The organism is Cohnella zeiphila (genome assembly GCF_014212055.1).
GTDB classification, from domain to species: Bacteria; Bacillota; Bacilli; order Paenibacillales; family Paenibacillaceae; genus Cohnella; species Cohnella zeiphila.
This window is the reverse complement of record NZ_JACJVO010000015.1, coordinates 55,981-97,648: the sequence shown is the minus strand read 5'-3', so window position 1 is coordinate 97,648 and position 41,668 is coordinate 55,981. Positions and strand designations below refer to the sequence as shown.

Annotated in this window: 41 protein-coding genes (1 of these 41 cut by a window edge); 26 read left to right on the top strand and 15 right to left on the bottom strand. The window is 60.6% G+C overall.

From position 1 onward, the window contains the following. The first annotated feature begins 218 nt into the window (after positions 1-218). The 3 genes from H7C18_RS13035 (at position 219) to H7C18_RS13025 (ending at position 2,186) form a co-directional block, all read left to right on the top strand. Positions 219-668 carry a hypothetical protein gene (locus H7C18_RS13035; RefSeq protein ID WP_185129506.1) on the top strand — a complete coding sequence of 150 codons (450 nt, stop codon included), beginning with the start codon at positions 219-221 and terminating at the stop codon, positions 666-668. A gap of 152 nt (positions 669-820) precedes the next feature. Next, a complete protein-coding gene (locus H7C18_RS13030) occupies positions 821-1,414 on the top strand; it encodes an RNA polymerase sigma factor (RefSeq protein ID WP_185129505.1) in 594 nt (197 codons plus the stop codon). Next, on the top strand, positions 1,395-2,186 hold the full coding sequence (locus H7C18_RS13025) for a DUF4367 domain-containing protein (RefSeq protein WP_185129504.1): 792 nt from the start codon (positions 1,395-1,397) through the stop codon (positions 2,184-2,186). The genes H7C18_RS13030 and H7C18_RS13025 overlap by 20 nt, the downstream gene beginning before the upstream one ends. 75 nt (positions 2,187-2,261) lie before the next feature. Here the strand turns inward: H7C18_RS13025 and H7C18_RS13020 are convergent, their stop codons facing one another. Beyond that, positions 2,262-2,735: a hypothetical protein gene (locus tag H7C18_RS13020; protein ID WP_185129503.1), complete on the bottom strand. Its 474-nt coding sequence runs from the start codon at positions 2,733-2,735 to the stop codon at positions 2,262-2,264. 119 nt (positions 2,736-2,854) lie between these two features. Between H7C18_RS13020 and H7C18_RS13015 the strand changes: the two genes are divergently transcribed. Further along, positions 2,855-3,997, top strand: coding sequence for a glycerate kinase (locus H7C18_RS13015; RefSeq protein ID WP_185129502.1), 1,143 nt, complete (start codon positions 2,855-2,857; stop codon positions 3,995-3,997). A gap of 283 nt (positions 3,998-4,280) precedes the next feature. Here the strand turns inward: H7C18_RS13015 and H7C18_RS13010 are convergent, their stop codons facing one another. Both H7C18_RS13010 and H7C18_RS13005 read right to left on the bottom strand, forming a co-directional pair. Next, positions 4,281-4,568, bottom strand: coding sequence for a transporter (locus H7C18_RS13010; RefSeq protein WP_185129501.1), 288 nt, complete (start codon positions 4,566-4,568; stop codon positions 4,281-4,283). Between the two features lie 45 nt (positions 4,569-4,613). Then, a complete protein-coding gene (locus H7C18_RS13005; protein WP_185129500.1) occupies positions 4,614-4,925 on the bottom strand; it encodes a hypothetical protein in 312 nt (103 codons plus the stop codon). 182 nt (positions 4,926-5,107) lie between these two features. Between H7C18_RS13005 and H7C18_RS13000 the strand changes: the two genes are divergently transcribed. Continuing rightward, a complete protein-coding gene (locus H7C18_RS13000; protein WP_185129499.1) occupies positions 5,108-6,487 on the top strand; it encodes a dipeptidase in 1,380 nt (459 codons plus the stop codon). A 65-nt stretch (positions 6,488-6,552) separates the two neighbouring features. On the opposite strand, the gene H7C18_RS12995 is transcribed toward H7C18_RS13000, so the two are convergent. The 3 genes from H7C18_RS12995 to H7C18_RS12985 all read right to left on the bottom strand — a co-directional run bounded on the left by H7C18_RS12995 (position 6,553) and on the right by H7C18_RS12985 (position 8,016). After that, positions 6,553-7,014, bottom strand: coding sequence for a hypothetical protein (locus tag H7C18_RS12995; protein WP_185129498.1), 462 nt, complete (start codon positions 7,012-7,014; stop codon positions 6,553-6,555). Beyond that, a complete protein-coding gene (locus H7C18_RS12990; protein ID WP_185129497.1) occupies positions 6,989-7,507 on the bottom strand; it encodes a DUF6036 family nucleotidyltransferase in 519 nt (172 codons plus the stop codon). Before H7C18_RS12990 ends, H7C18_RS12995 begins: the two co-directional genes overlap by 26 nt. Before the next feature lie 104 nt (positions 7,508-7,611). After that, a complete protein-coding gene (locus H7C18_RS12985; RefSeq protein WP_185129496.1) occupies positions 7,612-8,016 on the bottom strand; it encodes an OsmC family protein in 405 nt (134 codons plus the stop codon). A gap of 192 nt (positions 8,017-8,208) precedes the next feature. On the opposite strand from H7C18_RS12985, the gene H7C18_RS12980 reads away from it, so the two are divergent. The 5 genes from H7C18_RS12980 (at position 8,209) to H7C18_RS12960 (ending at position 15,053) form a co-directional block, all read left to right on the top strand. After that, complete coding sequence (locus tag H7C18_RS12980; RefSeq protein WP_185129495.1) at positions 8,209-8,634, top strand: MarR family winged helix-turn-helix transcriptional regulator; 426 nt, start codon at positions 8,209-8,211, stop codon at positions 8,632-8,634. A gap of 213 nt (positions 8,635-8,847) precedes the next feature. Next, on the top strand, positions 8,848-10,119 hold the full coding sequence (locus H7C18_RS12975) for an MFS transporter (RefSeq protein ID WP_185129494.1): 1,272 nt from the start codon (positions 8,848-8,850) through the stop codon (positions 10,117-10,119). 100 nt (positions 10,120-10,219) lie between these two features. Next, positions 10,220-11,200 carry an aldo/keto reductase gene (locus H7C18_RS12970; RefSeq protein ID WP_185129493.1) on the top strand — a complete coding sequence of 327 codons (981 nt, stop codon included), beginning with the start codon at positions 10,220-10,222 and terminating at the stop codon, positions 11,198-11,200. Positions 11,201-11,539: 339 nt separating this feature from the next. Then, positions 11,540-13,303 carry an ABC transporter ATP-binding protein gene (locus H7C18_RS12965; protein ID WP_185129492.1) on the top strand — a complete coding sequence of 588 codons (1,764 nt, stop codon included), beginning with the start codon at positions 11,540-11,542 and terminating at the stop codon, positions 13,301-13,303. Beyond that, a complete protein-coding gene (locus tag H7C18_RS12960) occupies positions 13,281-15,053 on the top strand; it encodes an ABC transporter ATP-binding protein (protein ID WP_238357669.1) in 1,773 nt (590 codons plus the stop codon). The genes H7C18_RS12965 and H7C18_RS12960 overlap by 23 nt, the downstream gene beginning before the upstream one ends. 678 nt (positions 15,054-15,731) lie before the next feature. Here the strand turns inward: H7C18_RS12960 and H7C18_RS12955 are convergent. The 8 genes from H7C18_RS12955 to H7C18_RS12920 form a co-directional block, all read right to left on the bottom strand. Then, positions 15,732-16,814, bottom strand: a complete 1,083-nt coding sequence (locus tag H7C18_RS12955) for a Gfo/Idh/MocA family protein (protein WP_185129490.1) — start codon at positions 16,812-16,814, stop codon at positions 15,732-15,734. A 518-nt stretch (positions 16,815-17,332) separates the two neighbouring features. Further along, entirely contained in the window at positions 17,333-20,383 is a 3,051-nt protein-coding gene (locus H7C18_RS12950; RefSeq protein WP_185129489.1) for a DEAD/DEAH box helicase, read from the bottom strand. Beyond that, entirely contained in the window at positions 20,380-21,984 is a 1,605-nt protein-coding gene (locus H7C18_RS12945) for an SWIM zinc finger family protein (RefSeq protein ID WP_185129488.1), read from the bottom strand. Before H7C18_RS12945 ends, H7C18_RS12950 begins: the two co-directional genes overlap by 4 nt. Positions 21,985-22,057: 73 nt before the next feature. Beyond that, positions 22,058-22,216 (bottom strand): hypothetical protein, encoded by a 159-nt coding sequence (locus tag H7C18_RS12940; RefSeq protein ID WP_185129487.1) that lies wholly within the window; start codon positions 22,214-22,216, stop codon positions 22,058-22,060. Further along, the gene (locus H7C18_RS12935; RefSeq protein ID WP_185129486.1) at positions 22,204-22,920 is read right to left on the bottom strand and encodes a hypothetical protein; all 717 of its coding nucleotides are present in this window, start codon (positions 22,918-22,920) and stop codon (positions 22,204-22,206) included. The genes H7C18_RS12940 and H7C18_RS12935 overlap by 13 nt, the downstream gene beginning before the upstream one ends. Further along, positions 22,921-24,156 (bottom strand): glutathionylspermidine synthase family protein, encoded by a 1,236-nt coding sequence (locus H7C18_RS12930; RefSeq protein ID WP_185129485.1) that lies wholly within the window; start codon positions 24,154-24,156, stop codon positions 22,921-22,923. Next, positions 24,153-24,884: a hypothetical protein gene (locus H7C18_RS12925; RefSeq protein ID WP_185129484.1), complete on the bottom strand. Its 732-nt coding sequence runs from the start codon at positions 24,882-24,884 to the stop codon at positions 24,153-24,155. Before H7C18_RS12925 ends, H7C18_RS12930 begins: the two co-directional genes overlap by 4 nt. Positions 24,885-24,907: 23 nt before the next feature. Next, on the bottom strand, positions 24,908-25,132 hold the full coding sequence (locus tag H7C18_RS12920; protein ID WP_185129483.1) for a hypothetical protein: 225 nt from the start codon (positions 25,130-25,132) through the stop codon (positions 24,908-24,910). 143 nt (positions 25,133-25,275) lie between these two features. Between H7C18_RS12920 and H7C18_RS12915 the strand changes: the two genes are divergently transcribed. From H7C18_RS12915 to H7C18_RS12905, 3 genes are all read left to right on the top strand, one after another. Next, on the top strand, positions 25,276-25,656 hold the full coding sequence (locus H7C18_RS12915) for a MerR family transcriptional regulator (protein WP_185129482.1): 381 nt from the start codon (positions 25,276-25,278) through the stop codon (positions 25,654-25,656). Further along, positions 25,637-25,966: a thioredoxin family protein gene (locus H7C18_RS12910; RefSeq protein WP_185129481.1), complete on the top strand. Its 330-nt coding sequence runs from the start codon at positions 25,637-25,639 to the stop codon at positions 25,964-25,966. Before H7C18_RS12915 ends, H7C18_RS12910 begins: the two co-directional genes overlap by 20 nt. Before the next feature lie 102 nt (positions 25,967-26,068). Beyond that, positions 26,069-26,473 (top strand): hypothetical protein, encoded by a 405-nt coding sequence (locus H7C18_RS12905; protein ID WP_185129480.1) that lies wholly within the window; start codon positions 26,069-26,071, stop codon positions 26,471-26,473. Between the two features lie 68 nt (positions 26,474-26,541). On the opposite strand, the gene H7C18_RS12900 is transcribed toward H7C18_RS12905, so the two are convergent. After that, complete coding sequence (locus tag H7C18_RS12900; protein WP_185129479.1) at positions 26,542-27,690, bottom strand: ParB/RepB/Spo0J family partition protein; 1,149 nt, start codon at positions 27,688-27,690, stop codon at positions 26,542-26,544. Between the two features lie 142 nt (positions 27,691-27,832). On the opposite strand from H7C18_RS12900, the gene H7C18_RS12895 reads away from it, so the two are divergent. The 13 genes from H7C18_RS12895 to rocF form a co-directional block, all read left to right on the top strand. After that, positions 27,833-31,420 carry an RCC1 domain-containing protein gene (locus tag H7C18_RS12895; protein WP_185129478.1) on the top strand — a complete coding sequence of 1,196 codons (3,588 nt, stop codon included), beginning with the start codon at positions 27,833-27,835 and terminating at the stop codon, positions 31,418-31,420. A gap of 280 nt (positions 31,421-31,700) precedes the next feature. Continuing rightward, positions 31,701-32,252, top strand: coding sequence for a MarR family winged helix-turn-helix transcriptional regulator (locus H7C18_RS12890; RefSeq protein ID WP_185129477.1), 552 nt, complete (start codon positions 31,701-31,703; stop codon positions 32,250-32,252). Positions 32,253-32,265: 13 nt separating this feature from the next. Next, complete coding sequence (locus tag H7C18_RS12885) at positions 32,266-33,705, top strand: aryl-sulfate sulfotransferase (protein ID WP_185129476.1); 1,440 nt, start codon at positions 32,266-32,268, stop codon at positions 33,703-33,705. Positions 33,706-33,735: 30 nt separating this feature from the next. Then, a complete protein-coding gene (locus H7C18_RS12880) occupies positions 33,736-34,809 on the top strand; it encodes an ABC transporter substrate-binding protein (RefSeq protein ID WP_185129475.1) in 1,074 nt (357 codons plus the stop codon). 13 nt (positions 34,810-34,822) lie between these two features. Next, positions 34,823-35,629, top strand: coding sequence for an ABC transporter ATP-binding protein (locus H7C18_RS12875; protein WP_185129474.1), 807 nt, complete (start codon positions 34,823-34,825; stop codon positions 35,627-35,629). Continuing rightward, on the top strand, positions 35,626-36,405 hold the full coding sequence (locus tag H7C18_RS12870) for an ABC transporter permease (RefSeq protein ID WP_185129473.1): 780 nt from the start codon (positions 35,626-35,628) through the stop codon (positions 36,403-36,405). Before H7C18_RS12875 ends, H7C18_RS12870 begins: the two co-directional genes overlap by 4 nt. Positions 36,406-36,530: 125 nt before the next feature. After that, complete coding sequence (locus tag H7C18_RS12865; RefSeq protein WP_185129472.1) at positions 36,531-37,010, top strand: hypothetical protein; 480 nt, start codon at positions 36,531-36,533, stop codon at positions 37,008-37,010. A 172-nt stretch (positions 37,011-37,182) separates the two neighbouring features. After that, positions 37,183-37,743, top strand: coding sequence for an adenylyltransferase/cytidyltransferase family protein (locus tag H7C18_RS12860; protein ID WP_185129471.1), 561 nt, complete (start codon positions 37,183-37,185; stop codon positions 37,741-37,743). A gap of 437 nt (positions 37,744-38,180) precedes the next feature. Then, positions 38,181-38,525, top strand: coding sequence for a YrdB family protein (locus H7C18_RS12855; RefSeq protein ID WP_185129470.1), 345 nt, complete (start codon positions 38,181-38,183; stop codon positions 38,523-38,525). 278 nt (positions 38,526-38,803) lie between these two features. Beyond that, positions 38,804-39,004 (top strand): cold-shock protein, encoded by a 201-nt coding sequence (locus H7C18_RS12850; RefSeq protein ID WP_025692494.1) that lies wholly within the window; start codon positions 38,804-38,806, stop codon positions 39,002-39,004. 82 nt (positions 39,005-39,086) lie between these two features. After that, entirely contained in the window at positions 39,087-39,293 is a 207-nt protein-coding gene (locus H7C18_RS12845; protein WP_185129469.1) for a cold-shock protein, read from the top strand. 309 nt (positions 39,294-39,602) lie between these two features. Further along, positions 39,603-40,805 carry an ornithine--oxo-acid transaminase gene (gene rocD, locus H7C18_RS12840; RefSeq protein ID WP_185129468.1) on the top strand — a complete coding sequence of 401 codons (1,203 nt, stop codon included), beginning with the start codon at positions 39,603-39,605 and terminating at the stop codon, positions 40,803-40,805. Between the two features lie 66 nt (positions 40,806-40,871). Further along, positions 40,872-41,668, top strand: partial view of an arginase gene (gene rocF, locus H7C18_RS12835; RefSeq protein WP_185129467.1) — the 5' portion only. The gene runs 106 nt beyond the window's last position; 797 of the gene's 903 nt are visible here — the first part of the coding sequence; its start codon is at positions 40,872-40,874; the stop codon falls past the right edge of the window.

The following is a 41,668-nucleotide window of genomic DNA, read 5'->3' as shown; positions in this document are numbered from 1 at the left end:
TTTCAGCCCTTCACTCTAGCGTCGTCATCATGATCCCTGCCACCTCCCTTTGAGACCGGCGTCTGCCTTCATCGTGACAACCTGCTTCGCCGGACCTAATGATAAGTTCATTTTAGCGGAATCGGCATCGGGTTGAATACGCCTTCAAAAAAATTGCAACCTAAGCCGTCCCGAAAGTGTTACTTAAGATAGAAGATTTCAAGAGAAGGAGCCGGGTTATGCATACTCAGGAGAACGCGAATTCATCGGGGCCGGTCGCGGACCGGCAACCAATCGCCGAACGATTGGACGAACACTTGGCGAAGGCGTTGGCGATTCCGGGCTTTCGGTTGGCGGAGAAGACTTCCTTGGCCGGCTATTCCTCGGTTCGGGAGCCGATCCCTCTTGGGGTGCTCATCTACGAGAACGAGGAACGCAGCGTTCGGCTGCACGTCCGGTTCTCCTACGCGGAATCGGAGATGTGCGACGATTGGATGACGTGGGACTTCGCTTCCGAAGCGGAAGAGGAGCCGTCCCCGCATACGGAGCTCGTCATCCTCACTTACCGGAATTTTATCGTGAACATCATGCAGAGAGCGGACGGAGCCGCGGACCGTCGGACGACCCAGGCGGCGGCCGCCTCCATCAACATGGCTTTGCGGTTGTTTTACGAGGAATCGACAAACTGAAGGGGGCGGCGGCGTTGCGCCGATAAACGACATTTTTCGTTCAAACCCCCCAACGGCCGTGACGTTATTGTATAATTCAGGAAGCGTCACGGTACAAGTCCGCATCTATTTTCCCAAGCGGGGCTTTGTTGGGGGAGGGGAAAGGTCCGTTTATGCCAAGCCAATTGCCGCTCTTGTCCTCCGGCAATTTCGAGGAGCTTCATTCCTCGGTGCAGAGAGAGATCTATAAGGAATACTACGAGCTCGTCTATGGAGTTATCTACTTTATGGTTCGGGATCACGCCTCCACGGAAGACCTCATCCAAGACTCGTTTCTGAAGGTCGTCTCGCATGTGCCGGACATCGCGGACGACGTCAAGCTGAGAAGCTGGATTCGCACGGTCGTGAAGAATACGGTTTACAGCTTCATGCGCAAGCAAAAGAACAGGCGCAACGAAACGGATGTCGACAACGTTCTCATGATGAGCGACCAGGAGATCATACGTTCCTCGGAGTCGGTCGAGACGGAGATCGAACTGAAGATCATGTCGGAGACGGTCGGGGAGTGCCTGCGCGAGCTCAAGCCGGAATACCAGGCGCTTATCGAGCTCCGCTGGAAGCGGGAACTGAGCTATAAGGAGATGGCCGAGATGCTGAACACGAGCGAAGAGACCATCAAGCATAAGCTGCATCGGGCGCGCGAAGCCGTTCGCAAAAGATTTCTGAAACGTTGGGGGGAGCCGTCGGATGCCAGAAGATTTCGATAAAGCGTTCGAAGAGGCCGCCCGGAATATCGACTTCACGCCGGATTTCGAGGCGTCGTGGCAGCGAGTCGAGAAAAAGCTGAAGCGCAGAAGGCGGCGTCCCTGGAACCGGCTGCGAATGCTGCCCTACATCGCGTTGTCTTTTGTTCTCGGCGCTCTCCTGTTCGGGACCCCTACGTTCTCGCGGGCGTTCGCTCCGTTTTTCGAGAGCCTTCAGAACGTTCAAGACGGCCTGGTCCATGTCGTGATCGGTTCCCAGACGGTGGTGACGACCAAGCCGAAGACCGCCCCCCCGCCGGGTTATCAACCGCCTTCCCGGGAGGAGCATGAAGCGGGCGAGACGATCGGAGTTTCGACGGAAGTCAACTACGACAGCTGGGAGGAAGCGAAGAAGAACCTCTCCTTCAAGCCTCCGGCCATCGGGTACGTCCCTCCCGGCTATACGCTGGATCACGTCATGGTGTCGATTCCGTTCCAGAAGGACAAAGCGAACCTCGCCGGCCTGATCTACTCGCACTTGGAGGATAAGGTCAACGGAGGCTATTCGATTCTGATCAAGCAGATCGCGACCGGCGAGAAGATCTCGTCGGATTACGACGAGAACGCCGGCAAGCTCGAAATCCTCGACATCGATGGAAAGCAGGGGTATCTCTTCTTGACGAATGACGGATATTCCGGCTTGGATTTTCGTTACGGACAGCTGTACGTTTCCATAGCCGGCGATCTGGACCGGGAGCAAATTCTGCAGGTCGGCAAACAAATCCAATTGCCTTAGGCCGAGCGCTGCCGGGAAAAGAAGGGAGCCGTCTCCCGGGTCCGCGAAGACCCGGGTGACGGCTCCCTTTCGCTTTTATTGAATCTGTATGGAATCGGAATACTCGGTCACCTGTTCCGTAACCCCGCTCTTCTTGGCATAATGGATCACTTTCGCGCGGTAGTAATATCCGGATGGAGCCGATTTGGCGGAGGTGCCGGATAAGAAGTTCGTGTTCGCGGCGCTTAAGGTCGACGCCGTTCCGTTATCGACCCAAGCCGAGCCGGTCCATTGCTGCAGTTGGACGATCGCGCCGACCTCGTCGACGATAGATTTGGTTCGGGTAGACACTGCAATGGAGGCCGTCTGGTTCAGATTGTCCGTGATCGAACGCGAAGACGACAGCAAATAAGTATAACCGGTATAATCGGTCAAAGGACGAAACTCGATCGGAGGCGGCGCGGTTTTGGCAACCGTCTCCGCGGACGAGGAGTACGGCGCGGCTGCGAATGTAAACAGAACTGCGAGTGATGCGGCTGCAACGGCCAAGCGCTTGGTTTTCGATTTCAAATCGTTCGCCTCCTTGAAGGATCATTTGCATTCCACTAGAATCTACTACAGACAGGGCAAATAGGTTGCGTGATTTTAGGAAAAAAGTTCGATTTTTGTCGAGGGGAGAAGATCTTTGCATGAAAATCGTATTGGCCCCTGATTCCTATAAAGGGAGCTTGTCCGCGATCGAGGCTTGCCGGGCGATGGAGGAAGGGATCCGCCGCGCGCTTCCGGACGCGGACATCGTCGCGGTTCCGATGGCGGACGGCGGCGAAGGAACCGCTCAGAGCCTGGTCGATGCCATGGGCGGACGGTTTCGCGAGGCGACCGTCGCGAATCCGCTCGGCGAGCCGGTGCTTGCCAAGTACGGCATCCTGGAAGACGGGAGCACCGCCGTTATCGAGATGGCCGAGGCGTCCGGCCTGACGCTGATCCCGGAAGCCGGCCGGAATCCGCTGCTGACGACGACGTTCGGCACCGGCCAGCTCATCGCCGACGCGCTGGCGCAGGGCTGCCGCCGCTTCGTCATCTGTCTGGGCGGAAGCGCGACGAACGACGGCGGAGCGGGCATGGTGCAGGCGCTGGGCGGCAGGCTGCTGGACGAGCGCGGCGAGGAGCTGCCTTACGGGGGCGGGTATCTGGACCGGCTTCGCGAGCTGGACGTGAGCGGGATGGATCCGCGGCTGAAGGAGTGCGAGTTCAGCGTCGCCTGCGACGTGGACAATCCGCTGTGCGGTCCCCGCGGGGCAAGCGTCGTGTACGGCCCGCAGAAGGGGGCGACGCCGGAGATGGTCGACGCGCTCGACCGCAATCTGGAGATTTGGGGCCGCATGATCGAGAGCAAGCTCGGCGTCCCGGTTCTGGACGCTCCCGGGGCCGGCGCGGCGGGTGGGCTAGGCGCGGCCGTGCTGGCCTTCCTGAACGGCGAGCTGCGCCGCGGGATCGAGCTGGTCGTCGATGCCGGTCGCCTGGCCGAGAAAGTGCAAGGCGCCTCGCTCGTCCTGACCGGGGAAGGGCGGAGCGACTTCCAGACGGCCATGGGCAAAACGCCTTACGGCGTGGCTTTGACCGCGCGGGCGCAAGGGGTGCCGGTCGTTCTGATCTCCGGCTCGATCGGTCCGGGAATCGAAGCGCTGTACGAGCATGGAGTCACGAGCGTCTTCTCCGCGGCGAACGGCCCGATGCGCCTCGAGGAAGCGATGGCGAACGCATACGGCCTGCTTGCCGACAGCGCGGAACGGGTCATCCGGCTTTACTCGGCTTCGTTGGGCAGGCGTTAAAACACGGACGGGCCCTCGCAGCCGGAGATAGCCGAGAAAATCGGCTAACGGAGCTTCGCGGAGGGCCGAAGGGGCCGGGATAGCCGAGAAAATCGGCTAACGGAGCGTGGCGGAGGGTCGAAGGGCTGGAGATAGTCGAGAAAATCGGCTAACGGAGCGTGGCGGAGGGTCGAAGGGCTGGAGATAGCCGAGAAAATCGGCTAACGGAGCGTGGCGGTGCCTCGAGGGAAAGCATAAAAACCGGGAAAGGACGGCCGGCGCCGCCCTTTCCCGGTTTTTTCGGTCAGAAGCAGGTAAACGAAACGATCTGCCGCAGGTCAATGCCCGTATAGAACCAGAAGCGTCCGTTCCACCGGAAGCCCGCTACCGACGTGCGTCCGACGAAGACGGGGTAAAACCAGAAGCTATTGCCGTTGCGAAGCCAAACGTAGGTCTGGCGGAACAGGCAGCCGGCGATGGCGCCGGGGTCTACCGCAAACGTTTGGGGAGGCTGCTGCGGAACGAACTGCGGCGGAGGCGCGGTGGGTGCCTGCAGAGAGCCTTGAGGGCCCATGGGCGGCATAAAGGCCATGTTTCCATCTCCTTCCTAATGTACAGGGTCGGCCGGCGGTTCTTTTTACAGAAGCGAAATCGTCAGCAAGTTGAACAGGACCAACGGGAGCACGAAATTGCTGTACGGATTGGGATACGGGAAGAAGGCGCGGTGGGGGGCATTCTCCTGCCGCAGGTAGAGGACCCCGCGGTCGACGTGGAGTATATGACCTTCGAACACGTCGCCGTCGACCGTCTCGACCCGAACCGCCCGGTTCGTATGCGGCAAGCATATCTGGTGCAGACGGTCCCTGACTCCGGACAACGTTTCCCTAGTCTGGCCGTCGCACTCGTAAATCGTCGTCGGCTCGGCGCGTCCGCCGTATTGCAAGCTCATGGTTCGAACCTCCATTCTTCTGGTGCGCTTCGATATCGTATGCGAATGCCCAGGGAGCGGTACCCGGGCGGGCGGATGCGGAACGGATTTTTTTCGGCATGCTCCGGCAGGATTTCGCAATGACGCGGAAGGAATGCTAAAATTGGGAAAATGAATTCCAATTGCGAGAGGAAGGTGCCGCCATGTCCGCGAGCCGATACCCCGAATATTTCGCCGAAGCGAAAGACCGGCATTTGAACGAATTGAAGGAATGGCTGTCCATTCCGAGCATCTCGGCTTTGACGGCGCACAAGCCCGACGTGAACGCCGCGGCGAAGTGGCTGGCCGACGCCCTGACCCGGGCGGGAATGGAGAAGGTCAAGATTCACGAGACGAAAGGACACCCGATCGTCTATGCGGAACGGCTGAAGGCGCCGGGCCGGCCGACCGTGCTGATCTATGGCCATTATGACGTGCAGCCGGTCGATCCGCTGAACCTGTGGACGACGCCGCCGTTCGAGCCGGACATCCGCGACGGCAAAATTTATGCCAGGGGAGCGACGGACGACAAAGGACAGTTGTTCCTGCACGTCAAAGCGGTGGAGGCGATTCTTCGCCAAGAAGGCGAGCTTCCGGTCAACGTCAAGTTCTGCGTGGAAGGGGAAGAGGAAGTGTCCGGCGCCAGCCTGCCGGAATTTCTCGCCGCCAACCGCGAGAAGCTGGCCGCCGACGCCGTGCTCATCTCCGACTCGTCGCTGCTGGAGCCGGGCAAGCCGTCGATCTGCACCGGCCTGCGCGGCCTCTGCTCGCTGGAAGTGACCGTCTCTACGGCGAAGACCGACCTGCATTCGGGTCTATACGGCGGAGCGGTGCCGAACGCGCTTCACGCGCTGACGTCCTTGCTGGCGACGCTGCACGACGAGCGGGGACGCGTGACGGTGGAAGGCTTTTACGAAGGCGTGCCCGAATTGACTTCTCTGGAGAAGGAGCAGCTCGCCAGCTACAACCCCGACGAGAAGAAACTCGCCTCCGAGCTGGGATTGACCGCGTTGTACGGAGAAGAAGGGTTCTCGTTCGTCGAACGGACCGGAGCCCGGCCGACGCTGGAGCTGAACGGCGTATGGGGAGGCTTTCAAGGGGAAGGGACGAAGACGGTCATTCCAAAGGAAGCGCACGCCAAGATTACGTGCCGGCTCGTCGGAAGCCAGGACCCGCAAGCGACGCTGGACCGGATCGAGCGCCACTTGAACTCGCATCTTCAGCCGGGCGCCAAGCTCCGCATTCAACCGGGCGAGAAGGCGATCGCGTTCTCGTGCGACCCGTCCGATCCGATGCTGCAGCTCGCGGCGGACGCCTATGAGGAAGTGTACGGACAACGCGCCGTTTTCACGAAGGACGGCGGTTCGATTCCGGTCGTCGCCACGTTCGCGAGCGTTCTGCAAGCGCCGGTCGTCATGATGGGCTTCGGCCTGCCGGACGAGAACCTGCACGCGCCCGACGAGCATTTCAGCCTCGACAACTTCGACAAAGGGCTGCTGACCATCGTCAGCTACCTGCACAAGGCGGCTCAAGCTTCCGTCTAAGCGCCGGCCGTAAACGACATCCGCCCGATCGCCTCTTCTACGGGGCAATCGGGCGGATTTTGGTGTCAGATGATCTCTTCTTGGCCGGAGTACCGCTTCCGCACCTTTTTTCGGAATGCTTGCGCGAACGTCCAAAGCAGCTTCTGCAGATCTTTGTAATCTTCCGGAAGCGGCGAAGTGACGAGCTCCGCAAGATCGGCATCCTTCAGCAAAATGTCGCATAGCCGAAGCAGCAGGTAATCGTTGTAGGGCAGTCCGTTCCTGCGCATATTGTACAAAACCTTGCGCATGGAAAGCCGGAAACCGGAAGGCAGCGAGCCCGCATAGGACGGATCGACAAGCGGCAGAAGATATTTTAAATACGTTACCCGATGGTTGGACGGAGCTTCCCGCTCGATCGCGCTTAGAATGGACGGCGGATTCTCCCATTCGAGGGACGAACCCAACCATTTTTCGGCCAAGTTCCTAACATATAAGGTAAAGGCGGCCACGTATTCCGTCTCAGGGATGATCGTTTGAGGCCGCATTTTTTCTCACCTCCGCATAGTTTTGAACAAGCTCATCGCTGCCGTTAAACCATTGCTCGTTCCATTGCTCGAACAGATCGTCCAGCTTCCGCGGATCGACGATCCCCTCCCGGATCATTTCAACCATATCGGTTTGATCTTTGGTACGGAAAGCGCCCAGCTTCGTAAACCATATATCGTGCGGATCCGCATATTTAACAATCAGGGAGCGGTATGTCCGTTCCGCTTCATGGGCTCTGGATTTGTAGCCGGCCGGCAAATAAAAATAATGCTCATCGAAAATTTCCAATCCATGCCGGGCAAATACACGCGAGAAGCGTGAAGGAATAATATTGACGTCGTTGGAACCGCGGTTGTTTTTGCGAGCCAGAACGATGGCGGAATACCCGACTACATAGACTTCGATTGGAAGTTGGCCGTTAAGATCCCGATCCACTTCGTCGAATAAGTTCAGTATGCTTTCCCTGGAATCGTAAACGTCGTCTTCGTTCAAACGCGCCACCCTCCTTAAGCCCCGCCGACACCCTGCGATTTACACTCAGTATACTACAGTTTCTTAATCTCCGATCGCCATATCCGGCGGCGGCTTGTTTTCGCTTATTTGTCCGATCCCTGCTCCTGGCCGTCAACGTTCAAAAAGCTCAGGGACCGGCTGAGCGTGCGGCTGACGGGGCATTTCGCAATCGTTCTTCTCACGGCGCGTTTCACGTCCTCGCCGACGTCTCCCGCGATATCGAGACGCCAGCGAAATACCGCCTGATCCTCAACCGAGCGATCCAGCGAGACTTCGACCGTAACGCCGTCGCAGTCGACGCCCATGCGATCGAGCGCCATTCGGGCCGTGATGCTTAGGCATGCCGCATAGCCGGCCTCGATCAGATCGTGCGGTCGGAACCCTTCGCCTTGCCCGCCCTTCTCCTCGGCGACATCCGCATGCAAAGTCACCGACCCGTTGCTGATTTCCGTGCGATATTTCTCGCCGAAGCTTTTCGAAACGATCATCGGATGGCCTCCTGTCCTTGAGTATCCTCATTATCGCGCTTGATTAAATAGAAGGAAAATATATAAAAGCTTTAATGTTTATAGTCCGTGAATATAGGCAAAATTAATTTTATCCAAAATCTGCTTGACATCAAACCGGCGACCCTTTATATTTGTTGTACATACAAAATAAAAAGAAGGAGGGCGAGCGATATGAACGACAGCTTTTTGAGGGACTGCCTGTTCTTCACCGCCAATCGATTGGGCCGCACCATCACGAAGCTGGCGGAGGAACAATTCGCCCCGACCGGCCTCACTCCGATGTACGGATACTTGCTGCTGCTCGTGAACGGTCTTCCCGGCATCACGCAGAAGGAGCTGGCGGAGAAGCTCAGCGTGACGCCGTCGACGCTGACGCGGTTCGTCGATAAGCTGGAGGCGAAGAAGCTGGTTGAACGCCAAGTCAGCGGCAAATCGGTTCAGGTATTCCCAACCGACAAGAGCAGAGAGTTGGAAGGGACAATCCGCCAAGCTTCACGCAATCTGCACGACGCCTACGCGGCCGTTCTCGGGACGGAAAGTTCCGATGCGCTCTCGATCGATCTGCTGCAAGCAAGTTTAGAGTTGGAAAAAATGTGAGGTTTCTCGTTCATGCAGCTTTCCTGCAGAAATGCAGGTTTTCCTGGGGGTTAGGGCTTGTTTGAAGAGAAAGCCTGCGAAAGTGCAGGAATATTCATCGCAGCAAGCAAAAGCAAGCGTCTGAGACTTCCGAAGCCTGCACTTTTGCAGGAATTTCATACTTTTATATTTTGTATGTACAAACAAAATAGAATGGGACAGGTGGAGAATCCAATGAATTCAACTCGCGGCTCCAAAAAGTTTTTTTACGGCTGGATCGTGATCGCCATCACGTTCGCCGCTTTGCTTGTATCCTCGGGCATTCGGTCGATGCCCAGCATTCTGATCGAGCCGCTCGAAAACGAGTTCGGCTGGAGCCGTTCCGGCATTTCCAGCGTCGTCTCGGTGGGCATCTTCCTGTACGGATTGACAGGGCCGTTCTCGGCGGCGTTCCTGCTGAAGTACGGCATTCGGCGGACGATCGTCTATGCGCTGGCGGCACTGGCGGCCAGCATTCTGGTGACGCCGCTCATGACGTCCCTTTGGCAGTTCGAACTGCTGTGGGGGCTGCTCGGCGGAATCGCCACCGGTCTGATGGCTAACGTTCTCGGCATAACGGTCACGAATCTTTGGTTCGTCAAGCATAGAGGGCTCGTGCTAGGCATGCTGACGGCCAGCGCCGCCACCGGGCAACTGCTGTTCCTGCCGCTGCTGGCCAAGATTACGGTCGACTCCGGCTGGCGGACGGCCATGTACGCGTCGGCCGGGTTTATCGTCGCCCTGCTGGTAATCGTCGCGCTCTGGATGAGGAATCGCCCGTCCGATGTGGGAGCGGCTCCTTACGGGGCGGATCGGATCGAGCCGCCAACGCCGTTCAAGGGGAACATCTTCTTGGCTCCGCTGCAAACGCTGGGCGAAGCCGTCCGCCATCCGACCTTCTGGCTGCTCGCCGGCACGTTCTTCTTCTGCGGCTATTCCACGAACGGCCTGATCGGAACGCATCTGATCGCGGCCTGCGGAGATTTCGGCATCTCCGAAGTGGTCGCGGCTTCGTTCCTGGCGCTGATGGGACTGTTCGATCTCGTCGGCACGACCGCTTCGGGCTGGCTCTCGGACCGGTTCGACAGCCGCTGGCTGTTGTTCTGGTACTACGGGCTGAGAGGGCTGTCGCTCGTGTTCCTTCCTTACGCGCTTCATTTGGGGTATACCGAAATGACCATTTTCACCGTATTCTACGGTCTCGATTGGATCGCCACCGTTCCGCCGACCGTCAAGCTCTCGTCGAACGCATTCGGCAAGGAGAAGGCGGGCATGGTGTTCGGTTGGATCGTCGTGGCGCACCAGATCGGCGCTTCCGTTGCGGCTTACGGCGCCGGCGCGATGCGGGAGTGGTTCGGCAGCTATACGGTGCCTTTCGTCTCCGCGGGATTCGTCTGCTTCTTCGCCTCCGTTATGGCGGTTCGGGTCGCCAAGGAGAGATCGTTCGCCCAGGCGATGAAGGCGTAAGGGGCGTTACGGCTACCTATTCGAAAGCGAAATCTGATAAAATACGGAGGAAGAGGTCGGAGATTCGAAAAAAGCAGATCGCGGAGGAGGAATTCGGAGCATGGAGTACCGGAAGTTGGGGCGGACCGGCATGGACGTATCGCGGCTGTGCCTGGGATGCATGAGCTATGGGGAACCGGACCGGGGCAATCACGCCTGGACGCTGACCGAGGAGAAGAGCCGGCCGTTCATCCGGCAGGCGCTGGAGCTGGGGATCAACTTTTTCGACACGGCCAACGTGTATTCCGACGGCACGAGCGAGGAGATCGTCGGGCGCGCGCTGCGCGAATTCGCCCGCCGCGACGAGGTCGTCATCGCGACGAAGGTGCACGGCCGGATGCGTCCGGGTCCGAACGGCGGAGGATTGTCGCGCAAGGCGATCCTAAGCGAGATCGATCACAGTCTGAAGCGGCTGGGCACCGACTACGTCGATCTGTACCAGATTCACCGGTGGGACCCGCATACGCCGATCGAAGAGACGATGGAGGCGCTGCACGACGTCGTCAAAGCCGGCAAAGCCCGCTACATCGGGGCGTCGTCTATGTACGCCTGGCAGTTCCTGAAGGCGCTCCATACGGCCGAGCGGCATGGCTGGACGCGATTCGTCTCGATGCAAAATTACGTGAACCTGCTCTATCGCGAGGAAGAGCGCGAGATGCTGCCGCTGTGCGAAGCCGAAGGCATCGGCGTCATTCCGTGGAGCCCGCTCGCCCGCGGCCGGTTGACGCGCGATTGGGACGAGACGACCGAGCGGGCGCAGACCGACGAATTCGGCAAGAAGCTGTATTCCGTCACGGCCGAAGCCGACCGCAAGGTCGTGGACCGCGTCGCGGAAGTGGCCGCCGAACGCGGCGTTCCGCGGGCGCAGGTCGCGCTCGCCTGGGTGCTGCAGAAGTCCGTCGTAACCGCGCCGATCGTCGGCGCCACGAAGCCGCACCATCTGGAAGACGCCGTTGCGGCACTGGAGCTGAAGCTGTCGGCCGAAGAGGTCGCGCGGCTCGAAGAGCCTTACGTCCCGCATCCCGTGCTGGGCGGCATTTAAACCGCACTCCTCTATGGAAGCAGCCCCTTGGCCTTAGAGCCGAAGGGGCTGCTTTGCTGCGACCAGCGCAGTCAGGCCAAGATGGCCGTCTCTCAACTCGGGAGGGATCGCCGGTTTTGCCCTAAGCCAAAGCTGGCGCTACAATCGCGATAACGGCGATTAACCGGGCGAAATATCCGTCCGTCGGTCCTTCAATCGCCGATAGAGCGGCGAACCGGGGCGAAATGCCCCCTCGTCGGGTTTGTTCGTGCAGGGGAAAAGTTTTAGAATGGAAAGGCTTGCAGTTCACCGGAAAGATGAGAAATATTTAATGCTATTAACGTAAGGATGGGATGCCGCTTGAGATCGCAACGAGTCCTTAGGGACTATGTGCAATCGAAATGGATGCTCTACTTGCTCGCCGTGCTGTTCATCGCCGCCGCCAACGTCATCAACTCGTTCTATCCCCGTCTGCTCGGCCAATTCACCGACCAATTGCAAGGCGGGCACATGACTCGCCCTCTGATTATCGAATATAGCCTGTCGCTCCTGGCCGTCGGCGTCGGATTCGGCGTACTCGGCGGATCCGGCCAGTTCATCGTCATGCGGTTGGGACGATTGTTCGAATTCCACACGCGCAAAAGACTGTTCGCCCACTTCACCACGCTGAGCGAACGCTTCTATTCCAAGAACGGGGTCGGCAAAATGCTGAGCTACGTCATGAACGACGTCACCTCCGTCCGCGAATCCATCTCTCAGGGCATCAACCAGACGACGAATGCCATTATCCTGATCTTTTCCGCGCTGGCCATGATGCTGTTAAGCCATATCCCTCTTTATCTCATCGTCGTCTGTATCCTGCCGCTGCTCTTCATTCCCTGGCTCGTCACCCGGTTCGGTCCCGTCATCCGCAAGCGCTCTTTGACCGTCCAAGAGTCGCTCAGCAAAATGACGGAATCCGCCGAGGAGCAATTCGGCGGCATCCGCGTCACGAAGAAGTTCGCCGTGGAGCCGATCATGATCGGCCGGTTCGGAGCGACGGTCGACCGCATCCGCGACAATCAGCTGAAGCTTGTGCGCGTCTCGTCTTTGTTCCAGGCACTCATTCCGTTTCTCGGGGCGCTGTCGCTGGTCATTACGATCGTGTACGGCGGGTATCTGACGATTCACAACCGCATCTCGCTCGGCAACTTCGTCGCTCTGTCGTTGTATGTGCGCATGATGGTCAACCCGCTGCAGCAGATCGGCAACGTCATCAATACGATGCAGCGTTCGCGCGCGTCGCTCGAGCGGATTAACGATCTGCTGTCCAAGGAAGGCGATATTCAGGAAGCGGAATCCGCCCGGGCGTGCAGCCTGGATCATGCGGCGATCGAGATCGACGGCTTGACGTTCGCTTATCCGGATTCCGAGCGTCCCGCGCTGAACGATATTCGGCTGCGCGTCGAACCGGGCAAAACGCTTGGCATTCTCGGCAAGACCGGCAGCGGCAAGACGACGCTGATCAAGCTGATGCTGCGGGTGTACGATCCGCCCGCGGGCACGATCCGGATCGGCGGCGAGGACATACGCGAGCTGACGCTGGAGAGCCTTCGCGACCAGATTGCTTACGTGCCTCAGGAAGGCTTCCTGTTCAGCACGACGATTCGCGACAATATCGCTTTTTACCGGCGGGATTCCGCGCTCGACAAAGTCGAGGACGCCGCCAAGCAGGCGCAAATCTACCGCAGCATCACGGAGTTTCCCGACGGCTTCGAGACGAAGCTGGGCGAGCGCGGCGTCACGCTGTCCGGGGGACAGCGGCAGCGCACGAGCCTGGCCCGGGGCCTGATCAAGCGTTCGCCGATTCTGATCCTCGACGACAGCGTCAGCGCCGTCGACGCGGTGACGGAGAAAAGCATCATCGACACGATCCGGGAGGAGCGCAAGGGCAAGACGACGATCGTCATCGCCCACCGGATCAGCGCGCTGAAGCACGCGGACGAGATCGTCGTGCTGGACGAAGGGCGCATCATTCAGAGGGGGACGCATGAACAACTGCTGAATCAGGCTGGCCTGTACGCCACCCTTCATGCCATCCAGGAGGAGGGGAGCTTCGACGATGAAGGACTCCAAGCGCTCTAGTTCCGTTTTCCGTTCCTTGTTCTCCTATACGCGGCCGCACCTCTGGACGTTCCTGCTGGTGTTCTGCTGCACGCTGCTCGCGATCGCGGCGGACCTGGCGCAGCCTTATCTGGTCAAGATCGCGATCGACGACAACATCAGGATCGGCAAGAACGACTACCATTCGCTGCTCATGATTTGCATCGTCTACCTGGCGATGTCGATCGGAAGCTTCGTGTTCACGTATCTTCAGAACAACTTGCTGCAATTTGCCGGACAGAGCATCATCGCCCGCATCCGCAAAGACTTGTTCACGCACATCAGCAAGCTGTCGATGTCGTTTTTCGACCGGATGCCGAGCGGAAGTCTGATCACCAACGTATCCAGCGACACGGAGACGCTCAACCAGTTTTTCTCCCAAGTGCTTCTGAGCGTCGTACGGGATGGCCTTACGCTCATCTCCATCATCGTGATCATGTTCCAGCTGGACGTGAGGCTGACGCTGTACTGCCTGATTTTGCTGCCGATTATCGCCCTGATCGCCATCAGCTTCCGCTCGTACATGCGCAAGACGTATCAGAACTCGCGGACCGCGCTGTCGCGGCTGATCGCCTTCGCGGCGGAGAATCTGGCCGGCATGAGCCTGATCCAGTCGTTCCATCAGGAGAAGGAACAGCAGAACCGGTTCACGGACCGCAACCAGGTTTATTTTCGCGCCAACTTGCGGGAGATTCGCACCAACGTGTTTTTTAACCGCTCGTTCGATATGCTGAGCAGCTTGTCGGTCGCGTTCGTCGCATGGCTCGGAGGTATCGCGGTGTTCGACAAAGCGATCGAGTTCGGGGTCCTGTACGCTTTTATCACGTATATCCGCCAGTTCTTCCAGCCGATCAGCACGATCACGCAGCAGTGGAACACGCTTCAGTCGACGATCGTCTCGGTCAACCGGATCTGGAACCTGTTCTCCGTTCAGCCCGAAGTGGAGGACGCGGAGGAGCCGCGGAACGTGGAGCTGAGCCGAATGCGGGGGAAGGTCGACTTCAATCGCATTCAATTCGGCTACGCGGAAGGCAGCACCGTGCTGCATGACCTCGATCTCCATATCGAGCCGGGCGAGATGATCGGCATCGTCGGAACGACGGGGGCGGGAAAAAGCTCGCTGATCAGCATGCTGTGCCGGTTCTACGACGTGCGGAAAGGAAGCGTAACGATCGACGGCATCGATATCCGCGAGCTGCCGCAGCAGAGGCTACACCGACTGGTCGGCCTCGTGCAGCAGGAGCCGTATCTGTACTCGGGCAGCATCGTCGACAACGTGCGGATGTTCGACGAGACGATCTCGCGCGAGCAGGTCATCCGGGCGTGCAAGTTCGTCGGAGCCGACGCGCTGATCGGGCGGATGAAGGACGGCTACGACACGCAGCTGTCGGAGCGGGGAAGCGGCTTGTCAGCGGGCGAGAAGCAGCTCATCTCGTTCGCGCGCATTATCGTGTTCCAGCCGAAGATCCTCATCCTGGACGAAGCAACCGCCAATCTGGACTCCTACACGGAACAGCTCATCCAGCGGGCGCTTCATGTCGTATCCGAGAACCGGACGACGCTCGTCATCGCGCACCGGTTGTCGACCGTCATGCAAGCCGATCGGATCATCGTCATGAGCGGCGGCCGGATCGTCGAGCAGGGGACCCACTCGCAGCTGCTTGAGCAGCAAGGCTACTACGAGCAGCTCTACCGGCACTCGCGGGGCCTCGTCGAGCTGGGCGCGGGATAAGGAATCGGCGAAGAGCCGCAAGAGCCGCAGAAGGCAACCGGGAATCGCTCCCGGTCCTTTTGCGGCTCTTTTTGTTCTCGATCGGCACGCGTTCGTGCGGCCAGAGTCGGTAGATCATCTGAGATCAAACGAATTTCCTCGTTCGTAGGGTCTGACGAGCGGACTTAGTCTGAAAACAAACTAACTTTCTCGTTCGCAGCCTGTGGAGCGTGGACTTAGTCTGAAATCAGACTAATCTTCTCGTTCACAGCCTGTGGAGCGTGGATTTAGTCTGAAATCAGACTAATCTTCTCGTTCGCAGCCTGTGGAGCGTGGACTTAGTCTGAAATCAGACTAATCTTCTCGTTCACAGCCTGTGGAGCGTGGACTTAGTCTGAAATCAGACTAATCTTCCCGTTCACAGCCTGTGGAGCGTGGACTTAGTCTGAGATCAGACTAACCTTCTCGTTCACAGCCTCAGGAGCGTGGACTTAGTCTGAAATCAGACTAATCTTCTCGTTCACAGCCTCAGGAGCGTGGACTTAGTCTGAAATCAGACTAACCTTCTCGTTCACAGCCTCAGGAGCGTGGACTTAGTCTGAAATCAGACTAATCTTCTCGTTCGCAGCTTCTGGAGCGTGGACTTAGTCTGAAACCAGACTAATCTTCTCGTTCGCGGCGTCCACCTCATGCAATACGTCACGGATGCCAAATTTGCCGTTCGGACACGATCGTTGTGTCGGATTCGATCGCTTGGTCGATCAACATGCCGAGGTAATGGTCCTGCGAAGCTTCCGCCAAGCTGTAGAAAGAAGGACCGCCTTCCGCGTAGTCGGCCATCTTGTCGAGCGCCGTCGCGATTGCGATCTCGTCGTCGGTTAATTTGCCGGGCGCGAACGGGTTGCGGTAGATCCATTCCGAGCCGAGCAGAACGCCGCTGTAATGGTGCCCGAGCAGATTGGGGCCGAACCCGTTGTCCACTCTGCTGAACTTGGTCAACACGGGAGTGTCGAAGCTCTCGAGCCAAGCTGCGTCTTCGTTTACGATTTCGCCGCGGAGTCCGCGCACGAGCACGCGGCTGCTTCGAATCCAGGAGAAGTATTGTTCGCCCGTAAAATCGAATACGCCGAGCCGGTCGCCGAACCGAAGCGTCGCCAGATCCTGGCGGGTCATCTTGACGGCCTCTTCCTTGGGCGGGCCGTCTCTTCCGGGGCCTTGGACGATCGGCGAGAGGAAACGCTCGCCCCGAATCTCGGCGTCTTCGAAGCTGACGCCAAGAAGCTGGCGAATCAGACTGACGCCGTGATAGCCGTGAGATACCGATACTTGCGCCTGAGAGATCGGCCCGAGCCGTCCGGAACGGGCGAGCGCGATACGCGCCGCGTGCATAGGCTGAAACAGCAGCTGCTCCGCCACCTGCACCTTCGTATCCGGGCCGACCGCCGCATACAGCTCGGTAAGTCCGGCCAGGTCCCGCGCCGGGGGCGTTTCGGCCAGCACGGGAACGCCGCGCTTCGCCAATTCGCGTATGTAAACCGCGCAAGCATCCCGGGGCACCGAGACGACGACGAACGGCATCTCCGATCCGTCGAGGAACGCGTCTATGTCGGTGAACGCCTCCACGCCCCACTCGCTGCGCAGCTTCGCCGCCGTCTCCTCCCGGCGGACAAGCATGCGGGCAACCTCGAACCGCTCCGGCAGCTCCCGCGCGATCCGCAAATAAAAATCGGCTCTCCAACCGTGGCCGATGATGCCGAATGGAACCGGTCCTTCGCTTTTCATCCGCAATTTCATCCTCTCCCATGGATATGTATTCTGAAGAAATCTCGCAAGTGAGCAACCAGATTCGTCTCCTGGACGGAATATTGCGAAGAGCTCCGAAAAAGAGTAATCAGATTCGTCTCATGGACGGAATATCGCGAAGAGCTCCGAAAGAGAGTAATCATATTCGTCTCATGGACGGAATATTGCGAAGAGCTCCGAAAAAGAGTAATCAGATTCGTCTCTTGAGCGTGGCGCGGCAGAGAAGACATGGCGGAGTCCGAAATCCCGGAGCCAAAGCCAATGCCCGGAGCATGGTGCCCGGAGTTTGCAATCCACAACTCCAAATTTTAACTAAAAATCCGGGCACGCGGATCCGGCGAAGGCTGTCAAGGCTAAGCCGTAGAGCGGCCGATGATTATCGCGAGAATGGCCCAAGACCATCGCGAAATCTAGAAAACGCGGCCGATTCGCCTTCCGGCGAAACGGCCCCGCGGTTTCCTGACGATGGTCTTGCGCGATGGAACCGGCTGCGGCCATTACCTGACCCATTCCCGCCGAAGCGTGAACAGCTCTCGCAGTTCGTCGGTCGACAGCTCGGTGATCCAGCCTTCGGAAGAAGAGATGACGTTGTCGCTGAGCTGCTGCTTGCTCTCGAGCATCTCGTCGATCCGCTCTTCCAGCGTGCCGATCGAGATGAACTTGTGGACCTGAACGTCGCGGGTCTGTCCCATCCGATAAGCGCGGTCGGTCGCCTGGTTCTCGACGGCCGGGTTCCACCAGCGGTCGAAGTGGAACACGTGGTTGGCCGCCGTCAGGTTCAGGCCGACGCCTCCGGCTTTGAGCGACAGAACGAAAACGCCGGGCTGCTCGCCGGGCGGCAGCGACTGCGACTGGAACCGCTCGATCATCTGGTCCCGCGCCGTCTTGGAGACGCTCCCGTTCAGATAGAGAACCGGCTCCTCCAGTTCCCGCGACAGCACGGTCCGCAGCATCTCTCCCATGCCGATGTACTGGGTGAAAATCAGGCAGCGTTCACCCTCGTCCCTCACCTCCCGCACCATCTCGAGCAGCCGCTCCAGCTTGGAGGAACGGGCGACGAGCGCCGCGACAGCGGCCTCGTCGGCGGCGTCCGGTTCGGGCAGCGAGAAGTCCTTCTCGAGCAAAGACGGATGGTCGCATAGCTGCTTCAATCGGGTCAGCGCGGCGAGAATCGCTCCCTTGCGCTCGATCCCTTCCAACGTCTTCATCCGCTCGAGCAGATCGTTTACCGTCTGATCGTACAGCACGCCTTGCTCGGCGGTCAGGTTGACGAACGTCTTCATCTCGTTCTTCTCCGGGAGATCGAGCTGAATGGCCGGATCCTTCTTTTTGCGGCGCAGCATGAACGGCTTGACCAGCCGTTGAAGATCGGCCGTTCGCCGTTCGTCGCGGTCCTTCTCGATGGGGCCGGCGAACCGCTCCTGGAACGCCCGCGAGCTGCCCAGATAGCCGGGATTGATGAAGTCGTAGATCGACCACAGCTCCGCCAGCCGGTTCTCGATCGGCGTGCCGGTCAGCGCGATCCGGTGCCGCGCCCGGAAGCTGCGGACGGCGGCGGACTGTTTGGTCTGCGCGTTCTTGATGTTCTGCGCTTCGTCCAGGCAGACGACGCCCCACGGGAAATCCGCCAGCATCTCCTGGTCGAGCGAAGCCGTCGCATAGGAGGTGAGCACGACGTCCGCGCGGCGGGCCTCGTCCGCGAACGATTCGCCGGCCAGCCGCTTGCCGCCGTAATGCAGACTTACGGCCAGCGACGGGGCGAAGCGGGCGAGCTCCTTCTGCCAGTTGCCGAGCACGGAGGTCGGGCAGACGATCAACGCCGGATGAAGATCATCCGCCGCCTCCGAGCTCTCGCGGCGATGCAGCAAATAGGCGATGAGCTGCACCGTCTTGCCGAGGCCCATGTCGTCGGCGAGGCAGGCGCCCAGGCCGAAGCGTCCGAGGAGAGCGAGCCAGGAAAAGCCTTCCTGCTGGTAGCTGCGCAGCTCCGCGCGCAGCCCGGCCGGCGCTTCCAGCCGGGGCCATTCCGACTGCCGGCCGAGCTGGCCGATGAGCTTCGCCAGATGCTCGTTCAGCTCGACCTCGATGCGCACCCGGGCCGCTTGCTCCGCAAGTTCCTCCCCGTTCTCTCCGCCGTCCGGGCCCTCGTCGCCGGCACCCAATAGATGAAGCTGCAGCACGTCCTGGAACGACAGCCCCTGCGACTTGTCCACCCCGGCCATCGCCCGGCGAATTTGCGCCAGCAAGGCCGGGTCGAGCGCGATCCACCGGCCGCGAAAGCGGACGAGTCTCGCATTGCGGGCCGCCAGGTCCATGAATTCGGCCTCGGTGAGGTCCGCGTCCCCGATGGCGACGCGCCAGTCGAAATCGATGATCGCATCGAGGCCGAACATCGAGCGCCCGGACCGCGAGCCCGGTCCGGAACGGATCTTGGCGCGCAGCCGCGGCCGCTTCCGGCTGGCTTCTTCCCACCACGCCGGCAGCAGCACTTGCCACCCGGCGTCGAGCAGGCGGCGGCTGTCGGCGTTCAGGAACCGCCATGCCGCCTCGTCGTCCAGCGGCGCGCCGAGCGCATCGCCGCCGTCGCCCGCGAGCCGGAGCCGTCCGGGAGGCAGCGCCGCCCTCAACCGTTCCAGCCAGCCGCCCGCCCGCTCCCGCACGAACGGCGTCCAAGCGTCGGGCCACGTCCCCAGCACGGTTCCGTCGGCCGTTAGGCGTACCGGGCAGACGGCCGACTCGTCCCGCTTATCCTGCAGGACAAGCCGCAGCCGCCATTCCGGCTCCCCATCGAGAGCCGCACCCCGGCTCCAGCCAGCCGCCAATCCGTCGGAGAGATCTCCCGATCCTGGCATCCCTGCTTCCGGCTCCGCCTCTTCCGGGAAGTCCGTCGGCTCCAGCAGCTGCAGCGCCGGCCGAAATGGCGCCGCATCCGCCTTCCAGCCGATCGCGACCAGCCACGCTTGCCGATCCATGCCGGCGGCGGAGGCCGGGTCCCGGGCGAACAGCGCCGGATATTCCCGGCGCAAGTCGGCGGCGGCGGCTTCCGTGCCGTAATGGGAGCGGGACACCGCCGCCGAGAATGCGGCGTGAAGCCCGCGCAGGAAAGACTCGTCCGCGCCGCCGGCTGCAACCGCCGTTCGGGCGGACTCCTCCAGCGCATCATCGTCCCACGTCCACTGCAGCTCGCCGCCGCGAAACGCGTCCAGGTCCGGCGCGAACTTGCCCGTCTCCGTGCAGCCGGCCAGATCGGGAGCCAGCTTCAGCAGAAGCGAGGCTTCGTCTCCCCAATCCCAATCGATATGGCGCAGCAAGACCGGGGCGGCAAAGAACGGAACGACCATCTCGGCCGGCAGAACGACCGCTTCGACGTCGCGGACGGTCTGCACGGCAAGCTCCGTGCCGTAGTAAGAATCCTCGTGCCAGGCGAACAGCAGATGCTTCAGATGCAGGCCCGACACGTAGTCGTAATCGTCGATCATCCCGTAGATCAGCGCATCCCCGTATTCGCTCAGCGCGACGTTGACGCGCAGTTGTGCCCCTACCTTCATGACAGCAGCTTCCCTTTCCGCAATTCCTCCTGCAGTGCGCGCAGCCGTCCGTTTCGAACGTTGAACGAGGAGAAGAACGTCTCCCAGCGATTTTCCCGCTTCAATCTCTTGTAAAGCTTCTGCAGCCGTTTGAGCAGCCTGACCGCTTCCTTGTAGCTGTACCGGTTTTTCTGAAGGACGAGCCGTTCAACGGCTTGGTGATAAAACGGAAGCAGCAGCTCCGGCGCTTCCTTCTCCATCGGCTGAAGATCCGTAACGCGCATCGCGAGCGGCTCCTGGCCCGTGCAAAGCTGGAGATCCATCCATTCCCGCCATCTCCCGTGTTCGCGCAGCTTTTCTTCGTAAAGCGCCTGCGTCCAGGGGAGCATGTCCGACAGAAGGCTCCACATCCGTTCGGCGGCATCCGGAACGTGGGGGATCGCGGCTTCCCAATATTCGAAATACCGGCGCAGCGCATCGCCGCGGCGGTTGCGCAGCAGCGGTCCGGCGACATCCAGCCAGCCCGACAGGCGCTTCCACACTTCGGCTTCCCGCAGTTCCCATAAGTAGTAAAGCAGTTCGTCGGGGTCCAGCTGCCGCTTCTCGTCCGCGGCCTCCCGAAGCAGCTGCCATGCCGCCGGATCGTTGCCCAGATAGAAGTTCATCCGGCATTGGGCCAGCAGCCACGGCTGCCGCTGAAGCGTGGAACCGAGCTCGTTCTCCGCTTCCTTCAGGCGATCCAGCTCACCGGTGACGGGCTGCAGGTCTTTCAGGTGCGGACTGATCCAGTTCATCCATACCAAATAGTAGCAGTCGGCAAAATAAGGCTCCGTACCGTCGTCCGTCAGCATTCTTTTGCGCAGATAGGCGACGGTCTCGTATACCCGCTCCCATAGGGCGGGGTCGTCTCCGAGCGGAAGCTCGGTCTCCAGTCCGGCGATGACTAGCTTCTGCAGCTCGCCGATCGCCATCTCCGTATAATAAGGAAGGTAGGAACCGAAGTGGGAGTTCTCGCGGCGGTAAGGGCGCATCAGCTTGCCGAGAAGAAACAGGGAAGCGTGCAGCTTGAACAGCGGCTCCAACACGGGAGGCAGCTTCGGCCTGTCGGCGTCGAAAGCCCGAAGCACCCGATTCACGTAGGACGGGTTGCGCGTCTCGTTGTCGTAAGGCTTGGCGCATAGCTGGAACCATTCGCGCCATTCCTCCAGGCTCATCTCGGGAAGCCGAGCGGCTTCCTTGGCCGCGGCGGACTGGGGCGGCTGCGGCTTGGAGGCCGCGGGAAACGCCGGGTTGCCGGCAATCAGGCGGGCGTTCGCCAACTGCTGCACGGGGCGTTCGTTCATTTCGGCGTACGCAAGCAAGGCCGCGGCCATGTGCTTGCAGAACCCTTGAACGGGACACTCGCACCGGCTCGCCCCGAAGAAGTCGAGATCGATCGAGACGAGATAAGTTTTCGAACCCATGACCTCGGCATCGATCCGGCGCGAATCGTCCGAAATGTCCATTTCCCGAATGCGATCTTGCTTGTAATATTGAAAACCGCGCTTCAACGTCAGGTCGTCGAAGCGCTCGGCGACGTCCTCGATCAGCAGCGTCCACTGGTCGTCGGCGATCTTCGTCATATGGGAACTCATGCCTCCAGGATAGAACGTCTGTTTCCGTACATTATACACCCGAAGGCCCGGTTTTTCGACCCTAAACGATCAGGCTGCTGACGGCGAAGCCCATCTCGACGAATACGAAGCAGAGCGGCGCTCCGGCCGCTTCGTTGCCTTGCCGCAGATGATCGGGCCGCTTCAGAACGATCATCGCGACGACGCTGACCGGCAGATCGGGCGCGATCAGGCCGCCCACCCCCGAAACTTGGCATAAGCCATATCATAATCGCCGTAATCGTGTACTTCTTCCAGCATGACTTCGACTTTCTTCAGCGGCTTCAGCTTCTCGTACCGCGCATCGTCGACCGGCTGCTTGATCGTCTGGCCGGAGGGCAGCGTCAGAACGGCGAACTCGCGGGTTTGCCCCTGATACTGCGTCTTGTACACGCCGACCAGATCGATCTCCGCCTTCAGGCTCAGCTTCAGCTTATCCAGGTCGCCCTGGGCCGCTTCTTTCGTTTTATAGGATTTGATCGCCTTCCAGGACGTGAGCGTCACGTCCGCGCGGTTGCCTTCCTCCGTCTTCATGACGGCTCCCATGTACTGCAGTGCCCATATCTTGTCGCCGGTCGCGTAATTGTCGTCGTTGGGCAGCAGATCCTCGTCCGGAAGCAGCTTCATGTCGCCGCCGACCAGATCGCCGACAGTCTCCTCGACCAGGCGATAGTCCCAAGGAACCGTCGCGGATGGAGTTTGCTGCTGCCGCGGAGCCGAATTTGCGGTATCGCTCTGCTCCCGGGAGACGGCGGATCCGTTCCAATCGGAGCCCGAAGAGGAACAGGATCTCGACACGACGGCGAGAAAAATGACCAGCATCACGCCCCCGACGACGACGGAGAGAAACCGCGACGACGACTGCCGCGGGGCGTTTCGCCCGTTTCTAGGTTCCCATTGGCTCAATTACCGTACCCCCATGGCTACGAAATGGCCGGCATGGCCCGTAATCGGGCCGCCCGCGCGCCCCAGCAGGCCGCACGGCGTGCCGTTCAGCACGAACATCCCGGTCAGCAGATGGAATTCCCCCGAGGCCAGCCGAATCCGGGCAAGCTCCGCCCGCTTCTGGTAGACGGTCGGGAACAGGCGGCCGGTATCGAAGCCGCCTTGATCCTTAAGCTCCGGCCGTCCTTCCGAATCGAACGGCGAGACGGAGCCTCCTTCGCGGCCGAACATGGACTTGGACACGAAGTCGCCGTCGAACACCGCTTTGTTGTAAGTCGGCAGCATGTAGCGCCCGATCGCTTCCCGCTCTTCCGGAAGGAATAGAAGATGCAGCTCGTAAAGCCCCCAGATGAGCGCCTGCAGTCCTTTGGACTGCAGCAGAATCGCATGCGGAGAGTTGAACAGCGTCAGCCTTCCCGTCTCCAATGCGTAAGCGAGCGCGTCTCCGCCGTCGTCGACCGACATCCATTCCTTCGGATATAGGGCGAACAGGCGGCGCAGTTCCGCGCCCTCCTTATTCTTCAGGACGCCATGGTCGACCCGCAGGTCGAGGCAATCGTAGGCCGGGGTCGTCCCGCCTCCATGGCGGACGAGCATGTCGATCGTGCCGCTGTCCTCGAGGTGCGAGCCGTAGCCGACGCAAGCGGCCGAATCCGGCTGCCAGACGTCCCAGGCTTCCCGCACGAGCGAAGCCATTCTCTCGTTGGGAGAGTGGATGCCGTGCTGCCCGCACATCCACGGCGTCGCGACCGCGGCCTCCGCATAGCCGGTCGGCGTATCGGCGTTCAGCTCCAGCAGCTTGATGTCGCCCCGGTCCGAGACGGCCCAATCGAACCTCGCGTAGCGGCTGATTTTCCCTTCGTCGGGAAGGGGAAGAAGGTCGAGGCTGGCCCACAGCACTTCGGGAATCCCGATCATCGCGTACAGATCGTGCTTGCCCGTCGCGAACCGGGCGGCCTTGTCGAAGACGCCCCACAATGCGCAAGACGCGGCTTCCAGCTCGGTATAAACGCTTCGGTCCATGACGATCGTCTGATCGATCCAATACGGTTCTTTCTCCAGGTCCGCCCAGCCGAATCCCATCTCCCGCAGCGTCTCGACCCGGGCCTGACGGTTGCGGCGAGGGCGGCCGACCGCTTCGAACGGCGAGGTACCGCTCTCCGGGCCGTTCGGATTCCGGAATGCGTCTTCGCTCATCCGCCGAACCCTCCCGAGGATTTGCCGGAGCCTGACGAGCTGAAGCCGCTGGACTTGCCGCCGATGCCGCCGGCGGAGGAGGAAGTGGACCGGCGGGTGATGGAGCCGCCGGAATTCGATGTTTTCGGGCGGACGGACGAGCCGACGACCGGCTTGTTCCGGAACGCGTCCTGCCCGAAGGAGCGGGGCTTGTAAGCTTGCCCGCCGGATGTGTAGGCGGCGTGGCTGCCGTAGTAGGCGCTGGACGAATAGGAACCGCCGCGGCCCATGATCAGGTGGTACAGCAGCAGATCGTCCCAGCCGAAGCCGGAGTAGCCGTCGCGAACGATGACGGTCCCGCCCGTTCCGCCGCCTGCCGAGCCCCCTGTGCCTTCGGTGCCGGCGCTTGTCGCTTGTTCCGCGTCATCATCCGGCAGCGGAATGTTCCAGTCGACGGACGGGTCGAAGTAAGCTTTGACTTCGTCGTTCGACCATTCGACCAGCACCGGACCGGCCGGCCGGGCCGAAGCCGAGGCGGACGACGTCGCCGAAGCGGACGCCCCGGCTGCCGGAACCGGCGCGTCGTCCGCGGCCGAAGCCGTCCGCGGAGTCCCTGCCGAATATAGCGCGTTCGCCAGCAGCGCGATGCCGAGCGATGTGCTCAGCGCCTTGAGCGGCTTGCCGTCCGGGGCGAGCAGCTGCAGCTGCGGTCGTTCGGCGTCCTTGCGGCGTTTTTCTCTCGGACTCATGGCGCGTTTCCCTTCTTCCGGTTTTAAAGTATTTTCGCGTGCCGGACTTCGGCGATCAGCAGCTCGACCGCCGGCAAATCAACGTTGAGCCGCCCCTCGAGCGTCTCGTATTCGACGCCGCCTACGGTGATGTAGTTCACGTGATTCAGAGCCGCCAGCATATCCGAGCTCCATTCGCGCTCGTCGATTTTGCGCATCTCTCCGCCGGGCAGCTTTAACAGCAGATGAACGTTCATTCCCTTTTCCAATCCAATCACTTCTCTTTCATAAAAATCATATGCGATACATACGCCCCGAAAGGCGCTCTGTTTCAGTTCTTTACGAATTTCGCGCTTGACTCTAACATTGATGTCAGGGTTTATGCTGGAAATGCAGCGGGGAGGCGACGATCTTGAAAATAGGCGAATTGGCCAAGGCGACGGGGGCGAGCGTCCGATCCATCCGTTATTACGAGCAGAAAGGGCTGCTCGCGGCGGTCCGAACGCCCGGCGGGTACCGGGAATACAACGGATTGGCCGTCGAACAGGTGAACACGATCCAACTATATTTGTCGCTCGGGCTCGGCACCGATCAGATCGCGGACTTCCTGCACTGCGTCATGAAAAATAAAGAAGCGTTCTGCGCGGAAGTGCTGCCGGTCTACGAGAGCAAGCTGGCGGAGATCGACCGTCAGCTTCGGCAGCTTACGGCGATCCGGTCCAATCTCGTGGAGCGAATCGCCGCGATCCGGGCGGAGCGGGAAGGAGGAGAAGATGAGCGTAACGCCGATTGAAAAGGAAGAAGCGCTGGAGGCGTTTCTGCGAACGGACGTGGCGGTGCTCGAATTCGGCAATGTATACCGCTGTCCGCCGTGCCGCGTGCTTCAACCGATTTTGGAGGAGCTGGCCGCGGAGTACGACGGTTCGGCGAGCTTCGGACAGGTGGACGCGGACGAGTATCCGGAGCTGGCTGCGCGCTTTCAGGTGATGGGACTGCCGACCGTCATTGTGTTCAAGGACGGCGTTCCGACCGACAAGCTCGTCGGCCTGCGGCCGAAGGAGGCCTACCGGGTCGTCATCGACCGGAGCTTGCCCGCCTCTTAACGTACCGCCGACAGGAAAAATATCGGAAAATAATAGGTGAAAATAGACCTAAACCGTGATAGAATTGGTTCAAAAGAACTGATTTTTCATGGAGGGTCGTCTATGGCTATTGGACTACAAGTGGACCAATGTCCCGGGTGCGGAGGTCTGTATCGGGCAAACTCCCGCCATCTCTGCCCGAATTGCTCCGCCGAAGAAGACGGCCAACTCCAGACGATCGAGCGTCAATTGCGGCGGAACCGGTTTTTGAATAACGAACAGGTGGCCGAGCTGGCGTCCGTTCGTCCGGAGCGCATCCGCTCCTGGATTCGCAACGGCAAGCTGAAACTATACGATTATCCGAATCTGTCGGACGAGTGCGACCTGTGCTCGCAGCCGATCCGGTCCGGGAAGCTGTGCGGCTCCTGCGTCATCCGGATTCAAGAGCAGGTTCGCCACGAATATGAGCAGGATCGTCTGATGAAGGAGCGCAGGAAGGTCGCGCACAGCTATTTCTCTCATCGGTAAGCATAGAAAAGAACCGCCTTCGGGAGCATTTTCCGAAGGCGGTTTTGCGTGCATGCGGCAGTCTCGCGTTATTTGCGGGCCGGAACAGCCGCTTGCAGCCGGCTCCAAGCGGCAAGCTGCCGCTCGAGCCGATCGACGAGCTGGCCGGCTTGCTCCAGAAGCGGCTCCGCCTCATGCGACGATAGCTCGCCGATCAGGCGAATTTCTTCGTCCGTCGGCAGGGCGGCCGCCGAAGCGGCGGACAAAAGCTGCTGCAGCTTCGATCCGACGGAGCGGGCGGCTTCCGGTTCCGGCGCTCCGGCGGCCGCTTCGCTCGCGTGCCCGTCCCGGTCCGGCCGTGCCTGCGCCGCCGCGGCGGGCGCAGCGCCAGTCTCCGGCGCGTCTGCGGCACGCTTCTCCGGTTCCGCCGGCGCCTCGTCGTCCGTCCGCTCTTCCGGCGCCTCTTCCGCGCGCTTGGCCGCCTCCGCCGCGGCTTGCGCTTTTTCCGCTTCTCTGCGCGCTCTTTCCTTGCGGTTGTGTTCGAACGTGGACCACGTCTCCATCAGCTCGTAGCCGGATTTGTAGAGCAGCTTGTCCTTCAAGCCTGCGGAGATCGATTCGTCCTTGAACAGCTTCGCGATCCGCTTGATGTCGGGAACCGGCGTCTCGTCCCGGGCGAACGTGAGCGCCAGCGGATCCCGGTATTCCATCGGCAGGTCCTTGAGCGGAAGGAGCTGATCCTCGGTCAGCCGGTCCTTGCGGATCTGCGTGCCGGCGATAACCAGCTTTCGCACCGCGGCTCCGAACTTGAGCAGCTCGCATTTGTTCTTGATATAGCTTTCGGGCTTGCCCAGCTTGCCGGACAGGAACTTGACGGAGCTGGCGAAGCGCTCGTCGTTCAGCAGCTTGTGGAACGCCTCGGCCTCCTCGATCGGCGAGAAGCCTTCGCGCGTCAGGTTCTCCGCGATCTGCTCAAGGTAGATGTCCAGCTCTCCGGCCGCTTCCGACACGATGCAGGGGATCGTCGCTAGCCCCAGCTCCCGGCACGCTTTGTAGCGCCGGTTGCCGTAGACGATCTTGTACCTCCCGCCTTCCGTCTTCCGCACCTTGATCGGCGACAGCAATCCGAGCTCGCCGATGCTGTTCATCAGCTCCCGCAGCGCCTCGTCGTCGAACTGATAGCGCGGCTGCGCCTTGTCCTCGTCGATCAGCTCGATTCTGATTTCGACCATTTCCATAAGCCGCTCTCCTATCTTTTCCGAAAAATCGCTATTTTCTATTATATCGCAGCGCAATTAACTTTCGCTAATAGATTCCGTTTTTTCCTCTTTGTACAATGGTTAACGGCCTTAAAGGTCTGGCAAGGAGGAGAAGGTATCCATGAGAAAAGCGAGCTGCTTGCTGCTGTGTCTGCTGATGGCGCTGGGCGCCGCGCCGTTCGGTCCGAAGCGGGCGTCCGCGGACGCGCCAGGTCCGATCTTCCCGCAGATCGTGGCGGGATACTATCATACGATGGGATTGCTGAGCGACGGTTCCGTCTGGGCATGGGGCGGCAATGAGCACGGCGCCATGGGCAACGGGAAGACCGGATACCAGAATACGCCGGTTGCGGCGTCCGGCATGACCGGCGTCAAGAAGATCGCCGCCGGAGAACGGAACAGCTATGCGATCAAGAACGACGGAACGGTGTGGGCGTGGGGCCATAATGTCAACGGCCAGCTCGGGGACGGGACGACGACCGATCGTACGCTGCCTGTTCAGGTGACCGGAATCAGCGACGTGACCGACCTGTCCGGGGGAGTCGGATACCATGCGCTGGCGGTCAAAAGCGACGGGACGGTATGGGCTTGGGGCAAGAACGACAGCGGAGAGCTTGGCGACGGAACGACGGCGCAGAAAAACGTCCCCGTTCAGGTTCAAGGGCTGACGAACGCGGTCGCCGTCTCGGCGGGCGGCTACCACAGCTTGGCGCTGAAGAGCGACGGAACCGTGTGGGCGTGGGGATATAACATAGACGGCGAAGTCGGAAACGGAACGACTTCGGCGGCGGTGGCCGTCCCCGTCCAAGTGAGCGGTCTGACGGACATCATCGCGATCTCGGCGGGGAACTACCACAATTTGGCGCTGAAAAGCGATGGAACGGTATGGGCTTGGGGCCCCAACGCCTTCGGACAGTTGGGTGACGGCACGAGCACGGCTCGCAAGACGCCGGTTCAGGTGGCCGATCTGCACGGCGTGACGCAAATCTCGGCGGGCGGCACGCATAGTCTGGCCCTCACGTCGGATGGAACGGTATGGGGCTGGGGGCTTAACAATTACCATCAGCTCGGAGACGGCACGACGACCAACCGGTACGAGCCGGAGCAGCTGGCCGGTTTAAGCGGGATCACGGCGGTAGCCGCCGGTGCCTTCCACAGCTCGGCGATGACGAAGGACGGTCTCGTGTGGGGCTGGGGCTATAACGATTACGGCCAGCTGGGAACGGGCAACTGGACCGACGCTCAAACCCCGATCCTCTCCATGGCCAAGCTGGACGACACGCCGCCGACTCCCGGAGACGGCGGGGTTACGGCCTCAGACGTTACTTCCGACAGCCTGACTCTGAACTGGACGAAGGCGACGGATAACCTGACGCCGACTTCCGAGCTGCGCTATTCGGTTTATATGAGCGACATGGATGACATCGATTCGGTCAAGTATGCCGAATCCAGAGGGTTCAAGTTGATCGGGGACGCGACGGATCTCGATCATTTGGATGTCGGCGGATGGTCGGCGGGACAGACGTACTATTTTACCGTCGTCGTCAAGGACAACGCCGGCTCCAAAGGCGCGTACCCGATGAAGGAAGTGGCCTTGAAGGCGCTCGTGTCGGTTCATTATGACGGCAACGGCAGCACGGAGGGGACGGTTCCGTCGGACTCGAACGTCTACGAGCAGGATTCGCCGATTCCGGTGCAAGGGAAGGGCGATCTGGCGAAGCCGGGCTTCACGTTCGCAGGCTGGAACACGGCTTCGGACGGCAGCGGCTCATCCTACGCGGAGGGCGATTCGATTCCGGCGGGGACGGCCGACGTTTACTTGTATGCGCAGTGGCAAGAGGATGCTCCGCCTTCGACGGACCCGCCGACGGATCCGCCGACCGACCCGCCGGTGGACACGTATTCCGTGACATATGACGGCAACGGGAACGACAGCGGGTTGGCGCCGGCGGATGCCGGCGCGTACGGAAAGGGCGACCCGGTGACGGTGCTGGGGAGCGGGGACCTGGCGAAGCCGGGCTACGCGTTCGCCGGATGGAATACGGCGAAGGACGGAAGCGGGACGAGCTACGCGGCGGGCGATACGTTCGTAATGGACGAAGCGAACGTGAGCTTGTACGCGCAGTGGAGGGAGGACGCTCCGCCTCCGACGGACCCGGTCACGTATTCCGTGACGTATGACGGCAACGGGAACGACAGCGGGTTGGCGCCGATGGAAGCCGGCGCGTACGGAAAAGGCGACCCGGTCACGGTGCAGGGGAAGGGCGACCTGGCGAAGTCAGGTTATGCGTTCGCCGGATGGAATACGGCGAAGGACGGCAGCGGCACGAGCTACGCGGCGGGCGATACGTTCGCGATGGGCGAAGCGAACGTGAGCCTGTATGCGCAATGGCAGGGGAATCCGACTCCTCCTCCTCCGATCGTCCCGGCTTCCCCTGCCAGTCCCGGCTTTACGATTATCGTCGGGGAGCAGCCGCGCGAGAATGCGGCAACGGTGGCCAAATCGACGCAGAACGGAAGCCAGATCGTCACGGTCACATTGGACCCGGCCGAACTCAACGACTGGATTGCGGCTTCGGACGAGGGGACGTTGATTGCCGTTCCCGCAGCCGATCCGGCTGCGGACCGGACGGCCGTATCGCTGTCCGGCAGCACCGCGAAAGCTTTGGAAGCGAAGCGGGGAGCGATCGTGCTGCAGACGGGCTACGGCTCGTACACGCTGCCCGCCGAGCAGTTGAATCTGGACCGGCTGCTGGCCTCATTCGGGGAAGGCGTGAAGCCGGAAGACATCGCGATCCGCGTCGTGATCGGCAAAAACGGTAATGCGGAAGCGAAGGCGGCGGAATCGGCGGAAGCAAGCGGAGCGTTCGAGCTTGTCGTTCCTCCCGTGACGTTCGAGATCTCGGCCGTTTATGGCGGCAGCACCATCCCGGTGGATCGCTTCGATACGTTTGTTACGCGAGAAATCCCGCTTCCGGAAGGCGTCGACCCCAGCCGGGTCGCGACCGCCGTCGTGCTGAACGAGGACGGAACTTTCCGCCCGGTCCCCACTTCCTTCACGGAGCGGGACGGACAGACTTATGCGGTCATTCGCAGTCTGACCAACAGCGTCTACGCTCTCGTCTCTCATGCGAAGACGTTCGAGGACGTGGCGGGCCGGTGGTCGCAGCAGGCGATCGAGGACCTGGCTTCCCGATGGATCGTCGGCGGGACGGATGAGCGGCATTTCGATCCGGACCGGGAAGTGACCCGGGCTGAATTTGCGGCAATGGCGGTGAGGGCGCTCGGCTTGCCCGATCATACGGCGGAAGGGGCGAGTCGATTCTCCGACGTGAGCGCAGACGATTGGTTCGCCGGAGCGGTAGCGCAAGCGTCCGCGTACGATCTCGTGCGGGGAACGGAGGGCGGCGCGTTCGGGCCGTCCGGGCCGGTGAGCAGGGAAGAGGCGGCGGCGATTCTGATGCGCGCCCGGAAGCTGGCCGGAGACGAGGCCGCCGTCGGGGGCGACTGCGAAGAAGCGGAGAGCGCGTTGGCCGGATTCTCCGACGGCTCAAGCGTGAGCGGCTGGGCGAGGCCGGATATGGCGCAAGCCGTGAAGCTGGGCGTCGTCCAAGGCTCGGACGGGAAGATAAGGCCTTCCGATCATCTGACAAGAGCCGAAGCCGCGGCGATGATCGAACGGATGCTCCGGCAGCTCCATTTGATTTAATCGCACGATAGGGACCGGACCCGCTCCGGATATGGAAACAGCGACAGCCTTGGACGAGAAACCAACGTCCAGGACTGTCGCTGTTTATTTTATAATTCCCACTTGACTCATAAGAATTATCGGTATATGATGTGGGCATATCTTTTAACGTTCATTATTTTAACGTTAAAACAATTTCATAAGCCGATTGGACCACCAAAGGCTCAAATGCGTTTCCTCGCGGGGACGCAATTGAGGCTTTTTTTGTGCTTTTTGGCAGGCGGGCCGAGGAAAGGAGAACATGAGCGAGCTCAATCAGGAAGCGTTGAAGGAGGTAGACGATCTCTTTCGCAGGATGGTGCGCAAGTTCGTTAAGGAGCGGGATAAGATTTCCGTCGAGGGAGTCGCGCTGCCGGGGCTCATGATCCTGCACAAGATCGTTCGGGACGGGGAGCAGAAGCTGAGCGATCTGGCGGAGCAGCTGATCTTCACTTCCGGGGCGATCACCGCCATCTGCGACAAGCTGGAGAAGCGGGGATTCGCCGTTCGCCGGAGAGCGGAAGGGGATCGCCGGGCGGTGCTGCTCGACATCACGGGCGAAGGAAGAGCGATGATCGAGCGGCAGAGCAACATCGGAAGTTGCAGTATGAATCTGCTGTTCGCGGGGTTCGGGCATTTGGAACTGGAAATCCAGAAAGAAATCTACCGAACGCTGGTCCGCAATTTGGAAGGCTTCTCCGAGAAAATATTGGCGCTCGCGAAGGAGAACGAGAACCGGCCGTCCCCGCCGCGGGAGAATGCGCCGGGCAGGCGGGAAGAGCCGGCGAAGCCGGACCGATTTCTAACCTATTAAAGGAGAGATGGACATGGGACACCCTACGATTTATCCGACCGGAACGACCGTTTATTTGCCCGAGAAAGCTTGGAGCGGCTATACCGTTTTCCAGGCGGCCGACGTCGGCGCGCTGCTTATCGATATGAGCGGCAAAGAAGTGCATCTGTGGCAGAGGCTCCGCGGATTTCCCAACAAGATTCTCCCGGGGGGGTACGTCACGGGCAGCACGGCAGAGCGCGATCCCCGCTATGGCTTTCAGGACGAAATCGACCTGGTGCAGGTCGATTGGGACGGCAACGTCGTCTGGCGGTTCAACCGGTATGAGCTGGTTCAGGACCCCGGCTACGAAGCGCAATGGATGGCGCGGGCGCATCACGATTACCAGCGGGACGGCAATCCGGTCGGCTATTACGCTCCCGGTCAGGAACCTCGGACGGACGGGGGCAATACGATCATCCTGGCCCATAAAAACGTCCGCAAGCCGGAAATCTCCGACAAGGTGCTGCTGGACGACACGATCCTCGAGGTCGATTGGGAAGGCAACATCGTCTGGGAATGGGCGGCGAGCGACCATTTCGAAGAGCTCGGCTTCGACGAGAGCGCGAAGAACGTGCTGTTCCGCGATCCGAACGGCCGCCACTTCGGGAACGACACCGGCGGCGACTGGCTGCACATCAACTCGGTGTCGAAAGTCGGGCCGAACCGATTCTATGACGCCGGCGACGAACGGTTCCACCCCGAGAACCTCATCTGGGATTCGCGGGAGGCGAACATCATCGCGATCACAGACAAGAAGACGGGCAAGATCGTCTGGCAGCTCGGCCCGGACTTCTCGGGACCGGAAGTGAAGCATCTCGGCTGGATCATCGGCCAGCATCATGCGCACATCATTCCCAAAGGGCTGCCGGGGGAAGGCAACCTGCTCGTGTTCGACAACGGCGGCTGGGCCGGTTACGGGCTGCCGAATCCGGCGTCGCCCTACGGTCAGAAGAACGCCGTCCGCGACCATTCGCGCGTGCTGGAGATCAACCCGGCGACGCTGGCGATCGAATGGCAGTACACGCCGACCGAGGCCGGTTTTCAGGCGCCGCTCGACTCGTATCGCTTTTACAGCCCGTACATCAGCTCCGCGCAGCGTCTGCCGAACGGCAACACGCTCGTTACGGAAGGGGCCGACGGGCGCATCTTTGAAGTGACCCGCGAGCACGAGCTGGTGTGGGAATACCTCTCGCCTTACAAAAACAAAAGGAACTCCAACATGGTATACCGCGCCTATCGCGTTCCCTATGAGTGGATCCCCCAGCTGGAAAAGCCGCAAGAAGAAGCGATCGTCCCGATCGACGTGGCCGATTATCGGGTTCCGGGAGCGGTGGGCCGAGGCGCGGCGACGGTAGCGGTCGTGGAAGGCGCGTTCTCGTACGAGGACGGAGCGCTTTGCGTCGCCCGCACCGACGAGAAGCCTCAAGGCTAAAAGAGAGATTCGATAGACGGAGGGGTATCGATGAGAAAAGACAGAAAGAAGAGCAGGTTCGCCTGGGTCGGCGCAGCAGCCGCCATTCTCCTGGTTTCCGCTTTGCTTGCGGGCTGCGGCAGCAAATCGCCGTCATCGGCGGAAGCGGCGCCCGCAGGCTCTGCGGCGGCGTCGCAGGATGCCGGCGGCGCGAAGAACGATCCGATCAAGATCAAGATTGCCGACATCGTCTCCAACCCGGTGTTCCGCGTTGCGGTGAACCAGGGAATTTTCGAGAAGTACGGCATCGATGCGGAGATCGTGACGTTCGCCACGCCGGCCGAAGGGATCAACTCGCTGTTCATCAAGCAGACGGACGTCGCTTACGGCGCGGACTTTCCGATTCTGAACGCGGTAAGCAAGGGCGACTATTCGATCATCGCGGCAACCGGCGGGGATGCCGACAAGCAGGCCGCCCAATGGAAGCTGTTCGTGCGGAACGACATTCAGAAGCCCGAGGACCTCAAGGGGAAAAAGCTGAGCACCTTCCGCGGCACGTTCGTTCCTTATCTATGGGATGAATACTTGAAGCAGAACGGCCTCTCGGTCAAGGATACGAAGGAGATCGGCCAAGGCGGGCTCGACGAGGCGTACGTCGCGCTCAAGAAAGGGGAGATCGATGCCGCCTGGATTACCGGCGCGGCGATGCTCGCGAAGTTCGACTCGATCGAAGGCGCGCACGTGCTGACCGACATGTCGCAGACGTCCGTGCGCATCGGCGGAGACCTGATCGCTCCCGATTCCCTGATCCGGGAGCATCCGCAAGCCGTCGCCAACTTCCTCAAGGCCATCGACGAGTCGTCCCAATTCATCAAGGACCATCCGGACCAGACGGCGGACATTCTTTTCAAAGAAGTAAAACAGCCGAAAGAAGCGACCTTGAAGGATCTGGCGACGAACAACTGGTCGATCGGATTCACCAAAGAAGCGTACGACAGTCTGGCGGGCCAGAAGAAGTACATGGTCGACAACGGCATCATCCAAACCGACTTCGACCTGAATGCCAAAGTCCGGCTGGATCCGTTGAAACAAAGCTTCCCGGACCGGGTGACTTACGAGAACTAAGGAGGAGAGAGCGATGGCGCTGGCCACTTTCCCGGCGAATACGATCACGATCGAGCGGCTGAACAAGAGCTACGCGGAGACGGCGAAGAAGTCGGGCAACGTGCATTATATCATCCAGGACGTCGACTTGGTCGTGAAGGGCGGAGAGTTTTTCGTCCTTCTCGGCCCCAGCGGATGCGGCAAATCGACGCTGCTCAACATGATCGCGGGCTTCGTCTCCAAAACCGGCGGCCGCCTGCAGGTCGGCGACGTCGAGGTCGACAAGCCGGGCCGCGACCGGGCGGTCGTCTTTCAGCAGGCCGACTCCTCGCTTTTTCCATGGCTGACGGTTCGCCAGAACGTGGAGTTCGGCCTGAAAATGAAGAAGATGCCGAAGCCGCAGCGCCGCGAAATCTCCGACCGCTTCATCGGAATGGTCGGGCTCGCCGGGCACGAGGGGAAGTTCCCGCGCGAGCTGTCGGGCGGGATGAAGCAGCGCGTCCAGTTGGCCCGCGTGCTGGCGAACGATCCGGCCATCCTGCTCATGGATGAGCCGTTCGGGGCGCTCGACGCGATGACGCGGCGGACGATGCAGAAGGAGCTCAGCGGCATCTGGCAGGCGACGAACAAGACCGTCATCTTCGTCACCCACGACATCCAGGAAGCGATTCTGCTGGGCGGGCGCATCGCCATCATGTCGCCGGGGCCGTCCTCGCGCATCGCCCATATTTACGAGGTTCCGTTGGCCTATCCGCGGGATGCGGCCGCACCCGAGTTCTACTCCTTGTATCAGACCATTCAGGCGCACTTTGACGAGACGGAAGGGGGAGGGACCGCATGAGCCGGATTTGGCAGAAAAAATGGTTCACCCTCCCGCTTCTGTGGGTTCTCGCGCTCGTCGTCTGGCAGCTGGCCGCTCTGTGGTACGGTCCGGAGATTATCCCGGGCCCCGTAGACACCTGGCGAGGAGCCCGGGAGCTGCTGGCCGACGGATCGTTGATCCGCTATATCGGCATCAGCTTCTACCGGGTGCTCGTCGGCTGGGCGCTCGGCAGCCTCGTCGCCATTCCGATCGGACTCGTGATCGGCAAGGTGGGAGCCGTCCGCATGTTCGCCGAACCGTTCCTGAACTTCATCCGGTTCATCCCGCCGATCGCGTTCATCACCCTTTTTCTCGTCTGGTTCGGCATCGGCGAAGAATCGAAAATCGCCCTGATCCTATACGCCACCTTGTTCATCGTCGTCATGAACACGCTGACAGGCGTGCTCTCCATCGAGGACGACAAGATCCGTTCCGCCCGCAGCATGGGCGCATCGGAATGGCAGATCCTCGTCCATGTCGTCATTCCGGCGACGACTCCTTACATTTTCACCGGCATCCGCCTTGCTATGGGTACCTCCTATATGGCGATCATCGGAGCGGAGATGATCGCAGCCAACGAAGGCGTCGGCTTCCTGATCTGGAATTCCCGCTTGTTCTTCCGCACGGACTGGATCTTCGTCGGCTTGATCAGCCTGGGGCTGATGGGCTTCGTCACCGACCGGCTCGTCGGCTGGATCGGCCGCAAAGCGCTGTTCCGCTACGGAGTCGTCAGCACGGCCCCCGTCCGCCGCTAGCCCTTCCGCTCCTTCCTCTTTCTGCTGCGCCCGTGCATCCCGAGGCCAAGTCCCGGGGAAGCGCGGGCTTGGCCGCGTTTGTGCTATACTGAGGGACAACACTCTCAGCCGTATGGAGGCCCGACATGCTAAGTTTTGAAGAAAAGCTGGCCATCGCCGATTCGTTCGCCGAATTGCAGCGCAAAGACGTGTCCATGGGACGCGTGAATTACCATTACGACCAAAGCGCGTTCGACAAGAAAACCGTTGTCTACCACCTCCATCCGAACGGCAACGGCTTCGTCTATGCGGGCGAGCTTCCGGAATATGCCGGAGATGCGGATGACAAGGGCTTCGTGAACATCCGCGACTTCGGGGCGGAAGAGCTTCGCTCGATTATCGCCGGGTCCATCCGGTCCCTGTCCGGTTCGGGCGCCGATGCCGCGGCTCCGCCAACGAGCCAAATCTGGCAAAACGCCAAACGGCAGAAGCTCGAGCTCAAGTTCGAGGAGGAGGACGGCATGTGGTACGTTTTCTCCGGCTTGAACCTGGACGCCGCCTTCGAGAGCTACGAGGAAGCCCGGGAGTACCTGGAGGAAGAAGGCTTTTCCCGGCAGGAGGCTTAGTCCGGCGCAGACCGTAATTCCCGGAACGTCCCGCAGGCCCGAAGTCCGCCCCCGCCGTCAAGCGGGGGCTTTTGATTTTCGGAGAAGAAGCGCGGGAGCGGCGGAAAGACGGGATGGAATGAGGGGCGGGACCTCGCTATAATCGAATCAAGAAAGAAAGGGGAGTCGACGGATGGGCAAGCCGTTTCGGTTTGGCTTTATATTGGGGCGTTTTCAGCAATTGCATGTGGGGCATGAACGGATTATCGAGATGGGGAACTCCATGTGCGAGCATCTGCTGGTGCTGGTCGGATCGGCGCAGCTTCAGGGGACGAAGCGCAATCCTTTTCCGGTCGATCTGCGCATGAAGATGCTGCGGGAGGTGTGCGGAGAAGGGGCTTGCGTGCGGCCTTTGGCGGATTATACGAACGAGACGGATCACAGCTACGCTTGGGGGCAATATTTGCTGGAGGCGGTTCGCGGCGTTGGGCGGGAAGAAGGCTGGGGGAAGCCGGATTTGATGATCACCGGCAACGACGAGGAGCGGGAGCTGTGGTTCCCTCCGGAGGAGCTGGCCGAGCTGGGCCGGCTGATCGTGCCTCGCGCCTGGATTCCGATTCGGGCGACGGATTTGCGGCAGGCGATTCTGGCGGGGGATCGGCTTTTCTGGGAAAAGCACGTCAATCCGCGGCTGCATCCGTACTACGATGAGCTTCGCGAGCGCCTCGCCGCGGTCGAGGAGACCGCGCCGTGAGACGCGCGCGCCCGTCCCGGCCTCGCGGCGGGCCGGGCGCGCTTTTTTCACCTCGTTAAATAGTAGCGCCATTCACCTTTCGTTTAACCTCATGAACTTTCTACTGGATCACACACGCCCTGTCTCTTGCTAACGAATCCATACGTTCTTATTTGGCCCAAAAGGGAATGGATTTCATTTTAACGAAACGGAACGATCTTATTGGCTCCGGAAAGCCGGGAATATCGCGAGCGCATGTCTAATAAGATCATTCGGTTTCCTTACATTTTGCAAGCCGATGATTTTGTCCGAATAGCGTCGCTCAGTTTCGTTAGATCTAAGCACGTTCCGTGGGGCTGCGGCAACGGCGGGAACATTTTGAAAAGAAACGCTTGTCAAAACTAATGACATTAGTTATATTAAAGCTAATAATATTAGTTTTGAGGAGGACGATTCGAATGATCATTTTTCAAGGACTCGTGATGGCCGTCTTTTTTCTGATGGAGCTTGCGGCGCTGGCTGCGTTCGGACTCTGGGGATTCCATTTTCCGCCGGGATTGGCGCTCAAGATCGCGCTCGGCATCGGGACGCCGCTCTTGATCGCCATCCTGTGGGGAACCTTCATCGCGCCCAAAGCTTCGATTCCGGTCTCGATTCCCGTACGCGCCCTGCTTCAAGCGATCGTTTTCGGATTGGCCGCGCTGGCGTTGTACGTCTCCGGCAAGCATTCGCTGGCCGGGGGATTCCTGGCGCTTGCGGCGGTAGAGATGACGCTGAGCTATGGGTTCAAGATGGAACAGTAGCGGCGATCGCCCGGCGGGTTCGGCGCAGGAATAAAGTTTTTTGCGAAGGGAAGGAATAAAGAAGTCGCGGGCCGGTAATACTGATTTTGTTGCTAAAATTGCGAATTGCATTACATGAAGAGGTGTGGTAAACTTGTTTTACAAATCATGACCTGAATTCACATAGTGTAAAGGGTTATCATTTTGTATGTGTAACCTTTTCCAATATGTGAATTTTTTATTTCTGGCACAGAAAATAAAAAGCTCATGTAAAATTTGATTTATTGGAGGCATTCCAAATGCAAACAGGAACAGTAAAATGGTTTAACGCAGAGAAGGGTTTCGGCTTCATCGAAGTTGAAGGCGGCAACGACGTATTCGTGCACTTCAGCGCAATCGTCGGCGACGGCTTCAAGACGCTGGACGAAGGCCAACGCGTTGAGTTCAACGTTGTCCAAGGCAACCGCGGCCCGCAAGCCGAGAACGTTGTAAAGCTGTAAGAATTTTGGAGAAAAGTCCCCGGCGAATGCCGGGGACTTTTCTCATTTTTGGGGCAGACTAGGGGAGAAGGGGGCTGATTCCATGTATTCGCGGAAAAAACCGATCGAGGAACTGCCGCAGGAAGAGACGGCGATCTGGCAATGCGTCAGCGATGACTGCATCGGCTGGATGCGCGACGACTTCTCGTTCGAGGCCGTTCCCACTTGCTACCTATGTTCGTCTCCCATGGTCAGCGCCACGCGGATGCTGCCCGCTCTCGTCAACACCACCAAAATGCGGAAGATCTGACTCTTTGCTCGATTTTCCCGCCCGCCGGACTCGACATCCGGCGGGTTTTTCGTTGTTTAGGAAATGATGCGATTAATTTTCCTGTGGATAACCAGGGGCTCCCCCAAAAGTAATCGGAATTAACTTCAGAGCATCACGTCACTTTTGGGGGATTCTTATCGGGGGCTCCCCTAAAAGTAATCGGAATTAACTTCAGAGCATCACGTCACTTTTGGGGGATTTGTTCTGTGCTTACCCATGCCGGAAGCGTTCCCCGCGCCCGCTGAATACAATGGAGCAGGCGTTGCGCGAGAGGAGGAGGCCGAGGAGATGGACGACTCTCAAAAGTGGCTCGATCTGGCGGACCGCTACGGCGTCCGCAATTACGACCCGCTTCCGGTCGTGATCGCGAAGGCGGAAGGGGTATGGATGGAGGATGCCGGCGGAAATCGGTATCTGGATATGCTGAGCGCCTATTCCGCCCTGAACCACGGGCATCGCCATCCGAAAATCGTCCAAGCGCTGAAGGAGCAGGCGGACCGGGTGACGCTGACCTCGCGGGCTTTTCACAATGATAGGCTGGCTCGGCTGGGCGAGAAATTGGCGGCCTACACGGGCAAGAGCAAAATATTGCCGATGAACACCGGGGCGGAAGCGGTGGAGACGGCGATCAAGGCGGCGCGGCGCTGGGCCTACCGCCGTAAGGGCGTTCCCGCCGACGCCGCCGAGATCGTGGCTTGCGAGGGCAATTTTCACGGCCGGACGGTGACGGTCACTTCGTTCTCGTCGGCGGAGGAGTACCGCAGCGGCTTCGGACCGTTCACGCCGGGCTTCAAGCTTGTTCCCTACGGCGACTTGCCGGCGCTGGAGCGGGCGATCGGCCCGAACACGGCTGCGTTCCTCGTCGAGCCGATTCAAGGGGAGGCGGGCATCATCGTGCCGCCTCCGGGTTATTTGGCCGCCGCGCGGGAGCTGTGCGCCCGGAATCATGTCCTGTTCGTCGCCGACGAGATTCAGACCGGCTTCGGGCGCACCGGCCGCCGCTTCGCCTGCGACCGGGAGGGCGTCGTGCCCGACGTCTATGTATTGGGCAAGGCGCTGGGAGGCGGCGTTCTGCCGGTGTCGGCGGTCGCGGCGGACGAGGAGGTGCTTGGCCTGTTCGAACCCGGCTCGCACGGCTCGACGTTCGGCGGCAATCCGCTCGCTTGCGCGGTTGCGCTGGCGGCGTTGGAAGCGACGGAGGAGGAGCGTCTCGCCGAGCGTTCCGACGAGCTGGGCGCGTACCTGATGGAGCGTCTCCGGAGCATTCGCAGCCCGTATGTGCGCGAGATTCGCGGCCGCGGACTGTTCGTCGGCATCGAGCTGGACCGGGCGGCGCGGCCGTTCTGCGAGCGGCTCATGAAGCGCGGGCTGCTCTGCAAAGAGACGCACGAGCGGACGATTCGGCTGGCGCCTCCGCTTATTATCCGGAAAAGCGAGCTCGACTGGGCGGCGGAGCGGATCGAGACCGAACTTGATGCGCCGGCAGGTTGAGGCGGCCGTATAGACAATGAGACGACTATTCGAAGGAAGAGGGCAACCGAAGGGGAGGGGAGCTCTTTGAACGACCGTCGCAAGGTGCAAGTCATCGGCGTCCCTTTCTGGAAAGGCTGCGGACGCCGGGGAGCCGAATTGGGGCCGAAGGGAGTGCTTCAAGCCGGCTTGGAAGATCTGGTCGCCGCCGCCGGAGCGGAATGGGCGGGCTCCGTCGAAGCGAAGCCGCATGTACCGTCCGGCACGCGAGCGGAACAAGGGCCCATCCGCCATTTGACGGAGGTGCGCCGGATGGCTTCGGCGGTGGCCGACCGCGTATCCCGGGCGCACGACGCCGGATGCTTTCCGCTGGTGGTCGGCGGCGACCATAGCGTGGCGATCGGCTCGTTGGCGGGGATGACCCGGAGGCGACGGGATTTGGGCGTCGTCTGGATCGACGCCCACGGCGATCTGAACACGGAGCGGACGACGCCTTCGGGCCGCGCGCACGGCATTCCGCTGGCGGTTGCGCTGGGTCAGGCGGAGTGGAAGCTGTCGGCGCTGCCGGACGCGGCGCCGATCCGGCCGGACCGGCTCGTGCTCGTCGGCACGCGCGATCTTGATCCGGGCGAGCGGGAGCTGATTCGCGCGGAAGGAATCGCCTGCCTGACGATGCGGGATATCGACCGCGAAGGGATCGAAGCCGTCATGGAGCGGGCGCTGGCGATCGCCGGCCGGGGATCGGAGGGCGTGCACGTCAGTCTCGACATGGACGCGCTGGATCCGATCGAAGCGCCGGGCGTCGGCACGCCGGTGCCGGGCGGGCTCAGCTACCGGGAAGCCCGGATGGCGATGGAGACGCTGGCGGCGTCCGGCCGGGCCGT

What these genes read in the sequence shown, in the direction of transcription:
- H7C18_RS13035 (WP_185129506.1), top strand. Translation starts at nt 219, where the DNA reads ATGCATACTCAGGAGAACGCGAATTCATCGGGGCCGGTCGCGGACCGG.
- H7C18_RS13030 (WP_185129505.1), top strand. Translation starts at nt 821, where the DNA reads ATGCCAAGCCAATTGCCGCTCTTGTCCTCCGGCAATTTCGAGGAGCTT.
- H7C18_RS13025 (WP_185129504.1), top strand. Translation starts at nt 1,395, where the DNA reads ATGCCAGAAGATTTCGATAAAGCGTTCGAAGAGGCCGCCCGGAATATC.
- H7C18_RS13015 (WP_185129502.1), top strand. Translation starts at nt 2,855, where the DNA reads ATGAAAATCGTATTGGCCCCTGATTCCTATAAAGGGAGCTTGTCCGCG.
- H7C18_RS13010 (WP_185129501.1), bottom strand. Translation starts at nt 4,568, where the DNA reads ATGGCCTTTATGCCGCCCATGGGCCCTCAAGGCTCTCTGCAGGCACCC.
- H7C18_RS13005 (WP_185129500.1), bottom strand. Translation starts at nt 4,925, where the DNA reads ATGAGCTTGCAATACGGCGGACGCGCCGAGCCGACGACGATTTACGAG.
- H7C18_RS13000 (WP_185129499.1), top strand. Translation starts at nt 5,108, where the DNA reads ATGTCCGCGAGCCGATACCCCGAATATTTCGCCGAAGCGAAAGACCGG.
- H7C18_RS12995 (WP_185129498.1), bottom strand. Translation starts at nt 7,014, where the DNA reads ATGCGGCCTCAAACGATCATCCCTGAGACGGAATACGTGGCCGCCTTT.
- H7C18_RS12985 (WP_185129496.1), bottom strand. Translation starts at nt 8,016, where the DNA reads ATGATCGTTTCGAAAAGCTTCGGCGAGAAATATCGCACGGAAATCAGC.
- H7C18_RS12980 (WP_185129495.1), top strand. Translation starts at nt 8,209, where the DNA reads ATGAACGACAGCTTTTTGAGGGACTGCCTGTTCTTCACCGCCAATCGA.
- H7C18_RS12975 (WP_185129494.1), top strand. Translation starts at nt 8,848, where the DNA reads ATGAATTCAACTCGCGGCTCCAAAAAGTTTTTTTACGGCTGGATCGTG.
- H7C18_RS12970 (WP_185129493.1), top strand. Translation starts at nt 10,220, where the DNA reads ATGGAGTACCGGAAGTTGGGGCGGACCGGCATGGACGTATCGCGGCTG.
- H7C18_RS12960 (WP_238357669.1), top strand. Translation starts at nt 13,281, where the DNA reads ATGAAGGACTCCAAGCGCTCTAGTTCCGTTTTCCGTTCCTTGTTCTCC.
- H7C18_RS12955 (WP_185129490.1), bottom strand. Translation starts at nt 16,814, where the DNA reads ATGAAAAGCGAAGGACCGGTTCCATTCGGCATCATCGGCCACGGTTGG.
- H7C18_RS12950 (WP_185129489.1), bottom strand. Translation starts at nt 20,383, where the DNA reads ATGAAGGTAGGGGCACAACTGCGCGTCAACGTCGCGCTGAGCGAATAC.
- H7C18_RS12945 (WP_185129488.1), bottom strand. Translation starts at nt 21,984, where the DNA reads ATGACGAAGATCGCCGACGACCAGTGGACGCTGCTGATCGAGGACGTC.
- H7C18_RS12930 (WP_185129485.1), bottom strand. Translation starts at nt 24,156, where the DNA reads ATGAGCGAAGACGCATTCCGGAATCCGAACGGCCCGGAGAGCGGTACC.
- H7C18_RS12925 (WP_185129484.1), bottom strand. Translation starts at nt 24,884, where the DNA reads ATGAGTCCGAGAGAAAAACGCCGCAAGGACGCCGAACGACCGCAGCTG.
- H7C18_RS12910 (WP_185129481.1), top strand. Translation starts at nt 25,637, where the DNA reads ATGAGCGTAACGCCGATTGAAAAGGAAGAAGCGCTGGAGGCGTTTCTG.
- H7C18_RS12905 (WP_185129480.1), top strand. Translation starts at nt 26,069, where the DNA reads ATGGCTATTGGACTACAAGTGGACCAATGTCCCGGGTGCGGAGGTCTG.
- H7C18_RS12900 (WP_185129479.1), bottom strand. Translation starts at nt 27,690, where the DNA reads ATGGAAATGGTCGAAATCAGAATCGAGCTGATCGACGAGGACAAGGCG.
- H7C18_RS12895 (WP_185129478.1), top strand. Translation starts at nt 27,833, where the DNA reads ATGAGAAAAGCGAGCTGCTTGCTGCTGTGTCTGCTGATGGCGCTGGGC.
- H7C18_RS12890 (WP_185129477.1), top strand. Translation starts at nt 31,701, where the DNA reads ATGAGCGAGCTCAATCAGGAAGCGTTGAAGGAGGTAGACGATCTCTTT.
- H7C18_RS12885 (WP_185129476.1), top strand. Translation starts at nt 32,266, where the DNA reads ATGGGACACCCTACGATTTATCCGACCGGAACGACCGTTTATTTGCCC.
- H7C18_RS12880 (WP_185129475.1), top strand. Translation starts at nt 33,736, where the DNA reads ATGAGAAAAGACAGAAAGAAGAGCAGGTTCGCCTGGGTCGGCGCAGCA.
- H7C18_RS12875 (WP_185129474.1), top strand. Translation starts at nt 34,823, where the DNA reads ATGGCGCTGGCCACTTTCCCGGCGAATACGATCACGATCGAGCGGCTG.
- H7C18_RS12870 (WP_185129473.1), top strand. Translation starts at nt 35,626, where the DNA reads ATGAGCCGGATTTGGCAGAAAAAATGGTTCACCCTCCCGCTTCTGTGG.
- H7C18_RS12865 (WP_185129472.1), top strand. Translation starts at nt 36,531, where the DNA reads ATGCTAAGTTTTGAAGAAAAGCTGGCCATCGCCGATTCGTTCGCCGAA.
- H7C18_RS12860 (WP_185129471.1), top strand. Translation starts at nt 37,183, where the DNA reads ATGGGCAAGCCGTTTCGGTTTGGCTTTATATTGGGGCGTTTTCAGCAA.
- H7C18_RS12855 (WP_185129470.1), top strand. Translation starts at nt 38,181, where the DNA reads ATGATCATTTTTCAAGGACTCGTGATGGCCGTCTTTTTTCTGATGGAG.
- H7C18_RS12850 (WP_025692494.1), top strand. Translation starts at nt 38,804, where the DNA reads ATGCAAACAGGAACAGTAAAATGGTTTAACGCAGAGAAGGGTTTCGGC.
- H7C18_RS12845 (WP_185129469.1), top strand. Translation starts at nt 39,087, where the DNA reads ATGTATTCGCGGAAAAAACCGATCGAGGAACTGCCGCAGGAAGAGACG.
- rocD (WP_185129468.1), top strand. Translation starts at nt 39,603, where the DNA reads ATGGACGACTCTCAAAAGTGGCTCGATCTGGCGGACCGCTACGGCGTC.